The 44,314-nt window shown below is 55.2% G+C and carries 34 protein-coding genes and 1 riboswitch (1 of these 35 only partly in view); of the genes, 5 read left to right on the top strand and 29 right to left on the bottom strand.

Translation table 11 applies throughout. The annotated features are described in order from the left end of the window. Positions 1 to 56: 56 nt before the first annotated feature. Entirely contained in the window at positions 57 to 938 is an 882-nt protein-coding gene (locus FZ041_RS06040) for a LysR family transcriptional regulator (RefSeq protein WP_149188913.1), read from the bottom strand. 193 nt (positions 939 to 1,131) lie between these two features. Between FZ041_RS06040 and FZ041_RS14430 the strand changes: the two genes are divergently transcribed. After that, the gene (locus FZ041_RS14430; RefSeq protein ID WP_173371985.1) at positions 1,132 to 1,302 is read left to right on the top strand and encodes a hypothetical protein; all 171 of its coding nucleotides are present in this window, start codon (positions 1,132 to 1,134) and stop codon (positions 1,300 to 1,302) included. A gap of 141 nt (positions 1,303 to 1,443) precedes the next feature. On the opposite strand, the gene yjfF is transcribed toward FZ041_RS14430, so the two are convergent. The 4 genes from yjfF to FZ041_RS06020 form a co-directional block, all read right to left on the bottom strand. Next, positions 1,444 to 2,487, bottom strand: a complete 1,044-nt coding sequence (gene yjfF, locus FZ041_RS06035; RefSeq protein WP_075442883.1) for a galactofuranose ABC transporter, permease protein YjfF — start codon at positions 2,485 to 2,487, stop codon at positions 1,444 to 1,446. Further along, entirely contained in the window at positions 2,484 to 3,557 is a 1,074-nt protein-coding gene (locus FZ041_RS06030; RefSeq protein WP_149188912.1) for an ABC transporter permease, read from the bottom strand. Before FZ041_RS06030 ends, yjfF begins: the two co-directional genes overlap by 4 nt. Further along, a complete protein-coding gene (locus FZ041_RS06025; protein ID WP_075442881.1) occupies positions 3,557 to 5,065 on the bottom strand; it encodes a sugar ABC transporter ATP-binding protein in 1,509 nt (502 codons plus the stop codon). Before FZ041_RS06025 ends, FZ041_RS06030 begins: the two co-directional genes overlap by 1 nt. Positions 5,066 to 5,252: 187 nt before the next feature. Beyond that, positions 5,253 to 6,278, bottom strand: coding sequence for an ABC transporter substrate-binding protein (locus FZ041_RS06020; RefSeq protein WP_149188911.1), 1,026 nt, complete (start codon positions 6,276 to 6,278; stop codon positions 5,253 to 5,255). A 580-nt stretch (positions 6,279 to 6,858) separates the two neighbouring features. Here FZ041_RS06020 and FZ041_RS06015 point away from each other — a divergent pair. Continuing rightward, positions 6,859 to 7,878: a LacI family DNA-binding transcriptional regulator gene (locus FZ041_RS06015; RefSeq protein WP_075442879.1), complete on the top strand. Its 1,020-nt coding sequence runs from the start codon at positions 6,859 to 6,861 to the stop codon at positions 7,876 to 7,878. A 135-nt stretch (positions 7,879 to 8,013) separates the two neighbouring features. Here the strand turns inward: FZ041_RS06015 and araA (FZ041_RS06010) are convergent, their stop codons facing one another. The 16 genes from araA (FZ041_RS06010) to FZ041_RS05935 form a co-directional block, all read right to left on the bottom strand. Then, on the bottom strand, positions 8,014 to 9,438 hold the full coding sequence (gene araA / locus FZ041_RS06010; protein ID WP_149188910.1) for an L-arabinose isomerase: 1,425 nt from the start codon (positions 9,436 to 9,438) through the stop codon (positions 8,014 to 8,016). A 34-nt stretch (positions 9,439 to 9,472) separates the two neighbouring features. Further along, positions 9,473 to 11,086 (bottom strand): xylulokinase, encoded by a 1,614-nt coding sequence (locus tag FZ041_RS06005; RefSeq protein WP_149188909.1) that lies wholly within the window; start codon positions 11,084 to 11,086, stop codon positions 9,473 to 9,475. Between the two features lie 13 nt (positions 11,087 to 11,099). Then, positions 11,100 to 11,441: a PTS sugar transporter subunit IIA gene (locus FZ041_RS06000; protein ID WP_075442902.1), complete on the bottom strand. Its 342-nt coding sequence runs from the start codon at positions 11,439 to 11,441 to the stop codon at positions 11,100 to 11,102. A 277-nt stretch (positions 11,442 to 11,718) separates the two neighbouring features. Beyond that, positions 11,719 to 13,143, bottom strand: a complete 1,425-nt coding sequence (gene araA / locus FZ041_RS05995; RefSeq protein WP_075442876.1) for an L-arabinose isomerase — start codon at positions 13,141 to 13,143, stop codon at positions 11,719 to 11,721. Between the two features lie 42 nt (positions 13,144 to 13,185). Then, a complete protein-coding gene (locus FZ041_RS05990) occupies positions 13,186 to 13,914 on the bottom strand; it encodes an L-ribulose-5-phosphate 4-epimerase (RefSeq protein WP_075442875.1) in 729 nt (242 codons plus the stop codon). A gap of 44 nt (positions 13,915 to 13,958) precedes the next feature. Beyond that, positions 13,959 to 15,569 carry a xylulokinase gene (locus FZ041_RS05985; RefSeq protein ID WP_149188908.1) on the bottom strand — a complete coding sequence of 537 codons (1,611 nt, stop codon included), beginning with the start codon at positions 15,567 to 15,569 and terminating at the stop codon, positions 13,959 to 13,961. A 36-nt stretch (positions 15,570 to 15,605) separates the two neighbouring features. Beyond that, positions 15,606 to 17,030 (bottom strand): sugar porter family MFS transporter, encoded by a 1,425-nt coding sequence (locus FZ041_RS05980; protein ID WP_149188907.1) that lies wholly within the window; start codon positions 17,028 to 17,030, stop codon positions 15,606 to 15,608. Between the two features lie 196 nt (positions 17,031 to 17,226). Further along, positions 17,227 to 18,963 carry an adenine deaminase gene (gene ade, locus FZ041_RS05975; RefSeq protein WP_149188906.1) on the bottom strand — a complete coding sequence of 579 codons (1,737 nt, stop codon included), beginning with the start codon at positions 18,961 to 18,963 and terminating at the stop codon, positions 17,227 to 17,229. Beyond that, a complete protein-coding gene (locus FZ041_RS05970) occupies positions 18,956 to 19,771 on the bottom strand; it encodes a Cof-type HAD-IIB family hydrolase (RefSeq protein ID WP_075442871.1) in 816 nt (271 codons plus the stop codon). The genes ade and FZ041_RS05970 overlap by 8 nt, the downstream gene beginning before the upstream one ends. A gap of 459 nt (positions 19,772 to 20,230) precedes the next feature. Next, positions 20,231 to 22,567, bottom strand: a complete 2,337-nt coding sequence (locus tag FZ041_RS05965) for an FAD-dependent oxidoreductase (RefSeq protein WP_149188905.1) — start codon at positions 22,565 to 22,567, stop codon at positions 20,231 to 20,233. 26 nt (positions 22,568 to 22,593) lie between these two features. Next, a complete protein-coding gene (locus FZ041_RS05960) occupies positions 22,594 to 24,225 on the bottom strand; it encodes a glutamate synthase-related protein (RefSeq protein ID WP_149188904.1) in 1,632 nt (543 codons plus the stop codon). Next, complete coding sequence (locus FZ041_RS05955; protein WP_075442868.1) at positions 24,213 to 25,319, bottom strand: class II glutamine amidotransferase; 1,107 nt, start codon at positions 25,317 to 25,319, stop codon at positions 24,213 to 24,215. Before FZ041_RS05955 ends, FZ041_RS05960 begins: the two co-directional genes overlap by 13 nt. Positions 25,320 to 25,770: 451 nt before the next feature. Next, positions 25,771 to 26,751: a M23 family metallopeptidase gene (locus FZ041_RS05950; protein ID WP_173370977.1), complete on the bottom strand. Its 981-nt coding sequence runs from the start codon at positions 26,749 to 26,751 to the stop codon at positions 25,771 to 25,773. Positions 26,752 to 26,915: 164 nt separating this feature from the next. Beyond that, on the bottom strand, positions 26,916 to 27,425 hold the full coding sequence (locus tag FZ041_RS05945; RefSeq protein ID WP_075442866.1) for a DUF4446 family protein: 510 nt from the start codon (positions 27,423 to 27,425) through the stop codon (positions 26,916 to 26,918). Positions 27,426 to 27,492: 67 nt separating this feature from the next. Further along, positions 27,493 to 28,443 (bottom strand): ParB/RepB/Spo0J family partition protein, encoded by a 951-nt coding sequence (locus FZ041_RS05940; RefSeq protein ID WP_149188902.1) that lies wholly within the window; start codon positions 28,441 to 28,443, stop codon positions 27,493 to 27,495. Next, positions 28,436 to 29,203: a ParA family protein gene (locus FZ041_RS05935; RefSeq protein WP_075442864.1), complete on the bottom strand. Its 768-nt coding sequence runs from the start codon at positions 29,201 to 29,203 to the stop codon at positions 28,436 to 28,438. The genes FZ041_RS05940 and FZ041_RS05935 overlap by 8 nt, the downstream gene beginning before the upstream one ends. 227 nt (positions 29,204 to 29,430) lie before the next feature. Here FZ041_RS05935 and FZ041_RS05930 point away from each other — a divergent pair, with 227 nt between their 5' ends. Together FZ041_RS05930 and FZ041_RS05925 are read left to right on the top strand one after the other, a co-directional pair. Continuing rightward, positions 29,431 to 30,132 carry a methionine synthase gene (locus FZ041_RS05930; RefSeq protein WP_149188901.1) on the top strand — a complete coding sequence of 234 codons (702 nt, stop codon included), beginning with the start codon at positions 29,431 to 29,433 and terminating at the stop codon, positions 30,130 to 30,132. Positions 30,133 to 30,145: 13 nt separating this feature from the next. Beyond that, a complete protein-coding gene (locus FZ041_RS05925) occupies positions 30,146 to 32,524 on the top strand; it encodes a homocysteine S-methyltransferase family protein (protein WP_149188900.1) in 2,379 nt (792 codons plus the stop codon). Between the two features lie 54 nt (positions 32,525 to 32,578). Here FZ041_RS05925 and pfkA read toward each other — a convergent pair whose 3' ends face one another. Then, positions 32,579 to 33,541: a 6-phosphofructokinase gene (gene pfkA, locus FZ041_RS05920; protein ID WP_075442855.1), complete on the bottom strand. Its 963-nt coding sequence runs from the start codon at positions 33,539 to 33,541 to the stop codon at positions 32,579 to 32,581. A gap of 207 nt (positions 33,542 to 33,748) precedes the next feature. Next, positions 33,749 to 33,825: riboswitch (ZMP/ZTP riboswitch) on the top strand. 53 nt (positions 33,826 to 33,878) lie between these two features. Between pfkA and FZ041_RS05915 the strand changes: the two genes are divergently transcribed. Beyond that, complete coding sequence (locus FZ041_RS05915; RefSeq protein WP_075442854.1) at positions 33,879 to 35,051, top strand: phosphoribosylaminoimidazolecarboxamide formyltransferase; 1,173 nt, start codon at positions 33,879 to 33,881, stop codon at positions 35,049 to 35,051. 93 nt (positions 35,052 to 35,144) lie between these two features. Here the strand turns inward: FZ041_RS05915 and FZ041_RS05910 are convergent, their stop codons facing one another. From FZ041_RS05910 to jag, 7 genes are all read right to left on the bottom strand, one after another. After that, positions 35,145 to 37,298: a putative bifunctional diguanylate cyclase/phosphodiesterase gene (locus FZ041_RS05910; RefSeq protein WP_187626322.1), complete on the bottom strand. Its 2,154-nt coding sequence runs from the start codon at positions 37,296 to 37,298 to the stop codon at positions 35,145 to 35,147. Between the two features lie 88 nt (positions 37,299 to 37,386). Beyond that, on the bottom strand, positions 37,387 to 37,947 hold the full coding sequence (locus FZ041_RS05905; protein WP_075442853.1) for a hypothetical protein: 561 nt from the start codon (positions 37,945 to 37,947) through the stop codon (positions 37,387 to 37,389). Positions 37,948 to 38,099: 152 nt separating this feature from the next. Next, complete coding sequence (preA, locus tag FZ041_RS05900) at positions 38,100 to 39,593, bottom strand: NAD-dependent dihydropyrimidine dehydrogenase subunit PreA (RefSeq protein WP_187626321.1); 1,494 nt, start codon at positions 39,591 to 39,593, stop codon at positions 38,100 to 38,102. 103 nt (positions 39,594 to 39,696) lie between these two features. Next, entirely contained in the window at positions 39,697 to 40,410 is a 714-nt protein-coding gene (rsmG, locus tag FZ041_RS05895) for a 16S rRNA (guanine(527)-N(7))-methyltransferase RsmG (protein WP_149188897.1), read from the bottom strand. A 21-nt stretch (positions 40,411 to 40,431) separates the two neighbouring features. Next, positions 40,432 to 42,303 carry a tRNA uridine-5-carboxymethylaminomethyl(34) synthesis enzyme MnmG gene (gene mnmG / locus FZ041_RS05890; RefSeq protein ID WP_149188918.1) on the bottom strand — a complete coding sequence of 624 codons (1,872 nt, stop codon included), beginning with the start codon at positions 42,301 to 42,303 and terminating at the stop codon, positions 40,432 to 40,434. 38 nt (positions 42,304 to 42,341) lie between these two features. Beyond that, positions 42,342 to 43,724, bottom strand: a complete 1,383-nt coding sequence (mnmE, locus tag FZ041_RS05885; RefSeq protein WP_149188896.1) for a tRNA uridine-5-carboxymethylaminomethyl(34) synthesis GTPase MnmE — start codon at positions 43,722 to 43,724, stop codon at positions 42,342 to 42,344. A gap of 78 nt (positions 43,725 to 43,802) precedes the next feature. Next, a protein-coding gene (jag, locus tag FZ041_RS05880) for an RNA-binding cell elongation regulator Jag/EloR (protein WP_075442849.1) crosses the window boundary here: on the bottom strand, positions 43,803 to 44,314 show its 3' portion. Its footprint extends 241 nt past the window's final position; the window shows 512 of its 753 coding nt (coding positions 242-753); its start codon lies off the right edge, out of view; the stop codon is at positions 43,803 to 43,805.

The raw sequence follows: 44,314 nt of genomic DNA, 5'->3' as shown, positions 1-44,314 counted from the left end.
ATAGCCAACGGATTTTTTGCACATATTCACGATCCTATACAGCCCAACCGAAGCACTCATTTGAGCGCTTTGGTGATATTCTGCAGATATTCCATAAGGATGCGCTCATCTTCGTAGATCTGGCGTCCCTTCTTGGTCACGATGCCCGAATTGATATAGAACGGCTCCGTCAGCGGTATCACGACGAGATGGTCATCCGGCAGGATGGCCTGCCGTGTCAGGAACGTCGATACAATGCCGCTCTTGACGAGCGTCTTGATGGTATGGAGGTAGGGCGAATAATGGACGATATTTGCCTTCCTGTCTGCCTTGGCAAACAAATCATGCACCATATGATAGACAAAGAAATTGCTGTCGAGCATGACCAACGGCTCCTCAGCGAAATCTGCAAACGACACCGACTCACGCTCGGCCAGCGGGTGTTCCGGATAAGTGACGAAGCAGCATTCGCAGGTAAACAGCTTCTGATAGTTGAGCTTGTTGCTGAAGCCGCTCTCGTAGTTTGTCAAGGCGATATCGAGCTTCTCATCCTCAACCATATGCAGGGCACTGATGCCACCTGACTCGATGATGTCGAGCCGGATTTCCGGGTGCAGCCAACGGAAATCGCCAAGGACCAATGGCAAGAACTGGGTACCGAGCTGCAGCGGCAGTGCCATGCGGATATGGTTGCGGTTATGCGCCATATCCTGGATCTCTTCTTCCAGCTGGTCCATCTGGTCAAGAATGTGTTTGACTTTGCCAAGTAATTTACTGCCATCATGTGTGATGATGATCTTACGCCCCTCGCGGTGGAAAAGATTGAGTCCTGTCTCTGTCTCCAATGCCTGCATGGCGACGCTGATTGTCGGCTGGGATACATGCAGGTGCTCTGCTGCCTTAGTGATGTTCTGCCACTGGCAGACCTCATAGAAATAGCGCATCTGGATAATCGTCATTGCCGCGCCCTCCCTGTCTGATTCCGCAAATACTCTCTTGTTTCAAGTATAGCATATGCTAATAGAAAAAAGCTATATATTATCAAAACAAGGTATTTCACAAATAAAAACGGCCATGTCATAATATGTATAAATCCAGTGGTTAAGTAAGAATAAATCTTATGTATGACTTTATTTTGTAAAGGAGCGGTTTATGATGAAAAGCATGTGGGAAAAACACGTTGAGAGCTATACGAACGACCTCATGGAAGCTACTTCTGACTACATGAAGAGCTATGAAGTCCGTCCGGGCATCTATTCCAATGTCGATCCGTCCAAGCTCATGGACGTCAACGCTGCTGATTTCGACGTAAACCGCAGCTAAGATTTCTCTCTTCCTTTCCATAAATACAATACAACACAACATCACATCTGGAAATGCGCCCGATTCCCCTCGGGCGTTTTTTTCGTGCCAAAAGCCCCTGACCGCCATTACACGACGGTCAGGGGCTTTTGGCTGTATCTATCAGCCTTGTGCACTAGGGGCAGGCTTGGCTGGCGGCTGTCCGCCATCCTCCATAGAGCTCTTCGAGGAGAGTTTGCTCTTCTGCTCCGTGATGAATGCCTGCATGATGATGAACACGCAGAGCAGGGCACCGACAACAATCTTCGTCCACCAAGCGGAAAGCGTTCCCTGGAAACTGATGAAGGTCAGGATGACGCCCTGGATCAGCACACCGACAAGCGCACCAGGGATGAAGCCGACACCGCCAGTCAGCAGCGTGCCGCCGATGACCGAGGAGGCGATGGCATCCATCTCCATGCCCAGACCATGCAGGTTATAGCCAGTCAGCATGATGAGGCTATAGGCCAGACCACCCAGCGACGAGCAGAAGCCCGAGATAGCATAGACCATGACCTTCGTGCGGAATACCGGCAAGCCCATGAGCGCTGACGACGACTCACTGCCACCGATAGCAAATACTGTGCGGCCAAATTTCGTGAAGCCAAGCACGATAGCCGCCACGACAATCGTCAGCAGCGCCACGATAGCGCCGATCGAGATGAAGCCCACGCCGACATCGACACGATAGCTTGCCAGCGCCACCCAGGTCGGATTCTCGATCTGGATCGTATCCTGCGAGATGACGGCCGTGAGGCCGCGGCAGAAGAACATGCCCGCCAGCGTGATGATGAACGGCTGCAGATCGAACTTCGAGATGATATAGCCCTGCGCTGCGCCGAAGACCGTTCCCATGACCATGACGATGAGCACACACAGGCCAAGTGGCAGGCCCGTATTGGCCAGCAGCCACGCGAGCACCATGCAGACCAGTGCCAGCACGGCACCGACTGACAGGTCGATCCCCGCGATGATCAGCGTGAACGTGATACCCACCGTGACGATGATCAGCGCCGCATTATCGATGAAGAGATTCAAGAAAACCTGCGGCCGCATAAAGCCCTTATACATGGCAATACCTGCACCATAAAGAATGGCAAACAGGAGCACTGTGACGAAAAATGAGAAATATTTGGATGCTATGATGTCATTAAGTCTGTTTCTCATGGCTGCTCCACCACCTTTCCATCAACCAACTTTTTTGGGCGCGGTTTCCCCGCTGCCCGCCGTGCTTTCCATGCATCGAAAAGCTCCTGGGCTTTTTTCGACTGGATCAAGCAGATGATGATGACCGCGATTGCCTTGACAACCGGCAGCTGGTCAGCAGAAACACCGAGCGCATACATTGTCGTTGTCAGCGTCTGGATTGTGATAGCACCGATGACCGAACCACCGATGTAGAACTTGCCACCCGAAAGCAGCGTACCACCAAGGGCAACAGCCAGGATGGCATCCATCTCCATGTTGAGGCCGGCATTATTGGCATCGGCTGCGCGGATCAGGGAACTTTCAATGAGGCCCGAGACGCCCGCGCAAAGCCCCGAAAACGCATAGACAAGGAAGATGACCAGTGTAACGTTGATGCCCGCATATCTGGCCGCCGTCGGATTGATGCCGACCGACTGGACAAAGAGCCCGATACTCGTCTTCTTCATCAGCACTGCTACCAGCAAGACCATTGCGAGGGCAATGAAAATATTTGTCGGCAGCGGCATGCCCGGCAAAAAGCCAGCAATATACTCAAATGGTTTATAGTAGACCGTGATGATCTGGCCCTCCGTCATGAGCTGTGCCACACCACGGCCAGCCGTCATGAGAATCAGAGTAGCGACAACGGCCTGGATCTTGAACTTAGCGACCAAAAGGCCGTTCCACATGCCGCAGAGGACACCAACGCCAACAGCAGCAAGCATTGCCATTGCCATCGGCATCTGAGCTACACCATCGCCACGGCCGCCAATCATCGTGCAGACCACAGCAGCCGAGATGGCTACCACAGCACCGACGGAAATATCGATACCGCTCGTCGCAATGACGAAAGTCATGCCCAGCGCCAGGATAATCAACGAACAGGAACGGTTAAGGATATCGATGAGACGGCCATACAGCCTGCCATCCTCGGTCAGCTGTATCGACAGGAACCCATCGACGAAAATCGTGTTGAATACCAGCAGTACCAAAAGGGCTACTACCGGCAGGAAAAGCGAACTTCCTGAAAACCTTTTCAGCATATCCATCAGGCTGCACCTCCCGCAATTGCTTTCATGACGCCATCCGAACTGATGTCATCGCCCGTGAGTTCTGCCACCTTACGACGGTCACGCATGACGATGAGTTTCGTGCAGGTACGGACCATCTCATCCATCTCCGACGAGATGAACACGACCGACATGCCACGCTGCTTCGCCAAGGCAATCGCCATCTTCTGGATTTCCGTCTTCGTGCCGACATCGATGCCGCGCGTCGGCTCATCGAGGATAAGCAGGCTCGGCTGCGTCGCAAGCCAGCGGGCAATGATGACTTTCTGCTGATTGCCGCCCGACAAGTTCTTGACGAGCTGCTCGCGGTCGGAAACCTTGATTTTGAGCAGCTTGATGCAATCATCTGCAATCCTGCACTGCTCTTCGTAGGGGATATGGCGCATGATACCATCCTTCGCCTGCATCGCGAGGATGATGTTCTCACGCACCGACAGGTCGCCGATGATGCCTGAGAGCTTGCGGTCTTCAGGACAGAAGCCGATCTTCTGCTCCATGGCATCCATCGGGTTCTTGAGATTGATTTTCTTGCCATTGATGCTGATGGCGCCCTTGCTGATCTGGTCGATGCCAAACAAGAGATCCGCCGTCTCGGTGCGCCCAGAACCCAAAAGCCCTGCAAAACCGATGACCTCGCCCTTGTGGATGGTCACGTCCACCTCGCGCAGCTTGCCAACGGCGCCAATCCCCTTAGCATCGAGGAAGACCTCCTCCGACGGCGTGCTCTTCTCTGCGAATTTGTCCATATCCTTGACATCACTGAGCTCCTTGCCGACCATCTTGGCGATGAGCTCCAGGCGCGGCAGCTTCGCTACCTCATAGGAACCTACCAGCTCGCCGTTGCGCAATACGGTGATATGGTCGCAGATCTCATAGATCTGATCGAGGAAATGGGAGATGAAGACAATCCCCATGCCCTGCTTCTGCAACTGGCGCATGATCTTGAACAGATGCGCCGTCTCCTCCTCGTTGAGCGAGGAAGTCGGCTCATCGAGGATCAGGATCTTCGCATCGACATCGACAGCGCGCGCAATGGCGATCATCTGCTGCAGGGCGACCGAATAGTTGTCGAGTGTCTTTGTCACATCAATATGAACATCCAACTTTGCGAGGAGTTCCTCGGACCGCTGGTTGATTGTTTTCCAGTCAATGAAACCGTGCTTCTTCGGCTCGCGGCCAATGAAGATATTCTCTGCCACCGTGAGGTTCGAGCAGAGGTTCACCTCCTGATACACCGTCGAAATGCCACACTCCTGGGCCTCCTTCGGCGTCTTCGGTGAAATGGGCTTGCCATTCATGACGATGGTACCACCATCGCGCTGATAAACACCCGTAAGTACCTTGACCAGCGTCGACTTGCCGGCGCCGTTCTCTCCCATCAGGGAGTGGATTTCCCCGGCGTGGAGCGTGAAATTGACGTTCGATAGTGCCTTGACGCCCGGGAATACCTTATCTATATACCGCATCTCCAATAGAGCTTGTGCCATGATCTTCACTCCTAACCAGGAAACTCAATACACTCGGAATCAGTTATAAACCACACGGATAAGTCCTGAATTGTTCCTTTTGGATCTATCTGCGGATAAAAACAGCCGCGTCCGAACTCATACGACGTACGGGCGCGGCCTGTTTATCCTAAGCTGCGTATTTGGATTGATTGGAAAGGGGAATCAATTAATATTTGCGCTCTGGGAGCGTCTTTGCTGCGACATCTGCCGGGAATACGCCCTCATCGACATAGACGAGTTTTTCGACTTTCTCGCCAGCGAGGATCTTCTTAGCCGTCTCCATGAGCAGCGGTCCCTGCAGCGGGTTGCACTCAACCGTGCAGTTTGCTTTGCCATCGATCATAGCCTGGAACATGCCTTTGACACCATCGATGGAAATGATCGTGATATCTTTGCCCGGTTTCAGACCAGCTTTCTCGATTGCCTGGATAGCACCGAGAGCCATGTCATCGTTGTGAGCGAAGAGGATGTCGATTTTCGGACCATAGGATTTGAGGAAGGACTCCATGACTTCCTGGCCTTTCTGGCGGGTGAACTCACCAGTCTGGGAAGCGAGGATGTTGTACTTGCCTGCATCAGCTGCTTTAGCCATTGCATCTTTGAAACCTTCCTGACGGCGGATAGCTACGGAAGAACCAACCGTGCCCTCAAGAATTACGACATTGTACTGGCTGCCGCCATCACGCGGGGTCTTTTTCTCTTTAGCCATGTACTCATCGATCCATTTGAAGACGTTGTTGCCTTCTTTGACAGAGTCCGTACCGATTTTAGCAACGTAGAGGGAATCATCGCTGAGTTTGACATCGCGGTCAACAACGATAACCGGAATCTTCGCATCTTTTGCTTCTTTGAGCACCGTGTCCCAACCGGTTTCAACGATAGGAACGAAAGCGATGATATCAACGCCCTGTGCAATGAAGGAACGGATAGCCTTGATCTGGTTCTCCTGTTTCTGCTGTGCATCCGAGAACTGCAAGTTGATACCTGCATCTTTAGCTGCCTGTTTGATGGATTCCGTATTGGCCGTTCTCCACTCGGATTCCGCTCCGATCTGTGAGAAGCCCATCGTTATCTGCTTGCCGCCAGAGCCTGAGCCCGAGCCGCTTCCACTGCTTGCGGACTGTCCGCCGCCACAACCGGCTGCAACGATCATCATGGCTGCTGCCAAAAGTAATGCAATGATCTTTTTCATGTTTTCGTCTCCTTTGCTTTTCGTACTGCCATCAGTACATTATTGTGGGCTCTGCCCGGAACCAGCCTTCCCGCTTGTCCACCTCGATTCTCCGGGAGTGATTCCTTTTCCGGTTTCAGGAGTTCCGTCTCACTGCTTCTGTTCTCGTGCACAGAAAAGTTTAAAAACAATCCTGTTTATTACAAAAAATCAGACAATAATAGAACCAGCACTGCCCCCAACGGTAACACTCCTTACTTCCAAGCTACAGAACCATTTCGTTCTCTTGCTATTACAATACACTTTCACTCCGCAGTTGTCAATACGTTTTTTATTCTTTGTTTTTGTTTGTGTATGTTTTATTCCTGTTTGTTATCATGTGCACGAACACCAACACACCAGCACGGACGCCACTTCACGCCACTTTGTGTTCGCCTTGGAGACAGCAGAAAAATTTTTCCGCACGCCGCCTTGCAAAAAAAATAACTGTGCTCGTGCAGGATTCCCCTTCCCCCACGACGAAACTATATTCCTATCATCCATTTATGGACCCCATTAAGAAATCATAAATGTACATTATATATAAAGCGAGGTGCCCTTTATGGTTACTATCAAACAAATCGCCGAACTCTGCGGCGTTTCCCGGGGAACCGTTGATCGTGTCCTCAATAACCGCGGCAACGTGAAGCCCGAAAAAAGACAACTCGTGCTCGATACCGCCAAACAGCTCAACTATCAGCCGAACCCCGCAGGCAAAGCGCTGGCCGCCCGCAAGAAGAATCCCATCGTCGGTGTGCTCATTGCCTCCGAAGGTGTCCCCTTCTTCGACGATGTGCTGCTGCCGATGCGCAAAGCCGCCCTCAAATACGAGAACTACGGCATGAAAGTCCTCTGGCGCAGCATGCGCGGCTTCAATGTCGACGAGCAATGCGGCATCATCGATGAACTGGCGCAGGAAGTCAACGCGCTCATCATCAACCCCGTCAATGACAAACGCATCATCGCCAAGCTGGACAATCTGGTGACACAGGGGATATTCGTCGTGACCATCAACAACGACGTCGATACCTGCCGCCGCCACTGCTATGTCGGTACAGACTATCTGCAGGGCGGACGCACAGCTGGTGCCCTGCTCAAGATGATCGCGCCGCCAGGCATCCATGCCGGCGTGCTGATGGGATCGCAAAGCATGCAGGGCCATCGTGAACGCCTCAAGGGCTTCCTAGAGGTACTCGAGAAGACCGAGGGCTTCGAGCTCATGGGCGTCCGCGAGAACGACGATGATGACATGATTTCCTACGAGGAAACCCGGCAGCTTTTAGCCGAACATCCCGAGACCAATGCGCTCTTCATCATCTCCTCCGGTGCCTACGGTGCCGCCCGCGCCGTGGTCGCCCAGAACCGCCGCGACATCGTGATGGTGGTCTTCGATACGATCCCCTCAACGATACGGATGATGCGCGACCACATCATCCAGGCTGCCATATACCAGCACCCACGCCAGCAAGGCCGACGTGCCATGCAAGTGGTCTTTGACTACCTCGTCAACGGCATCAAGCCAGAACACGAAAAATACATCATGCGCAACGAAATCCGCATCCTCGAAAACGTTGTCGACTAAATACACAAAAATGGAGCTGAAAAAACAGCTCCATTTTTCTATGCAAAAATACTCTTCACGCTGAACAAACTGCAAATCCCCAAAGCAAAAAGGGAATCTGCCGCCTCCGATTTCAAGCCAACAGATTCCCTCTTTTCAGCAGATTTCTACGATATCCATGCCCAGCATGATCCCGAGCTCACGGATCTGCTCGGTCGTCAGATGGAAGCTCAACACGGTATGATGGCCGCCACCAGCCTGGATCCATGCCGTAGAGCCCTCTTTGAGCCCTACCGTCGGCGTCCAGAGCTGCTTAGCCACCGGCAGATGCGGCGTCTCCGCCTCAGCCTTGCGGCAGTCCACCGGATAGTATATCAGCCGGAAGCCCTCGCGGAAATCAGCCACCGTGACATCGACAGCTGCCCCGTCAGCCCCCGTGAACACCAGACGAGCGGGATCGTCCTTGCCACCGATGTCGAGCGGGTGCACTTCGACCTTCGGTTTGTCACTTGCGATAGTCGGATCGACCTCAAGCATATGCGCGCCCAAAATAGCCTCGTGCCCCTTGCGCAGGTCGAGGGTATAGTCCTCCATGAAGACCGTACGGTCATTGCGGGCCATGATCTTGAGCAGGCGCGTGAGTGCGGCATGCTTCCAGTCGCCCTCTGCACCAAAGCCATAGCCATCACGCATCAAGAGCTGCGCTGCCAGTCCTGGCAGCTGCTTCAAGCCCTTGAGATCCTGGAAATTCGTGCAGAATGCACTATACCCGCGGTCATCGAGGAATTTCTTGATGGCAATGTATTCGCGCAGCTGATAGCGCACGGATTCCGTGAAATGCTCCGCGCTATTATCCTGCGGATTCAAGTCATACTCCGCCTTGAGCTTCTCATAAGCCACATCGATATCCTTCTCATCGACAGCATCCACGACATCGACAAGTTCGCCGACCGGCCAGTAGTCAACCGTCCAGCCCAGCTGGATCTGCGCCTCGACTTTGTCGCCCTCGGTGACGGCAACATCGCGCATCGTATCGCCAAAGCGGCAGACACGGATCTTGAAGCTTTCATTATAGGCCACAGCCACATCCTGCCAATCGGCAATCTCCCGCTGCACTTCCTCATCGCCCCAGAAGCCATAGACAATCTTATTGTTGAGGCCGAGACGAGCGTTCAGATAGCCGTATTCCCGATCACCATGAGCACTCTGGTTGAGGTTCATATAGTCAAAGTCGATCGTCGCATACGGAATCTCATTGAGGTACTGCGTCGCCAAATGCAGCAGCGGTTTCTGCAGCAGTTTCGTACCGCGGATCCAGTTCTTGGCCGGCGAGAAGGTATGCATCCAGGTAATGACACCAGCTACCTCATCGTGATAGTTGACATCCTTCATGAACTGCGTGATGCCATCAGCCGTCGTCATGACGCCCTTGCAGACCACCTTGTACGGCAGCTTGCCACTCGCATTGAGCTTATCCACGATGTCCTGCGTATCACGCGCAACATTCTTGAGCTGCTCCTCGCCGTAGAGGAACTGGCTGCCAGCAACGAACCAAAATTCATAGTTAGGTACATTCAACATAAGTGACCGACTCCTTTGTACTATAAAATATGGATTACTCATCTACATCAGCGATGGCTGCCGCTGCAATCTCTGCCGGCAAGCCGCTGCGATAAGCCTTGATGAAGCGATCTGCCCCCTCGCGGCCAGCGGCCGTCGGTGTGCAGGTCGTGCTCTTTACGCCACGGAATACCTCCTGATCGAGGAAATCCGCTAACGGCTTGCGGCTGTCCTCGGGCTCCGCCGCATAGACGGCCAATAAAGCCATCCCCCAAGGGCCGCCCGCATCGGCCGTCTCCATGATCGTGATCGGCATGCCGAGGAAATCCGCCAATGCCTGCTGCGCGATTTCCGGTGTCTTGAACAAACCGCCTTGCGCAATCATCCCCGCGGACTCCACCTGCTCTTCGCCAGTCAGGATATCCATGCCGATGCGCAATGGCGCAAAGGCACCATAGAGCTGCGCCAGCAGGAAATTCCCCAAGTTCATCGCACTGTGCGGCGTGCGGACAAACAGTGGCCGCCCGCTCTCGATGCGCGTGATATTCTCGCCCGACAGGCAGCTGTAATTCACCAGCCCACCAGCGTCCTTGCGGGCTGCCTTGACGGTTCCCAGCAGCCTGCCGTAAAGCTCCGCCGTCGTTACGGTTGCGCCCACGGCTTTGGCTACATCAGCAAAGATACCCATCCAGGCATTGAGGTCTGACGTGCAGTTATTCGTATGCACCATAGCCACTGGCGCTCCATCCGGCGTCATGACAATGTCGATATCCTGATGCACCGCCTTGAGCGGCTGCTCCAGCACATTCATCGAGAAAGCCGACGTGCCGACTGAGATATTGCCCGTGCATTTGCGCACGGCATTCGTGCTGACCATGCCCGTACCGGCATCGCCTTCCGGCGGTGCCATGAGACTTCCCGGCTCCAACTTCCAACTCACATCGAGCATCTTCGCACCATAGTCCGTAAGCCTGCCTGCCTGCTCACCCGCGACTTTAACGGCTGGCAGGATATCCTTGAGCTTCCATGGCTGCTTTTCTACCAGCTCCAGCTTATCAAATATCGCTAACCGTGCCTCATCATATGTCCCGGTCGCCGGATCGATGGGGAACATGCCCGATGCATCATCGATGCCCAGCACCTTCTCCCCTGTGAGCTCCCAGTGCACATAGCCGGCCAGTGTCGTCAAAAAGCCGATGTCACGTACGGATTCCTCGCCATTCATGATGGCCTGATATAGATGGGCAATGCTCCAGCGCTGCGGGATATTGAAGTCAAACGCCTTGGTGAGCTCATCCGCGGCAGCTGCCGTGATATTGTTACGCCAAGTGCGGAACTCCGCCAGCTGCGCTCCCTCCCGATCAAAAGCCAGATAGCCATGCATCATAGCGCTGACGCCGATGGCACCAATCTTCCTCAATTCAATGCCATAACGCGTCTGCACCTCAGCAGCCAGATTCTGATAGCACCGCTGTATGCCCTCCCATACTTCATCGAGCGAATACGTCCAGATACCATCCTTCAGCGTGTTTTCCCAGCCGTGACTGCCACTGGCGACCGTGCGGAAATCCTTTGTAACGAGCACGGCTTTGATGTTCGTCGACCCCAGCTCCAGTCCCAGCGCGGTATCACCAGCCTCAATGCTGGCCCGAATCTCTTCTTCATTCATTGCTAGACACCTCTCACACTGCATGTGATCCTACATTCGATTGTGCGTATTGCATCGCCTGATAGATGTGTATGCTCTCCACGGCCAGCGCTTTGTTCCCTTCGGCACCGGTGAGCTGATCTTCCGCATGGATCAGAAGCAGCAGCTCCTTGCCGCTCAACGACAATATTTCCTGCATGAGACTGGTATGGATCTCGTGCCCGATATCAGCGTGGCCGTCACCGGTTTCCAGCAGATTCTTCGCCTTGTCGAAATCCCTGTTGCGAGCCGCATGAATCGCCTTTAGATAGCTGAGTCTTGCGTCATTCGCCGCTTTTAGCATCTTCTGCAGCAGTAGTTCACGAGAAGCTTCCATCCTCATATTCTCCCTTCTTGCACGGAGTGATTGTCCTGCGCTCTTTGTGTCCGAGCACATCTATTGACTAAACTATAGCATTGTTATCCTATTTTGTCAATATCTTTATTATTTATATCTTATTTTATCGTATCCTTTATCTGCCAATGGCCGCAGCCATAGAAAATTGATCCGCATACATGCCAGACAACCTGCAATTCCTATAAGAAAAGCCCGCTGGCTCCATGTTTCTGAACCAGCGGACTTCTCCGGGGAACTTATATCTGTATTTCAGAGGTTAGCAGATTTCTACCAAATCCGTGCCCAACATAACCGCAAGGTCATGCAGCTGGGATTCTTTGATTGAGAAGCTCAATACCGTATGGTGGCCGCCGCCAGCTTCGAGCCAGCGGGTTGCGCCTTCCTTGAGGCCGACGGTCGGCGTCCAGAGCTGTTTCGCTACTGGCAGATGCGGCGTCTCAGCCTCAGCCTTGCGGCAGGTGACTGGATAGCTGATGATGCGGAACCCGTCGCGGAAATCAGCGATCGTCACATCGATGGCATCGCCATCAGCGCCAGTGAATACCAGGCGTGCCGGATCATCCTTGCCGCCGATATCGAGCGGATGGACCTCAACCTTCGGCTTATCGCTGGCAATCGTCGGGTCAACCTCAAGCATATGCGCACCAAGGATAGCTTCATGGCCTTTGCGCAGATCGAGCGTGTAATCTTCCATGAATACCGTCCGGTCATTATGCGACAGGATTTTCAGCAAACGCGTAAGCGCGGCATGTTTCCAGTCGCCTTCCGCACCGAATCCATAGCCATCACGCATCAGGAGCTGTGCGGCAAGACCTGGCAGCTGTTTGAGCCCCTTGAGATCCTGGAAGTTCGTGCAGAATGCCGTATAGCCCTTCTCATCGAGGAACTGTTTGATGCCCAGATATTCACGCAGCTGATAGCGTACCGATTCAGCGAATTTCTCTTCGCTGTTATGCTGCGGATTCAGCGTGTAGTCACGCTGCAATTTCTCATACTCAGCATCGATGGCCTTCTCATCGATTGCATCGATGACATCCACCAGCTCGCCGACTGGCCAGTAGTCGACCGTCCAGCCCAGCTGGATCTGCGCTTCGACCTTGTCGCCCTCGGTGACGGCAACATCGCGCATCGTGTCGCCAAAGCGGCAGACGCGGATCTTGAAGCTCTCGTTATAAGCTACGGCAACATCCTGCCAGTCAGCAATCTCCTGCTGCACTTCCTCATCGCCCCACCAGCCATAGACGATCTTGTTGTTGAGACCGAGGCGGGCATTCAGATAGCCATACTCGCGGTCGCCATGGGCACTCTGGTTGAGGTTCATATAGTCAAAGTCGATTGTCGCATACGGGATCTCATTGAGATACTGCGTTGCCAGATGCAGCAACGGTTTCTGCAGGAGTTTCGTGCCGCGGATCCAGTTCTTGGCCGGCGAGAAGGTGTGCATCCAAGTGATGACACCAGCCACCTCATCGTGATAGTTGACCTCTTTCATGAAATCCGTGATGCCATCAGCCGTCGTCATGACCCCTTTGCAGACAACTTTATACGGCAGTTTGCCGCTTGCGTTGAGCTTTGCCGTCATATCCTCTACATCGCGGGCAACATTGCGGAGCTGCTCCTCGCCATAGAGGAACTGGCTGCCAGCTACAAACCAAAACTCATATTCTTTCGTCTCTAACATGATAATTCTTCCCTTCGCTTGTTCTGAAAATACGGTATCTGCTCAGCGATGCGTGACACCACTGTTTGACTTGGCATTATTCTGCCCATAGTAGGCATTGGCACCATGCTTGCGATAGTAATGCTTATCGAGCAGGAACTGCGGTACGCGTTCATCCGCCCGCGTGAGCTGCAGCGCATGGTAGTTCATCTCCGCCACGACATCAAGGATCTTGGCCGTCTCCACGGCTTTTTTCGGCGTCGGCCCCCAGGTGAACGGGCCATGCTGCTTGACGAGCACTGCCGGGACAGCATCGGGATCGATGCCCAGTTTGCGGAATGTCCGGACGATGACATGACCGGTATTCTCCTCATAGGCTCCCTCGATTTCTTCCTTGGTCAGGGCCTCGGTCACCGGCACATCACCGTAGAAGGTATCGGCATGCGTCGTGCCCAGCGCCTCGATTGGCAGCCCGGCTTCGGCGAACGATACCGCCCACGAAGAATGCGTATGGACAACAGCCCCGATATTCGGGAACTCCTTATATAGCACCAGATGCGTCATCGTATCGCTCGAGGGATTCATCTCACCTTCCACCACATGGCCCTCCATATCGACGACGACCATGTCCTCCGCCTTGAGATCCTCATAGGGAACTCCCGACGGCTTGATGACAAAGAGTCCCTGCTCGCGATCGATTCCCGAAACATTGCCCCAGGTAAAGGTAACAATGCCGAGCTTCGGCAGCATCATATTCGCCTCATAGACTTCTTGCTTCAACGCTTCTAACATGATAAAAGATCCTTTCTTGACTGGAAATCCTGACTATGACCTGCTCAGGCCGTCTCCTTGACAGCCGTACCGGCCTTTTTCTCGACAGCCAAGCCGGCCTGATATGCCTTGATGAAGGCCTGGCAGCCAGCTACGCCCTGCGCATTCGGCGTGAGCGTCGAGCTCTCCGGATGGCGGAAGACATGGCGATCGAGGAAGTCGGCCAGCGTCTCCTCCGGCATGCCCCATTTGGCAAAGACCGCCAGCACAGCCATGCCCCACGGGCCACCTTCGCCCGCTGTCTCCATGACCGTGATGGGTATCCCCAGTGCATCGGCAAGCACCTGCTGGCCGATGACTGGCGTCTGGAACAAGCCGCCCTGCGCGATCATCACATCGGTCTTCACGCCCTCCTCACGGACGAGGATATCCATGCCGATCTTGAGGGGTGCAAAGGCTGCATAGAGCTGTGACAGCATGAAATTCGCCAGATTCATATGGCTGTGCGGCGTACGCAGGAAGAGCGGACGGCCCTGCACGACGCGCGTGATGTTCTCACCCGACAGGCAGCTGTAATTCAGCAGACCGCCGGCATCCTTATCAGCCAGCCGCGTCTGGTTGAACAGCAGGCCGTAGAGCTTATCGGGTTTGAGCCCATGTCCCATCGCCTCAGCAAACTCGCCAAAGAGCGAGACCCAAGCATTGAGATCCGACGAGCAGTTATTCGTATGCACCATGGCAACGGGAGCACCATCCGGTGTCGTGACCATGTCGATATCCTGATGGACTTCCTTGAGGGGCGCATCGAGAACGTTCATCGAGAACGCCGAAGTACCGACAGAGATATTGCCCGTGCGTTTGCGGACACTGTTCGTACCGACCATGCCAGTACCAGCATCACCTTCCGGCGGTGCCATCAGGCTGCCCCATTCGAGCTTGCCCGACGGGTCGAGCAGACGCGCACCTTCTGGCGTCAGCACGCCGGCTTTTTCCCCGGCTTTGAGGACCTGCGGCAGTATCGCCTTGAGATCCCAGCTGTACGGCTGTACCTTTTCCAACTGCCCAAATTTTGCCAGCATGGCAGCATCGTAATCGCCGGCCACACTGTCAATCGGGAACATGCCCGAAGCATCACCGATGCCCAGTACCTTCTCCCCTGACAATTTCCAATGGATATAGCCAGCCAACGTCGTCAGGAAATCGATCTTGCCGACATGCTCCTCGCCATTCAGGATTGCCTGATAGAGATGCGCAATGCTCCAGCGCTGCGGGATATTGAAGGCAAACTCCTGCGTCAAGGCATCGGCAGCCTCCCCCGTGATGTTGTTGCGCCAAGTACGGAAGCCAGCCAGCTGGCGTCCCTCGGCATCAAAGGGCAGATACCCATGCATCATCGCACTGACGCCGATAGCACCGATTTTGGTGAACGATACATGATAGCGGCTGCGCACGTCGGCTGCCACCTGCGTGAAACAGGTCTGGATACCAGCCCAGGCACGGTCAAGATCATACGTCCAGATGCCGTCCTCCAGCTGGTTTTCCCACTCATAGCTGGCCGACGCCAATGTCTCGCAATTTCTGTTCACGAGCACAGTTTTGATTCTTGTCGACCCCAGCTCAATACCAAGGGCCGTTTCGCCATTTTCAATGCTGGCCGCATTCTTCATAAGTTCCATCAGTAGTCCCCCATAGTCATTTCCAGCTTCGACGCCTCAATGCATCAGTACAGGCTTTGCATCCTCTGCCTCGCCATGGCGAGTACCAGCAGCCTCAATCTCCTCCAACGTATGGCCACGGGTCTCCGGCACGCAATTGCGGATGAAGGCCACACCAAGCAGGCAAATGACACCGAAGATGGCAAACACAGCTGCCTGCGAGATCGTAGCCGTCATGATCGGGAACAGCAGGCCAACAAGGAACGAACCGATCCAGTTGAACGAAGATGCCATACCCGAAGCACGGCCACGGATAGCCAGCGGGAAAATCTCACCGACGATGACCCAAGTGAGCGGAGCCCACGTAAAGGAATAGAACGCTACATAGATGCAGAGGAAGAAGACAATCATCATCGGATCCATGCCCGGGATCAGGCTGTTGAGCACTGCCGGCAGGATGAAGGACAAGCCCATGACCGTACCGCCTACCGTCAGCAGCGTGCGGCGGTTGAAGCGATCGGCGATTCCCAAGAATACCAAAGAACCAAGTACGAGAATGATACCCTGGATGATCGGCCACATGAGCTGCGAGCTGGCAGCCTGGCCCGTAGCCTGCTCCACAATCATCGGAATATAGTAGAAGATAGCGTTAGCACCCTGGAACTGCTGGAAAGCAGCAACACCAACACCAGCAGCAACGAGATAGCGGTATTTGTTCGAGACAAGTGTAGAAAGTGAAGTAGACTGTTTTGCCTGCTGTTCATCACGAGCCGTAGCCTGGATGTCGGCCAGCTCAGCTTCAACCTCGGACTCGGGACGGATGCAGGCCAATACCTGACGCGCCTCAGCCAGCTTGCCGCCACGGACAAGGAAACGCGGCGATTCCGGCAGGTGCAGGACGCCGAAGAACAGGATGACAGCCGGGACAGCCGCCAAGCCGAGCATCAAGCGCCAAGCGATCATTTCCGGCATATCCTTGAGCAGGTAATCAACCACATAGGAAAGCAGCATACCAGATACGATCATGGTCTGATTGATTCCGGACAAACTGCCGCGCAGCCGTGCTGGCGCCATCTCCGACATATAAGCCGGAACCAATGCCGATGCTGCACCAACCGCTAAGCCCAGGAGCGTGCGCACAGCAATGAGATACAATGTACCATCCTGTGGTGCAATACCAGACAGAACCGAACCAATGATAAAGATAAGTGCAGAAAGCAGGATCATCTTGCGGCGGCCCAGACGGTCTGAGAGCTGGCCAGCCAGAGCGCCACCGAAAATCGCACCAAACATGACGGCTGAAGTGATCCAGCCGATGACGCTTGCATTCCCCTGCAAGCCCCAATCATTCTGCAGGAACGGCAGGGCACCGGTCATGACGCCGATGTCGTAGCCAAACAAAATGCCACCAAAGGAACCAAAGAAATATATGAACTTGCTAGAAATCTTCTTGCCTGCACTTTTACCTGTGCTTGTTTTCATTTCATATCCCCTCCATATAGGTTTTAAGTGGTATCTTTTAAATTGTGTTCGAGCACATTTCATGGTCTTAATATAGCACACGTATATCATTCTGTCAAATTTTTTATTGCTATTTATTTATTACAAATTTATAAGAACGTGTAGTATATTCTGACAATTAATGTAGGAAGCATTCCCGGAATCATCCGGGAACACCTTATTCCGGCGACTCATCGATAGCGATGATCCTGCCAGCCTGTACATCGACCAACCCGCGGTCACTGAGCTTGAGCTCAGGAATGACCGGCAGACTCAGGAAAGCCAGCGTCAGGAACGGATCGTATTCACGCCGCACGCCGAGCGCATAGGCCAGCTCCTCCATCTGCTTGGCCTTGGCTGCTACCTGTACAGCCGGCTGTGCGGTCATAAGGCCGCCGACAGGAAGCGCCAGACAGCCGCGTACCACACCATCTGCCACGATGGCCACACCGCCGCCACAGGCAGCCAGTGTCCTTATCGCCAGCTGCATATCGCCATCGTTCGTCCCGATGACGATGAGATTGTGGCTGTCATGCCCGATGGTCTGCGCGATGGCACCGCTTTGCAGGCCAAATCCCTTCACCAGCCCCAGCCCAATCCGCCCAGTCCCCTTATGGCGTTCGCATACAGCCAGTTTCAGTATATCCTGGGCAGGATCGGCAGCAGCCAGGCCATTCTCTGCCGGCACCTGCATAAAGCGCCTTTTGGTCAGCAGCTGCCGCGGAACCAGCTCGATGACATTTGCCTCCTCACCAGTCACTGGCAGCGCCAGCGAAAAGCCATCATCGGCTGCCAGCCGCACGGAATCCTCCAGCCGCTGCGGCACCACCTGCGGGGCATAGTCCTGCCAGAATGATTCCACAGGCTGGCCCTGCTCAGCAGCCAAACGGCCCTGCGCATATACCTGCACAGGCACCCAAGCCTTGAAGTCTTCAAACACCAGCAGATCCGCCCGGCGGCCTGGCGCAATGACACCACAGTCTTTGAGCCCGAAGTACCGCGCCGTATTGACCGTAGCCATCTGCAAGGCCTGGGAGACAGGTATCCCCTTAGCTACTGCCTGCCGCACCATCGCATTGATGCCGCCCGCTTCCAGCAGGTCCCCCGGATGGCGGTCATCGGTACAGAAGCAGCAGAAGCTGCTGTTTTCCAGCGTCACCACAGGCAACAGGGCATCAAGATTGTGCGCGGCCGAACCCTCGCGGATCAGCAGATACATCCCGGCAGCCAGCCGCTCTTCTGCCTCCTCTGGCGTCACGCACTCATGGTCGGACAGGATGCCAGCAGCGGCATAGGCCATCAAGTCTTTTGCCGCCAGCTGCGGTGCATGCCCATCGACCAGACCCACAGTCTCCACCAGTGCGAGCTTCTGCCAGACCTTCTCATCACCAGCGAGCACCCCTGCCATGTCCATCATCTCGCCCAGCCCTAGCACCTGTGGCGATGCCAGGAACGGACGCAGCTCTTCCGCCGTAAGGCAAGCCCCATTGTCCTCCAAGGCCGTTGCAGGCACACAGGACGGCAGCATGAACCTGATATCGATGGGCAGCCTTTCCGCTGCGTCCATCATATAGCGGATGCCCACACAGCCTGCTACATTGGCTATCTCATGCGGATCGGCTACTACCGTTGTCGTGCCCTTGGGCAGCACGGTCCGCGCGAAGCCATGCGGCGTCAGCATCGAACTTTCGATATGCACATGCGCATCGATAAAGCCTGGCGTCACGTACCGGCCCTGCAGATCGACTTCATTTGGCCCGGAATATTGGCCGATTCCGGCGATATAGCCCTGGCTGATCGCAATATCGCAAGGCTTGAAGCTTCCCGTGAAGCCAGCAAAAACCAAGCCGCCTTTCAATACGAGATCCGCAGACTCCCTGCCCTGCGCCACGCGCATAAGTTTTTTCTTATCCATCGCTGTTCTCCTGCAAGATTTCTCTTTCCAAGAACTTCGCCAGGCCATCTTCCGCATTGGCGGCTGTAACATCCGTCGCCAGCTTCTTGATCGCCTCGGGTGCATTCCCCATGGCGACACTGCGGCCTGTCAGTTCCAACATCTCGGTGTCGTTGTAATTATCGCCAAAGGACAGTGCCTCCTCCGGTGTCAGCCCGAAGTGCTCCAGCATCACGGCAATGCCGCTGGCCTTCGATACCGACGCGTCCATGATTTCGAGCAGGAACGCTGCCGAGCGGACCACATGGAACATCGGGAACCGTGCCGACAGCTCCGCTTCCGCCCGCTCACACAGCTCTGGCTCAGCCATCAGCAGGATCTTATGCGGGACTTCGCCAGCTTCCAAGCGCTCATGGAAATCAGCGGCTTGCGGCTGGGCAGAAGTGATGCGCACCTCTGTCTGCACGCGTTCATTCGCCACATCTTTGACATACCAGTGATGGCCAGCATAATAGTTGACCACAGCCTCTTGATATTCCGAAGCCAAGACATCCAGCAGGCGCGCTGTATCCGCCCCATCCATCGTCACACTGCCCAGCTCCTCGCCCTCAGCGGTAAGCGCCAGGGCGCCACTGTAACTGATGATGGGAATCGTGATGCCAATGGCTTCTGTCAAAGGATAGATTGCTTCCGGCATCCGAGCCGATACAAGCACCAGCGGTATATCCTTAGCCAACAGCTTCTTGACAGCCTCTGCCGTGACCGGACTGACCTTGCTCTCCGGCGTCAAAAACGTCCCGTCGATATCCGAAAATACAATTTTTACCATAACTCCCGCCCCCACTTTTGTTTTTGTTTATAAGTATACTTTCCTTTCTATGAAAGAACAATTGATATCTGTCACAAATCCACGGTATCCAAGTTCTATGAAGCAGGATATGCAAAAATACAGCAACACTTGCTTACATATGTATTCTGGATTGCAAGGTGACTCTCCAAGAGTCAGTGCCTACGGGAAGGAATCCCGCTGATGCACGGCACGAAGGGGCAGATGCGGTTGTTGCCGATAAGCCTCCATCCCCGCGAAGCGTAGTTTCGCGGGGGCTCCTCTGCCGAGCACTTTGCCCCCACCGCTCAGGATGTCCACCAGACATCCGCAACTCCGCCGTCGCCAGAGAGACGGGATATGCTTTTGCTTCACAGGATCTGCCAGACAAACCACGCTTCATAAAAACAAGCCGTCACTTTCAGCGACGGCTTGTTGCACGTGAAACATTCACTATATCTCTTATGCTTTTGCACCCGTGGAGTACATGGCGATTTTCTCTGGATTGTCGTTGATGCTCCAGACACCGCAGGGGCAGACACCAGCGCAGATACCGCAGCCGATGCAGCGATCCGGGTCGGAGACATACTCCCAGCTGCCATCTTCCTTCTCGATGCGCGTGATGGCCTTCTCCGGACAGGACTCAAGGCACATCTTGCAGTCACGGCAGGTACCGCAGCTCACGCAGCGCGTATGGTCATCCACCGGATCACCCAGCAGGCAGTGATGGCACTTCTCGAAGTATGCTTTCGACAGGCGCTCTGCAGGGATCTGCTGCTTCTCCGGGAAGTCAGCCGTCTCTTTGCCCATGACATACTGATCGACATACCAGGCAGCCTTGCGGCCACTGCCGATAGCATCGGTCAGACGGCCCGGTTTGATCGTATCACCAGCCGTGAATACACCTGCGGCGATGCTCTGGTCCTTCTTCGGCACGAGCCAGCTCTTGCGGAAGAATTCGATGCCCTCATCCTCCGGCAGGAAGTCAAGCTCCGGCTCCTCACCGATGCTGACGATAACCTGATCCGCTGGGATGAATCTGCCGTCGTTGCCGTAGACACCTTCCGGCGTGATCTTGTTCGTGAAGAACGGCCAGACGAGCTTACCACCGAGGTTCTCGATATACTCGATCTCATCGGCAAAAGCTGCCGGTTTCTGCACATCGACGGCTACGACCGTCTCAGCGCCCATCTCGTAGGCCCCACGGCAGGTATCCATACCGGAGTTGCCTGCGCCGATTACGACGACATGCTTGCCCGTTGCCGGTTTCTCGCCACGGTTGATGGCCTTGAGGTACTCCAGCCCCATCGTGAGGTGCTCTGCCCCCTCCCAAGGGAAGAAACGGGACTTCGTGCCGCCCGTAGCGACGACAACCGCATCATTTTCCTTGCGCAGGGCCGCGAATTTCTCTTTGTCGACCTTGCAGGACGTGACGAACTCGACACCGACGCTCTGGATGCGTTTGAGTTCAGCCTCCAGGAGCTCATGCGCCAGACGGCCGCGCGGGATGACCTGCTCAAGCTTGCCGCCGATATGGTCAGCATCATCATAGACCGTGACGCTATGGCCCTTGCGTGCCAGCTGCCAAGCCGTCGACAGGCCAGCTACACCACCGCCGACAACGGCGATCTTCTTGCCAGTCTTGACTTTCGGCGGTTCAACCGGCAGGAAGGCCGAGCGATAGCCGAGATCGCCGATCTGGATAGGCTCATCGATCGAACCGCGCGTGCAATGATCCATGCACGGATTCGGGCAGACCGAACCGCAGACCGAGCCCGGGAACGGCGTGTACTCGAGTTCAAGCTGGAAGGCTTCGTCGAGCTTGCCCTGGCGGATGAGATCATAGCGGCGCTGGGTCGGGATACCCGTCGGGCAGTTGAATTCACACGGCGCAGCAAATCTCGCATTGTCCCAGCTCGGCACACGCAGGCGGTAAAGCCCCGTGGATAGCGTGTTATGGACAGCGAAATCATCATGAGCGACATCGCTGAAGATACCGCCCTTGACCCACTCATTCTGGCGGAAAGCCTTGAGGTCATGGCTCTTCTTGCCTTTTTTCTCCGCAGCCGTCAGCGGACGCAGCTTCTTCCACTGGCTCCAATCCGACAGCTCCTGCCGCAGATCTTCGCGCTCGATATGCTGGAGGAATTCATCCATGCCACCATCAAGGAATGCAATATCGTCCGCCTCAAGATCCATGTATTTGATATCCGCTGGATATGTATCGATTGGGCCGCGGACATAGACGATACCGCCGACCATGCCGACACAGGCACGCTCACCGAGGACCGATGCGAACTGTTCACTGTCATAGCCGCAGACAACGGCACGGCCGCCGCCCATGAACTCGAAGGAGAAGGAGCCGACATTCTTGAGGATCCACAGCTCCGGCTCTTCATAGAGCGGGTCATGCTTCATCAGCGAACCCGTACGCGTACCGCCACGGCCGCCGATGAAAATCTTGCCGCCCGAAGAACAGTGGCCTGCCGTATCACCGGCATCACCCTTTACCGTGATCGTACCGCCAGAGTTCAGCCAGCCGACATCGGCAGATACAGAACCCTCCGCTACGATTTCCGTTCCCGGCAGACACATGGAGCCGAGTCGCTGGCCGGCATTCGTGACATGGAAATGCAGCGTCTTGCCCTCTGGATGCCACAGCGGGCCGCCGATATCGTGCTGGCCTGAAGCAGCGACCTCAAACTCGGTCTCGCCCTGCTTCACGGCATCGCCGATGGCCAGCAGCAGGTCTTGGGTGGACATGCGGTCATGTCCCTGCATCGTATCTATCTTGAACATAAATCATTGCCTCCTGTTACGCCATCTTAGCATACATACTGGATACCGAGTTTCTCGGCCACAGCCTTGTCCGTGGAAACCAGCGCATCACTGCGGCCGATTGGCAGCGAGCTGTTGCCGATTGGTGCCATGAGCTTCTTGAGCTCGGTATCGAAGGCCAGTACGTAATCGACGATTTTCTGCGCTCCACGATCGATATCGAGGCGCTTGACGAGACGCGGATCCTGCGTGCAGATACCCATCGGGCATTTGCCCGTATTGCAGGCATTGCAGCGGCCATGCTCGTTGCCCACGCAGCCCAAGAGCTGGATCAGTACCTTGCCGACGAATACACCGTTGGCACCCAGGCACATCATCTTGAACGCATCAGCAGCCGCATCACCGGTCATGCCGATACCACCGCCACCATAAAGCGGGATCTGGCCCTGCAGGCCCTGCTTGACCGCCGCATTGTAGCAGTCGCGGATCTTGGAGACAACCGGATGGCCCGTGTGGTCAAGGGAAACCTCATTGGCTGCACCCGTACCACCCTGGATGCCATCGAGGAAGAAACCGCCGCAGATCTTGTACGGATCGCGCAGCAGGTTGTTGTAAACGGATACCGACGTGGCCGATGCCGCACATTTGATGCCGACCGGCACACGGAAGCCGAAGGCAGCATTCATCGAAAGGTGCATCTTCTGGACCGACTCCTCGATGGAGTAGAGGCCCTGATGGTTCGGCGGCGAAGCCAGCGTAGCCTTCGGTACGCCACGGATAGCCTGAACGTGCTCAGCCACTTTTGCCTCTGGCAGCAGACCGCCATCGCCCGGTTTTGCACCCTGACCGATCTTGATGAGGATACCCGCCGGATCAGTGACCATATGCGGCATTGCCTTGATGATGCGGTTCCAGCCGAAATGGCCCGAAGCGATCTGGATGATGAAGTATTTGAGATAGTCCGATTCCAGGAGCTTGACCGGCATACCACCCTCACCAGAGCTCATGCGTACTGGCAGGCCGCATTTCTCGTTGAGGTAGCCGACAGCCATCGCTACGGCCTCCCACGCACGCGTCGAGAGTGCGCCGATGGACATATCGGAGAAGATCAGCGGATAGATCCAGTCGACTGGCGGCGTATGGCTGGCCTGTACGAGTTTGCCGTCCTTGAGCTCAAAGGGCAGCTCCTTGGCCGACAGGACGCGGCCAAACGGCGAGCGGATATCAAAGGTATGACGGGCAGCGTCAAGCGACGGATCCGTCATCTGCGAGATACGGCCGACTACAATGCTGTCGAGGGTGCGCTGGGCATTGAGGTTCGTGCGACCACCGCGTTTGATGGGGCCATTGTCCTTCGAGAGCAGTGCCTTGCGCGTATCCGGATTGCGTACCGGACGGATGGCATTGTTCGGGCAGATCTTCTCACACATGCCGCAGCCCCGGCAGAAATCCGTAAGGCTGGCGACCTGCTTGATGATAGGCCGTGCCACATGCGTATGCTTCGGCTCCGGCTGGCTGCCCTCTGAGACGGTCAGCGAACGTCCCTGCGTCACGACCTTGATAGCCTTGAATGAGCAGGCGGCCACGCAGCTGCCGCACATCGTACAGCGGTCGGCTTGATATTCGATTTTCCAGGGCAGGTCATTTACCCCTACATCCTGTGTTTTTACTGCTTCCATCTCTGTACCTCCAGCTCATTGTCGATTACGATGATTTCCCGTTCATTGGGATAGATGTCCTTCGTCTGGTCACGATCCGGCATGATCTCATTGATGCCACAGACCTCTGACGAAATCGCCAGCATGTCATCCGTGCGGCCGATGACGACCGGACGCAGCTTCTTGGAATCACAGCAGGTGATCATGCGGTTGTCCGGCAGTACGCCGATTACCGTGTTCGGCCCGTTGATTTCAAGATTTGCCAGTGACTGGCGGATGGCCGTAAGCACATCCTTATCTTCGCGCTGCTCGATTTCCTCGAAGGGCAGCGGCGTGATGACATGCTTATAATAGGTAAGCGGCCATTTGAGCTCGTGATGGACATAGTGGAGCGTATTGAGGAAGCACTGGGAATCCGACTCGAAGCCGATATAGCCACGATGCAGGGATTTCTGGAATTCCTTATTCTTCGTATAGAAGGTATTCTCGCCATTAGCGCAGAGCGTATAGCCCTGCAGGAAGAACGGATGCGCCGCATAACGGACGATATCATAGTTCGTATTCTGGCGGCACTGTGCCACGATCGATTTCGCAGCGAGGCAGCCGTTGTCATCCCAAAGGTGGAAATACGTAGCGATATCGCGCGGATCGCCGATTTCCTTGAGGGTCAGGACATCCGGCCAGAAGGAGTAGACAAAGCCTTCCCCAGCCTCTTCCAGCAATTTGCGCAATGCCAGGCGCGTATCGAGCAGCAGGTTCTCCTTCTGCTCCTGCGTCATCTTCTCTGCGCCTTCCGGATAATCGTAGTTACGGAAAATGTAGTACGGCATTGCCTGGATATCAAGGCCCGGGCGCTTGTCCGGGATAGGGATCCATTCAGCCAGCTGCACAAAGTTGTGCGCATCCATGTATTCCTCTACAAGCTGTGCACCACGCTGCGTGCAGGCCAGGGATAAAAGCGGCTTATCCTTATAATTGGAAAAGATGCCGTAAAGATCCTGCATGACCATGGCAAAACCAGAGTTGTCATGCCCCTCCTGCTGCGGCAGCATCAGACGCAAAGCCGTAGATGGCTGGATGGGTACCTTGCTCTTGATTGAACCGATTCTACACATATCCGTCTCTCCTTTGAGATTGTCCTTCATGTATAATACATTGTCTCTATACAATACATTTTTATTGTAATGTAACTCCTATTATAGGAATACTGTAAATCGATGTCAATATGTATATTCAAGCATAAAATTCTGAAAAATATAGCTTATCCCTTGATTTTCCGCCATTTGCTGTCCAATATCTATGTATTTTTAATCATTATTGTATATTTATGCTTATATGTAGTTTACACTTTTCGCATTTGTTATACTTATTGTGCCAATAAAAAAGCCCTATGCCGTAAGCTGCATAGGGCTTTTAGATATTATTCACTTTTGTTATGTTATGTATTTTTTTACTATATACATGCATACAAATCTATAGCGAAACGGTCAAAACGTATGCTAAAGTATACATTATTCATTATGGTTTGACCATGCTTGCAAGACAAATGTCAGCAAAAAGACCTTGTCAATGCAGATAGGTCGAGGGGTTGACCGGCGTGCCATTGATGCGCACCTCATAATGAACATGCGGGCCCGTCGAGAAACCTGTGCTGCCCATATAAGCGATGACCTGGCCGCGGCGCACATGCTGGCCAGCCACGACCGCTACCTGCATGGCATGTCCATAGCGCGTCATGATGCCATTGCCATGATCGATGTCGACCATGTTACCATAACCGCCGCTGTTCCAGCCAGCCGTCGTTACGATGCCATCAGCCGTTGCCACGATGGGCGTCCCCATATCATTGGCAATATCTATGCCCGGATGGAAATCCGAGCCGTTCCAGCGCAGGCCATAGGGCGAGCTGACATCACCGCGAGCCGGCCAGATAGCCGGTACTGTTCCGCCAGGCATCCCGAGATCATTGAGCGAGGATGTCCCCATCATATCCTGACGTGCCTGGAGCTGCTGCTTCAGTTCCAGCAGAGACTGGCGCCGTACAGCCAGCCCCTGTTCCACGAGATCAAGTACCTGGCCAACATTGTTGAAATCCGGCTGGACGATGGGGCCGCCCTGGCCATCATGGGTGCCATCGCCGCCATTGCCATCGGCAGCAGGACTGGACGGTGCCTGAGCATCGCTATCCTTTGCCGGCGCCGCTCCCGACATCCGACGAAGGTCGTTTTCGATCTGCCGGAGCTGATCCATCTGCTCCTGCAAGGCATTGGCCTTCTTCGAAAGATTCAGCAGCTGCTCCTGCTGGATCTTATTCACTTCCCGCAGCTCCCGTACCTCACTGGCACCACTGCGCACGGCAAAGGTACTGTAAACGGCATAACTGAACGCACCGACAAACAGCAAGGCCCCTGCCGCCAGCGATACCGCACCGATTTTCAGTGCCTGTGCCGACAGGTGGATGTTCTTGACATCCCCCCCCTGCGGCGGAATAAACTTGATGGTATATTCCGGCTCTCTCTTTATCTCTGGTCTTTTCTCATCCGCCAAAGTAAAGCCTCCAAACTTTCTCAATAAAAATAAATCCACGGAGCATACTGTCCCTGGATCGCATCATAACCTCATCATCTGAAAAACGGCTTCAAAGCCAACAAAAAACCTTATGCCATTATAGCATAAGGTTCTTGTTTTTTAAAGGCTTTTCTATGCAGGGATCACTGAGCCTTGGCCATAGCTTCGCGCAAGGCCTGCTCTTCTTCCTCAGTCATCGTATAAGTGGAATGGCCATCCTCGATGGGCTTGACATAGCTGCGCGAATCCTCACGGCCGAAAATACTCGAAAGGACAACGCCGTTATTATGCGAATCCAGCAGTGCTACCGCATAGCTGAGATCACTGCCCATGTCCTCGAAGGCCCGGAAACGCACCACGCCCACCCGCGTGACAGCCGTCTGCAGCAACGCATCCATGCGCTGGTTCTCCGCATCGATGCGCTGGTTTTCCTCTACGACATGCTTGACCTCATCGATATGCCCCATGAGCAGGCGCTCCAGATTGGCACCATCGACACCAGCCATCATCTTGCGATAACGTTTCTTCATATAGTTGAGCTTCAATGCCTGATTGATCATGACGATCAGCATGATCAGCATGATGACTGCCATTCCTGTGACAATGAACGGCATATTATCCGCCATAAACTTCATAAACTGCTGAATATCCATTGTTTCCTATGTGCTTCCTTTCTCTTCTCTCTTCCCGGCAACCATTGTTGCACGTGAAACATCTAGCTTATACCGTGAACTTCTGTGACAGCGACACCTTGCGGAGCGCATCGATGCGCTGCTGCTTCACGTCCTGCTGCCGTTCAAGTATCGTTCCCATGATACGTTCAAGATCATCGGCGGAATAGAACTCGATCTCAATCTTGCTCTTCTTCTTGCCCGGATGAATCTTGACCTGTGTTCCCAAAAGATGCGTAAGCTTTTCGACAGCATCCGTCAGGAATACATCCTGCGGTACCGTCTGCTTGGCGGGTGCCTGCGTCTTCGCCTTGAAGTAGTCAGGGTTTTCCAGCACCTTCTTGACCAGCGACTCACACTGCCGTGCCGACAGTTCCTCCGCCTGGATATACTCTGCCGCCTCACGCTGCAGAGCCATATCCTCGATGGCCAGCAAAGGCTTGGCCTGCCCCATCGAGAGCGTGCCATTCGCCACATAATCCTGTACCTGCGGTGCCAATTTCAGCAGACGCAGGAAATTGGCAATATGTGAGCGGCTGCGGCCTACCTTCTTGGCCACCGTCTCCTGCGTCAGCTTGAACTCCCGCATCAGGCGCTCATAAGCCTGCGCTTCTTCCATCGCGTTGAGATTTTCCCGCTGGATGTTCTCGATCAGCGCAATCTGGCCGACCTCTTCGTTATTGTACTCCCGCACGATGACCGGCACCTCGGTGAGCCCGGCGAGCTTAGCGGCACGCAGGCGGCGCTCACCAGCAATCAGCTCATAGCCGCCATCCGGCAGCTTGCGCACGAGCAACGGCTGCAATACACCGAAATTCCGGACAGATTCCTTGAGTTCTTCGAGAGCCCCCTCGTCGAACTCCAAGCGAGGCTGATAGCGATTTGCCTGGATGGAGCCAATAGCTATCGAATGCACCTTGTCACGGCCGTCAGCTTCTACCTTAGCCTTGCCGAGGCCCAGGGCTCCTAGCCCCTTGCCCAGTCCGCCATGTTTAGCCACGGGAAATCACCTCTTTCGCCAGCTTCATATACACGTCGGCCCCCTTGGATTTCTTATCGTAGTAGAGTATCGGCTGACCGAAAGATGGTGCCTCGCTCAAGCGTACCGTACGCGGGATCATCGTCTTGTAGACAGCTGATTCGAAACTGTCGCGTACCTCAGCTACCACCTGCTCAGCCAGCTTCGTGCGCGAATCGTACATGGTCATGACGACACCCTCGACATTCAGGTCAGCGTTGAGATTATTGCGCACGAGCTCGATGGTCTTCATCAGCTGCGCCACACCTTCGAGCGCATAGAACTCGCACTGTATCGGCATGAGCACCGAATCGGCCGCTGCCAGCGAATTCAGCGTCAACAGCCCCAGCGATGGCGGGCAGTCGATGATGACATAATCATATTCGTCCCGAACCTTGTCGAGGGCCTTCTTGAGACGCGTCTCGCGTGAGATAGCCGCAACGAGCTCAACCTCTGCACCAGCCAGATCGATATTGGCTGGCAGGACATCCACCTTGAATTCCGTCGGCTGGATGACCTCCCGGATATCTACCTCGCCGGCATTATCGATGAGCACATCATAGATGGTCTGCTCCAGCGCCGACTTATCGATACCATAGCCGCTGCTCGCATTTCCCTGCGGATCGCAGTCTACCAGCAGGACTTTCTTCTTCTTGGCTGCCAGGCAGGCTGCCAGATTCACCGACGTTGTCGTCTTGCCGACACCGCCCTTCTGATTGGCTATCGCAATAATCTTTGCCAACTCTTCCACCACTTTCCCAATATCATAAAATGTTACAGTTTTTCTTGTAAAATTCCACCAAAACAAATATAATTGTTATGCCATTATATATTTGATAAACAGTTGTTAAACGGTCCTGGCAGAATCCCATAACACTCCTTTTATCTACTATATATAATAATATGAAATGACCGAAAAGCCAATGTTTCACGTGAAACATTTTTAAAAAATTTAAGGAAGTGAGCAGCATGCCTGTCTATAATGCGCCCTTGCTGCGCATAGATTCCCAAGAAACCCGGCGCTATGCAGGACTGATGAAAGCGAAGGATTTTGACGAAACAAAAATCGCTGACGCCTGTCAGGAAGCCCGTCTGCTGGCTACGCCACGCGGTATCTGGCAAGTCTATGACTATGATTGCCAGCGGCAGGAAATCAAGGCTGACCCGCCCTGCATCATCGAAGGGAAAAAAATTGGGGCTCATCTTGCGGGCTGCGATAAGGTCATCCTGCTGGCAGCCACAGTCGGTGAAGCCATCGAAGAGACTGTGACTGCACAATTCGCCGCCGGCGAGTATGCCGCCTCTGTGCTGCTCGATGCAGCAGCGACCACGGCCGTCGAACAGCTTGCCGACGCGATGGAAAAAGCCATAAAGCCTAAAGCCGCGGCCAAGGGGTACGGCATGCGCTGGCGTTTCAGCCCTGGCTATGGCGATTGGCCCATCGAACAGCAGCCCGAGCTCATCCGCCTGTCACAGGCTGCCGATATCGGCATCAGCCTGTCAAGCTCCATGATGCTCGTCCCCCGCAAAAGCATCACAGCCATCATCGGCTTATATAAGGAAGACAAAAGCACCCCCGCCGCCAGCACAGTGAAACACGCCAAGGGCTGTGCGGCCTGCCACAAAGTGGATTGTCCCGCAAGGAAAATCCCGCCAGAAGAGCATATATAAAGGAGACTTTCCTATGATTCATATCTTTGACGGTGCCATGGGCACCATGTTGCAAGCCGGCGGACTGAAGCCAGGCGCCTGCCCGGAGCTCATGAACATCGAGCAGCCCGAAGTCGTGAAGAACATCCATAAGGCCTATATCGATGCAGGCTCTACCATTATCGAAACCAATACCTTCGGTGCCAGCAGCTTGAAACTCGAGCATTATGGCCTTGCCAGCCGTGTCGCAGAGATCAATGCTGCCGCCGTGAAGATTGCCAAAGAAGCCGCTGCAGGCAGAGCCAAGGTTGCTGGATCTATGGGGCCCACGGGCCGCTTTGTCGTGCCACTCGGTGATCTTGACTTCGAGGATGCCTATGCTTGCTTTGCCGAACAGGCTAAAGCCCTGGCAGAAGCTGGCGCTGACTATCTGATCATCGAGACCTGCATCGACATCCAGGAAATGCGTGCAGCACTGCTGGCAGCCAAGGAAAATGCCCCTGGCGTTCCCGTCATCTGCCAGCTCTCCTACAGCGAAGACGGCCGCACGGTCACAGGCACCGATCCACAGTCCGCGGCCATCATCCTCGGTGCCATGGGAGCCGACGTCATCGGCGTCAACTGCTCGCTGGGCCCTGAGCAGCTCGTTCCGATTGTCCGCACGCTGGCAGAGAACTGCGACGTCCCGATCAGCGTTCAGCCAAATGCCGGCATGCCCTACCTTGAAAACGGCGAAACGGTATTTCCCATGGGGCCTGAAGATTTCGGCCGTTGGGGCACCGAGCTGCTCGCTGCGGGTGCCACCTACCTCGGCGGCTGCTGTGGTACGACACCATCACATATCGCCGCGCTTTCGGCAGCACTGCGCACAGCTGAAGAACCCCTGCACGCCCCGAAATCGCGCCGCCTCTGGCTTGCCAGCCGCAGCAAATCGGTCTGCATCGACAAAAAACTGCCGACCAGACTCATCGGCGAGCGCATCAACCCCACGGGCCGCAAGAAACTGGCCGCCGAAATCCGCGAGGGATCGTTCCTGTCGGTGAAAAAAGAAGCTGTCAACCAGGTCAAGGCCGGTGCCCATCTGCTCGATGTCAACATGGGTGTCGGCGGTATCGACCAAGCAGCCGCCATGAAAAAAGCCGTCACTGAGATTGCCCAGCTCACCGATGCTCCGCTGGCTATCGATACCAGCGACGCCCAAGCACTCGAAGCTGGGCTGCGAGCCTATCCGGGCCGTGCGCTGATCAACTCCGTGAGCTACGAGCCCGAGCGCATCGCCGAATTCCTGCCGCTTGCCAAGAAATACGGTGCAGCGATCCTCTGCCTCCCCATCACTGCCGAAGGTGTTCCCAAGACAGCCGAGGAACGTATCGAAGTCATGCGGAAGATCATCCAGGCTGCCAAAGCCCAGGGGTTGGAGGATGGCGACTTCCTCTTGGATGCACTGGTCATGACCGTATCCGCTGACAAGAATGCTTGCTATGAAGTCCTGATCACCCTGCAGATGTACCGCGAACGCTTCGGCTATCCGACGACCATGGGCCTGTCCAATATCTCCTTCGGCCTGCCGAACCGTCCCCTCATCAACAGCACCTTCTTTGCCATGTGCCTGGCCGCAGGCCTTGATGCCCCCATCATGAACCCCTATGACGAGTCCATGCAGCGGGCGCTGAAAGCCAGTGCCGCACTGCTTGGAGATGACCCGAACGGCCTGGCCTTCAGCCAGGATGAAGCCAATCTCAGCGTCCCCAAGAAAGCTGCGGTCGCCAAAGAAAGCAATCTGGCAGCTCTGCCTGCCATCAAGCAGGCTGTCATCGATGGCGAAAAGGACGAAATCGTCGAGCTCGTCGCCCGTGCCGTAGCCGAAGGTCATAGTGCGAACGAAATCACCGAAAAGGCCTTGACGGCCGCCATGACTGATATCGGTGAGGACTTCGGTGCTGGCCGCATGTTCCTGCCGCAGGTACTGCTCTCAGCCGAGACCATGCGCGCCGCCTTCAACAAGCTCAAGGAACTGCTGCCAGCCAGCAGCGAGGCCGACAAAGGAACCGTCGTCATCGCCACGGTCAAAGGTGACGTCCATGACCTCGGCAAGAACATCACCGGGGCCCTGCTCGCCAATAGCGGCTTCCGTCTCATCGACCTCGGCAAGGACGTCGACTCCACTGAAATCGTCAGAGCCGCTATCGAAAGCAAAGCCGACATCGTTGGCCTCTGCGCCCTGATGACGACGACGATGGTGCAGATCGACAAAGTCATCGCCGACCTCAAAGCCGCTGGCTGTCCAGCAAAAGTGATGGTTGGCGGTGCCGCCGTCACTCAGGAATATGCCGACAACGCCGGTGCTGACGCCTACGCCGCCGACGGCGTGAAAGCTGTCAAGCTTGCCAAGGATATGCTTGGCATCGATTAAGAGACAAAAAAATCGCGATTGTTTCACGTGAAACAATCGCGATTTTTATATTGCTTAGAACAATACCTTAGCCAGATGCAGATATTCCGGATCGAGTTTCTTTTTGTTGTTGACCGAATCATGCAGGTCGATGGATACGACGCGGCCCTTGCTGAAGCCGAAGACGATATCCGAGAGCCCCGAGATCAGTGCCAGAGCAGCCTGCTCGCCGAGCTGGCTGGCACGCACGCGGTCGATGACCGACGGGGAGCCCCCACGCTGGATGTGGCCCAGTACCGATACGCGGGTATCGAGTTCCGTCTTCTTCGCGATGTAGTCACCGATTTCCTGGCCGCTGCCAGCACCCTCAGCAACAACGACGAGGATGTAACGCTTGCCTTCCTGATAAGCAACCTTCATATCCTCACAGATCTTATCCAGATCGAACGGGGACTCCGGTACGAGGATGTACTCCGCACCGCCCGAGATACCCGAGACGAGTGCCAGCCAGCCCGAGCTGCGGCCCATGACTTCCATGACGATGACGCGGCGATGTGCCGAAGCCGTATCACGGAGCTTGTTGATGGCATCGATGATCGTGTTGGCAGCCGTGTCGCAGCCAATCGTGTAATCAGAGCCCCAAACATCGTTGTCAATCGTGCCCGGCAGACCGACGATAGGAATGCCCGTCTCCTGCGAGAGCAGCGAAGCACCGCGCAGCGAGCCGTCACCACCGATGACGCAGAGGCCCTGGATGCCGCGGTCAACGAGATGCTGATAGCCGAGCATACGGCCCTCCGGCGTCTTCCAGCGGTTGCAGCGAGCCGTACCAAGGAACGTACCACCGCGCTGGATGATGTCGCCGACGTCCTTGGACTTCATCTCAAACATATCTTCTTCAAGCAAGCCATGATAACCATCACGGATACCCCAGACTTTCACACCCTCATAGAGTGCCGTACGAACAACCGCACGGGCTGCCGCATTCATTCCCGGGCTGTCGCCACCGCTGGTCATGACTGCAATGCTCTTTAACATAATCGAAGTCCCCCTTGAATATGAGAAAATTGTAACATAGTACGCCAAAATAGAAATTCTTACCAAACCTTATCATACCATAAATCCGGCAAATCTAACAGGGTTTTTCCCACGGGAAAAATCAATTAACCTAATTTTTTGAGCAGGTTCATCAACTTGTCTTCTGCCACTTGACAAAAAGCCCGTATGATGATAGATTGACTATTGTAAATGCTGTGCGACTGACGGAAGTGGATCACCACAGGGAGCACAGGGAAGAGAAGCCGACCGTCTGGGCGTATAGCCTGGATTCGTGTCGGCTTTTTTCGTTATTTGATGGGAAAAGGAGAACCTTGCAATGAACGAAATGGAACTCAAATACGGCTGCAACCCGAATCAGAAACCAGCCCGCGTATTCATGAAGAACGGCGACCTGCCGTTCCAGGTGCTCAATGGCAAACCGGGCTACATCAACCTGCTCGATGCCATGAACAGCTGGCAGCTCGTCCGTGAGCTCAAGGAAGCCACAGGGCTGCCAGCCGCCGCCTCCTTCAAGCACGTCAGCCCGGCTGGCGCGGCCGTAGCCGTTCCGCTCTCAGAGACGCTCCAAAAGGCTTACTTCGTCGAGGGTGTAGAGCTTTCACCGATTGCCACGGCCTATATCCGTGCCCGCGGTGCTGACCGCATGTCGTCTTACGGCGACTTCGTTGCGCTGTCGGATGAATGCGATGCCCAGACGGCATCCTTCCTCCAGCGCGAGGTTTCTGACGGCATCATTGCACCGTCTTACTCCGACGCCGCCCTCGAGATCCTCAAGACCAAGCGCAAGGGCACCTATCTCGTCCTGCAGATGGACCCGGACTACAAGCCCGAGCCCATCGAGACCAAGCAAGTCTTCGGCATCACCTTCGAGCAGCAGCGCAATGAGATTGCCATCACCGAGGACTGCCTCAAAGAAATCCCGACGCAGAACAAGGACTTGCCAGCCGCAGCCAAGCGCGACCTGCTGATTGCGCTGATCACGCTCAAATACACCCAGTCCAACTCCGTCTGCTATGCCAAGGATGGCCAGGCCATCGGCATCGGTGCCGGCCAGCAGTCCCGCGTCCACTGCACGCGTCTGGCGGGCAGCAAGGCAGATATCTGGTATCTGCGCCAGGCCCCTCAGGTTCTTGCGCTGCCGTTCCGCGAGGATGTACGCCGCCCGGACCGCGACAATGCCATTGACGTCTATGTCGGCCCCGAGTACCGGGATCTCTTGGATGGCGACAACTGGAAGCGCGTCTTTACCGAGAAACCGCCAGTCTTCACCGAGGAGGAAAAACAGGCCTGGCTGGCTACACAGGCAGGCGTAGCCCTCGGCTCCGACGCCTTCTTCCCGTTTGGCGACAACATCGAACGCGCCCGCAAGAGTGGCGTTGCCTATGTTGCCCAGGCCGGCGGTTCCATCCGTGACGACAATGTCATCGAGACTTGTGACAAGTACAACATGACCATGGCCATGACGCACATCCGTCTGTTCCATCACTAAGGCCTATTCTATCGTTACCCCGTTCTTACACATACACACAAAAGGTGCTGGTCAAGAATGATTCTTGACCAGCACCTTTTACATTGCCAGGATTCAATCCAGCACCTCACCCGGTGTCACGGGATTCAGGCTGCTGACCCCATCCATATCGCGCACACAGGATAGGCAGCAGTCTATGCCGCCCAGCTGGAACGGTATCAGCAGATAGATCTTAAGCCGTACCTCACCAGCGTCATTGCGCGAGTGGAAAAAGGCCGTGAAGTGATCGCGCCTTACCTGCTCCTGCCGCTCCGCCAGCCGCGTCATATCATAGAACGCCAAGAACGCCTCACGCTCCTCAGGGACGATGTAGCGGTCAGCATAGAGCTCCAGGCTGCCCTTCACCGAATCGACTTCCGTCGTGATGCGGTTCTGCGTCTCATCGATATACACATTCTCCGCCCGTCCGGCACTGGACAGGAAATCGATGCGGGTAAATATCGACATGATGTGCCAGAGCGCTGCATGGACATCCACAGCGTCACGCTGCCGCTGTGCTGAAAGATTCACAGGTGCTACCACAAAGGCATGGACATCACGCACAGGATCCGTCGCGATGTGACGGCAATGGATCTTGCAGAAATTGCCATTGATGGAAAAATCGGCATTCTCCTCCATCCCCGACTGACGGCACCGTACGAGCAGCCGCTCCATCATGCGGTCACGATGCTCACGGCCGCTCCGGTACCGTGCGACAACCTCCTCCAGCGAAGCCAGCCCTATTCCCCTCAGATACTCCCGGTACGCCTTGTTCACATAGAGATAGCTGAAGCTGTCACGCGTATCGCCCTGCTCCACGATGGCCAGTGGCAGCTGGCTGATATGCCCCGTACGCTCCGCCTCCATATGCAGCGGAAAACTGCTGAGCACATTGACACTGCTTACCTGCTGATAGTATTCCGAGGAATCCAGCGGTTCGAACGTCAGCGTACTATCCTTCTTCGCATACGAATCGGCAGCTGGTGCCAAGGGCTGCGGCTTGCCGAAGAGGTACCCCTGGCAGGCTTCACAGCCTATGCACTTCAGGAATTCATATTGCTCCTCCGTCTCCACGCCTTCGGCCAGCGTATGCATGCCGATCTTCTTTGCCATATCCACAAGGGACTGAATGATGATGCCCGCCTTGCGATTCTTCCCAAAGTCACGCAGGAAGCGCATATCGAGCTTTATCATATCAAAATCGTATTCCTTGAGGGTATTGAGGGACGAATAGCCACTGCCGAAATCATCCATCCATACCTCATAACCTGCCGCCTGGAAGCGGGCCACCTGCTCCATCAGATTGCTGTCATCCTCGCTCAGCGCGCTCTCCGTTATCTCGAGCCGCAAGCGGTCACAGTCTACCTTATATTCCTGACGGATGCGCTCGATATCGGCAAATATGTCCGTCAGCTGGAAATCCAGCCGCGACAGATTTACCGATATGCGTGCCTCCTGCCAGCCCTGCCCATGCTCACGCACACGCCGGAAATCCTCACAGGCCTCGCGGATGATATAGAGATCCAGTTTATGGATGAGATGTGCACTCTCCAGCACCTCGATGAAGAAATTCGGCGGGATCATCCCATGTTCCGGCGACCGCCAGCGCGCCAAAGCCTCAAAGCCGATGACCTGCCGCGTCATCGTCCGGATTTCCGGCTGGTACCAGATCTCGATATCATGATGCTCGAGCGCACGGTAGAAATTGCTCACGACATAGTTCTTGAGCCGCAGTTTCTCCTCCAGCGAGGCATCAAAGACATCCCAGCCTTTGTCGTATCTTCCCTTGACGTTCTCACAGGCCAGCTTGGCCCTGTCCATGATCAGCGCCACATCCTGTATCCCTGCCGCAGGCACATAAAGTCCTGCCTTGACCTCCATCGCGAGATTCTGGTCGAAGTCATGGACAGCCTGACGGATATACTCCAGCCGCAGCTCGATATTCTTGTTCTCGACAGCGACCATGAAATGATCGTCGTTGAGACGGGCCAGCAGCGCATCAGGGAAAGCATCACGCAGAATGCTGGCTATGCGGCGCAGGAACTTATTGCCGCCTTGGAACCCATACTTTAAGTTGTACTCCTTGAAATTCTCGACATCAAAATACAGAAACGCGATATTGCCATTCGCATCTTCGCGCAGTAAATAGTGGGCATCCTCCATGAAATACATCATGGTGAACAGCCCCGTAACTTCATCCGTTTGGTTCTTGCGAATAAAATCTTTCATGATGACGCTCTCATTCTCGAAGTTATCCACATATATATCCACTAAACTGTGGATATGTTTATATTTTTGTGGATAAATATTAACAACGTTACAGCGATATCCGCAAATATTCTTCGATTGCATCGCGGAAGCTCATGTTGTCTCCGCTTGAGCCGCCGACATTCCTGTCCTTCATGACCTTCAATACGCCATGATAGATATCATCCTCAATGGAGCCCGGCACCAGATTCTCCCAATGCAGCGAGCTGTACGGGCGCTCCGTGATGGCATTGTCCGGCCGCCCCGTGACCTCAAGCTCACTGAGGAATTGGATCTGCCGTGTCTTCGGTCGGATGTAATAATGGCTGAGGAAATATTTCGGTGGGTAGCTATACTCCCCATCATCATCGATCTTCACCAGCCGCACCCAAGCATCCACGATATTTTCGGTTTCCGAATACGGAATCTTCATCCAACGCACATTCTTCGTATCCAGATAATAAGCGAAGCCATTATCCTTGAGCAGCAAGACATAGCGCTCCTGCTTCTGCTTTTCCTGGCTCTCCTTGGAAGTACTTTTCGCAGTATCAGTTTCTGCCGCCTGTACCGCCACACTGGAACACAAAGAAATCAATAAACCTGCTATGCAGATAAACGCGATTTTTTTCATCCTATCACCTCAAAATCAGTCATACTCACTATCTGTTAAATTCTCTATGCATACAAAAATTTCCTCTCTTTTTTCTGCAACATCATAAAAAATCGGCAGGGATTTTCCCTGCCGCAAACCACAAAATATGTTCCACGTGAAACAAATCCAGCCTATCCTTTTGCTACCCGTTTCCCGGCCGAAACAGCATCGGCAGGGCAGATCAGGCGGCATAGATGACAGCCGACACAACGCTTAGGATCCAGCACAGGCAGGCCCCTTCCATCCAGATGCAGGGCTTGATGACCGCCATCCTGGCAGGAAATCACGCAGCGTCCGCAGGAAATGCATTGGCTGCGCTGGAAGCTCGGGTACTCGATGGTCTCGCGATTGAGCGCCTCTGGCCGGACGATGTGCGGCAGGGCACGCCCGATAAGCTCGCTTACCGAGGACATTCCCATCTGGGTAATATAGTCGGCCAGACCTTCCGTAAGATCTTCGATGATGCGATAGCCATACTGCATGACCGCCGTGGTTATTTGCAGGTTCCCACATCCTAGTGCCAGGAATTCTGCGGCATCACGCCAATTCTCGATGCCGCCCATGCCGCTTATCGGGATGGCCCCGAGCTCCTTATCCTGCTTCAGGTCATTGATGAAGCGCAGGGCAATCGGTTTGACCGCCTTGCCCGAATAGCCGCCCTCGGCACATTTCCCCTGCACATCCGGCTCAGAAGCATAGCTGTCCAGATTGACATTCATGATGCTCTTGATGGTATTGATGGCCGCGATTCCATCAGCACCAGCACGGACAGCCGCTCTAGCCGGTACTTCCATATGCGTGATATTCGGCGTCATCTTCGCCAGCACAGGCAGACGGGTACCACGGCGCACAGCTGCGGTGTACATCGCCACAAAATCCGGATTCTCGCCGATTTCCGCGCCGAGCTTTTCCCCTACCATCTGCGGGCAGGAGAAATTGCACTCGATGATATCGGCCCCCGCCTGCTCCATATCCGCCGCCATCTGCTCCCACTCCTCGACATTGCGGCCCATGATAGAGGCTACGATGACCTTGCTGGGGAACTCCTGCTTCAGCCGCCGCAATATCGCCAGATTCTCCTCGTAAGGGCAGTCTGAAAGCTGCTCGATGTTCTTGAAGCCCACAAAGGGGGTACCATCCTTCATCAGCGCCGCGTAGCGCGGCGACGCCTCACGGATATCGATCTTCGAGATTGTCTTATAGCTCACACCTGCCCAGCCAAGGCGGAAGGCCCGCGCTACCATCTCGTAGCTGCTGCCTACCACCGACGAGGACAGGAAAAAGGGATTTTCACAAGATACGCCCATGAAATCGAGGGCCAGGATATTTTTCCTGCTGCCCGCCTGTTTCCTTTCCTCCTCTCTCTCTTTACCTGCCAGCGTCAGCAGGACATCCTTGATATGCACAGGGTAGTCCAGCTGGCCGCGGCGGCAGGCAGCCTCACAGGGCGCTCCACATTCCTGGCAACGCTTGTCCCCCAAGAGCCGGTTGGCTCCACCATGATTGGAAAACTGCAATGCCCGCAAGATGCGCCCAGCATCTATCCCCTGAGGGCAAGCTGCCGTGCAGGCAGGGGCCAGGCAAAGCAAGCAGCGTCCCGTCTCCGCCAGTAGATTCATCCGCATAAAGATCCCCCTCTCCTTGTCCATTTTCCTTTACCCTTATTATAGCAGAATTTTCACTCTATTTATAACAAAAAATAAACCTTCCCCGCAGGGAAGGCATATCTCATAGTGGGTTCTTGGCCGGAGTCCCAGCCTTGCGCGGATAGGCTTTCGGTGTCGGCATGCCCTTCGTGATGTCGATGACAGCACGGACATCCTCAAGGCCCGGCAATTTCACCGGACGCGTCTGCGTTTCACTGCCCCCCATCACTTTGATGGCCTTGACGGCCTCCTGTTCCTCCTCCTGATACTGCATGCCCTTCAGCGCGAGGAAATGACCGCCGCGTCTGACAAAGGGCAGGCAATACTCAGCCAGGATCGGCAGGCGGGCGACCGCGCGCGATACCGCGATGTCAAACTGCTCACGATAAGCTTTGTTGCGCGCACCTTCCTCCGCCCGGGCATGGACACAGGCGACATCCTGCAGCCCGAGCTCATCGACGACAGTCTGCAGGAATCTGACACGCTTGTTCAGCGAATCCATCAGCGTCAGCTTGATCCCTGGTGCGAAAATCTTGAGCGGCAGGCCAGGAAAGCCTGCGCCAGTGCCTACATCAATCACCGTTGCCCCCTCTGTGAACAGCGAAGCATCATAGGCCGTAAGCGAATCAATCATATGCTTGACAGCTACCTCCTGCGGCTCGGTGATGGCCGTGAGATTCATGATCTTGTTCCACTCGACAAGCAGTTCATAGTAGCGGTTGAACTGTCCCAGCTGTGTTTCCGACAGCACAAGACCATAGCTGTCCGCCGCCTGTTTCATTTCATCAATAAACATATCTTATCCTCCTGCCTGTCATCATCCCATGCGCCGCTGCTGCTCCAGCCAGACGAGCAGCACGGAGATATCCGCTGGCGAAACGCCGCTGATGCGGCTGGCCTGGCCCACGGAGCGCGGCCGGATCTGCGCGAGCTTCTCGCGGCCCTCATCGCGCAGGCTTGGTACCTGTGCATAGTCGATATCTTCCGGCAGCAATTTCTCTTCCAGTTTTTCCATATGCTCGACCTGTTCGAGCTGTTTCTTGATATACCCCTCATAGGTAATCGAAATCTCAACCTGCTGGCGCACCTCATCTTCCAGCTCCGGCAGATCGAATACTTGCTGCAGCTTGGCATAGCCGACATCCGGGCGGCGCAGCAGCTCATAGAAGCTCGTCGCATTGCGGATGGGCTCAATGTCCGCTGCCGCCAGTTTATCCTTGATCTCCTGCGTCGGATTGATGGAGTGCTGGCGCAGGTATTCCATAGCGTCTTTGATTGCCGCTTGCTTGCGCGTGAAGCGCTCCCAGCGGTCATCCTGCACGAGGCCTACCCGGCGGCCCAGCGGCGTCAGCCGGGCATCGGCATTGTCCTGGCGCAGCAGCAGGCGGTACTCCGCCCGGCTCGTCATGATGCGGTACGGCTCATTCGTACCCTTCGTCACGAGGTCATCGATCAGCACGCCGATATAGGCATCACTGCGCTTCAGTACCAGCGGCTCCTCGCCCTTGATGAACATCGCGGCATTGATGCCGGCGATGATTCCCTGCGCGGCTGCCTCTTCATAGCCCGAAGTACCATTTGCCTGTCCTGCGGAAAAGAATCCCTTGATCGACTTGAATTCCAGCGTCGGCTTCAGCTGTGTCGGATCGATGCAATCATATTCGATAGCATAGCCCGCCCGCATGACTTTGGCATGCTCAAGCCCTGGAATCGTGCGCAGGAACTCCAGCTGCACATCCATGGGCATACTCGTCGACATGCCCTGCACATAGACTTCATTCGTATGCAGCCCCTCAGGTTCAAGGAACAGCTGATGTCTCTCCTTGTCAGGAAAGCGCAGAATTTTTGTCTCGATAGACGGGCAGTAGCGCGGACCGATGCCTTCGATGATGCCATTGGCCATCGGTGCCCGGTGCATGTTGTCGCGCAGGATCTTATGGGTCTGTTCATTCGTATAGGTAAGCCAGCACGGCGTCTGCTCACGCGTCGTGACATCGCTCATAAAAGAGAAGTTGCGGCACTCCTCATCGCCCGGCTGGATTTCCATCTTGCTGTAATCGAGGGTGCGGGCATCGACGCGCGCCGGCGTTCCCGTCTTGAAGCGCATGAGCCTGACACCTGCCGCCTGCAGCGAATCGGAGAACTTCATCGCTGCACGCTGGCCGTTCGGGCCTCCCGTATAGGTATGCTCACCAATGATGATGCGTCCCCTCAGATACGTTCCCGTCGCCATGATGACAGCCTTGCCTTCATAGATTTCTCCCGTCTCGACCTGTACGCCTGTCACTTTGCCATCCTCGACCAGCAGCCTGTCGATGAGGATCTGTTTGACATCGAGATTTTCCGTCTGTTCACAAGTCTCCTTCATCGTGTACTGATAGAGCTTCTTGTCGGCCTGCGCACGCAGAGCATGGACAGCCGGCCCCTTGCCCGTATTCAGCATACGGAACTGGATGCAGGTCTTGTCCGCATTGACCCCCATCTCGCCGCCGAGCGCATCAAGCTCACGTACTAAATGCCCCTTAGCCGGACCACCGACTGACGGATTGCAAGGCATCATCGCAATATTGTCCATCGATAGCGTTGCCAAAAGCGTCTGGCAACCAATACGGGCTGCCGCCAGCGCAGCCTCGACACCTGCATGGCCAGCACCGACGACGATGACGTCGTAGCTGCCAGCCGTAAAGATATTCTTATCCAAGCTATATCACCTTTCCTTACGGAATCTTATTTTCCAATACAGAATTTCGAGAATATCTCGTTGATGATATCCTCGCCCACAGTCTCGCCCGTAAGCTCCCCGAGTTTTTCCCAGGCCGAGCGCAGGTCGATGGAGATGAAATCAAGCCCGAGCCCTGCACCGATCGTCCGCAGGGCAGCGGCCAGATGCTCATCGGCCTGCCTCAGGATCTCAGCCTGCCGCTCATCGTTCACGAAGCTGCCTTCATCCCCGCTGTCCATTCCGCTGTCGTAGACTTTTTTCTGGATAGCCGCTGCCAGATCATCCAGACCATGCTCCGTGACCGTCGCTATGGCAATGACAGGTGCCTGCGTGCGCTCAGCCAGCTTCTCCGCGGTCAGCACAGGCGCCAAGTCAGTCTTGTTCAGCAGGACGAGAGCATCCTTGCCTGCGATGAGGTCCAGGATTTCCTCATCCTCTGCCGAAAGCTCACGCGAACCATCGAACAAGGCCAGTATCAGGGACGATTCGTCCACATAGGCACGCGCCTTGTCCACGCCGATCTTCTCGACGATATCATCGGTCGCCCGGATGCCAGCCGTATCGATGATGCGCAGCGGCACCCCGCCGATATTGGCATATTCCTCGATGGAATCACGCGTCGTTCCCGGGATATCCGTCACGATAGCCCGCTCCTCGCGCAGCAGGGCATTCAGCAGCGACGACTTGCCGACGTTCGGCTTGCCGACGATCGCCGTCATCAGCCCCTCACGCAGGATGCGGCCCGTATGGGCCGTCTTGAGGAGCTTCCGGATCTTGTTGCGCACGTCAACCACATTTCGTTCTACTTCATCGGTCACCACATCGTCGACCTCATCCTCTGGAAAGTCGATAGCTGCTTCCAGATGGGCGATCTGCCCGAGGATATCGTGACGCATCGCCTTGATGCCTGCGGAAAAGTGACCGGCCAGATGGCCCGAAGCCATCTTGAGGGACTTCTCCGTCTTGGCACTGATGACATCCATGACAGCCTGCGCCTGCGTGAGATCGAGGCGCCCATTCAAGAAGGCGCGCTTCGTGAACTCACCGCGCTCGGCAGCTCTGGCACCTGCCTGCCAGGTAAGCGCCAAGGTCTTGCGCAGCGGCATCACACCGCCGTGGCATTGCAGTTCGACCACATCTTCTTTCGTATAGGAATGGGGCGCGCGCATCAGAAGCACCATCGCCTCATCGACCGTCTCGCCCGCTGCGTCGACGATATGGCCGAAAACGGCCCGCTGCGTCTCATAGCTTTCCAGCTTGCGGCCGCTGGCAGCGCGGAATACCGTGTCGGCCACTGCGATGGCCCGCTCCCCGCTGATGCGGATGATGCCGATGCCTCCTTCGCCCTGCGCGGTCGCAATCGCGCTTATCGTATCCGACTGTTGCATGTTTCCTCCTCATATATACACAAAAGGGCAGCCTCAAAATGAGACAGCCCTTTCACAGCTCTCTTGCTAAAGCAGATATTATTCTTCGTCTCTGCGCTCGCTATCACGCCGGCGCGGACGGCGGCGGCGTTTCGGCGCAATGACCACATAGCGGCGCGGTTCATCGCCAGCACTGTACGTCAGCACGCGGCGGTTCTCCTGCAAGGCCATATGGATGATCTTGCGTTCATGGCGGTTCATCGGCTCAAGATGTATCTCCTCACCGATGCGGCAGGCCTTATCGGCCAGATGCCCAGCCAGGCGTTGCAGTGTCTCCTCACGGCGCGAGCGGTAATCCTCGATATCGATGATGATGCGCGCACGGTTTTCCGAGATGCCACGATTGGCTGCCAGATTGGCCAGATACTGGAGGGAATCCAGCGTCTGCCCATGCTTGCCGATCAGGATGCCCAGATGGTCGCCGATCAGATGGAACAGGATGCCCTCCTCAGACTCGCCCCGCTCGATCTTCACGTCAAGCTTCATAGCTGCAAATACATCGCGCAGGAAGTCCTCCGCCCGCTGCGTCTGCTCTGCCAGCGATATAGCAG

The organism is Pseudoselenomonas caprae, from assembly GCF_008271345.1.
Taxonomy (GTDB): Bacteria; Bacillota; Negativicutes; order Selenomonadales; family Selenomonadaceae; genus Selenomonas_A; species Selenomonas_A caprae.
This window is presented reverse-complemented; position numbering and strand designations above follow the sequence as displayed.

Excerpts from the sequence above, each read along its gene's own strand:
- FZ041_RS06040 (WP_149188913.1), bottom strand. The coding sequence starts at position 938 with ATGACGATTATCCAGATGCGCTATTTCTATGAGGTCTGCCAGTGGCAG.
- FZ041_RS14430 (WP_173371985.1), top strand. The coding sequence starts at position 1,132 with ATGATGAAAAGCATGTGGGAAAAACACGTTGAGAGCTATACGAACGAC.
- yjfF (WP_075442883.1), bottom strand. The coding sequence starts at position 2,487 with ATGAGAAACAGACTTAATGACATCATAGCATCCAAATATTTCTCATTT.
- FZ041_RS06030 (WP_149188912.1), bottom strand. The coding sequence starts at position 3,557 with ATGGATATGCTGAAAAGGTTTTCAGGAAGTTCGCTTTTCCTGCCGGTA.
- FZ041_RS06025 (WP_075442881.1), bottom strand. The coding sequence starts at position 5,065 with ATGGCACAAGCTCTATTGGAGATGCGGTATATAGATAAGGTATTCCCG.
- FZ041_RS06020 (WP_149188911.1), bottom strand. The coding sequence starts at position 6,278 with ATGAAAAAGATCATTGCATTACTTTTGGCAGCAGCCATGATGATCGTT.
- FZ041_RS06015 (WP_075442879.1), top strand. The coding sequence starts at position 6,859 with ATGGTTACTATCAAACAAATCGCCGAACTCTGCGGCGTTTCCCGGGGA.
- araA (WP_149188910.1), bottom strand. The coding sequence starts at position 9,438 with ATGTTGAATGTACCTAACTATGAATTTTGGTTCGTTGCTGGCAGCCAG.
- FZ041_RS06005 (WP_149188909.1), bottom strand. The coding sequence starts at position 11,086 with ATGAATGAAGAAGAGATTCGGGCCAGCATTGAGGCTGGTGATACCGCG.
- FZ041_RS06000 (WP_075442902.1), bottom strand. The coding sequence starts at position 11,441 with ATGGAAGCTTCTCGTGAACTACTGCTGCAGAAGATGCTAAAAGCGGCG.
- araA (WP_075442876.1), bottom strand. The coding sequence starts at position 13,143 with ATGTTAGAGACGAAAGAATATGAGTTTTGGTTTGTAGCTGGCAGCCAG.
- FZ041_RS05990 (WP_075442875.1), bottom strand. The coding sequence starts at position 13,914 with ATGTTAGAAGCGTTGAAGCAAGAAGTCTATGAGGCGAATATGATGCTG.
- FZ041_RS05985 (WP_149188908.1), bottom strand. The coding sequence starts at position 15,569 with ATGGAACTTATGAAGAATGCGGCCAGCATTGAAAATGGCGAAACGGCC.
- FZ041_RS05980 (WP_149188907.1), bottom strand. The coding sequence starts at position 17,030 with ATGAAAACAAGCACAGGTAAAAGTGCAGGCAAGAAGATTTCTAGCAAG.
- ade (WP_149188906.1), bottom strand. The coding sequence starts at position 18,963 with ATGGATAAGAAAAAACTTATGCGCGTGGCGCAGGGCAGGGAGTCTGCG.
- FZ041_RS05970 (WP_075442871.1), bottom strand. The coding sequence starts at position 19,771 with ATGGTAAAAATTGTATTTTCGGATATCGACGGGACGTTTTTGACGCCG.
- FZ041_RS05965 (WP_149188905.1), bottom strand. The coding sequence starts at position 22,567 with ATGTTCAAGATAGATACGATGCAGGGACATGACCGCATGTCCACCCAA.
- FZ041_RS05960 (WP_149188904.1), bottom strand. The coding sequence starts at position 24,225 with ATGGAAGCAGTAAAAACACAGGATGTAGGGGTAAATGACCTGCCCTGG.
- FZ041_RS05955 (WP_075442868.1), bottom strand. The coding sequence starts at position 25,319 with ATGTGTAGAATCGGTTCAATCAAGAGCAAGGTACCCATCCAGCCATCT.
- FZ041_RS05945 (WP_075442866.1), bottom strand. The coding sequence starts at position 27,425 with ATGGATATTCAGCAGTTTATGAAGTTTATGGCGGATAATATGCCGTTC.
- FZ041_RS05930 (WP_149188901.1), top strand. The coding sequence starts at position 29,431 with ATGCCTGTCTATAATGCGCCCTTGCTGCGCATAGATTCCCAAGAAACC.
- FZ041_RS05925 (WP_149188900.1), top strand. The coding sequence starts at position 30,146 with ATGATTCATATCTTTGACGGTGCCATGGGCACCATGTTGCAAGCCGGC.
- pfkA (WP_075442855.1), bottom strand. The coding sequence starts at position 33,541 with ATGTTAAAGAGCATTGCAGTCATGACCAGCGGTGGCGACAGCCCGGGA.
- FZ041_RS05915 (WP_075442854.1), top strand. The coding sequence starts at position 33,879 with ATGAACGAAATGGAACTCAAATACGGCTGCAACCCGAATCAGAAACCA.
- FZ041_RS05910 (WP_187626322.1), bottom strand. The coding sequence starts at position 37,298 with ATGAAAGATTTTATTCGCAAGAACCAAACGGATGAAGTTACGGGGCTG.
- FZ041_RS05905 (WP_075442853.1), bottom strand. The coding sequence starts at position 37,947 with ATGAAAAAAATCGCGTTTATCTGCATAGCAGGTTTATTGATTTCTTTG.
- preA (WP_187626321.1), bottom strand. The coding sequence starts at position 39,593 with ATGCGGATGAATCTACTGGCGGAGACGGGACGCTGCTTGCTTTGCCTG.
- rsmG (WP_149188897.1), bottom strand. The coding sequence starts at position 40,410 with ATGTTTATTGATGAAATGAAACAGGCGGCGGACAGCTATGGTCTTGTG.
- mnmE (WP_149188896.1), bottom strand. The coding sequence starts at position 43,724 with ATGCAACAGTCGGATACGATAAGCGCGATTGCGACCGCGCAGGGCGAA.